Source organism: Alteromonas sp. ABM1_013, assembly GCF_056160505.1.
On record NZ_JBSWXH010000001.1, the window covers coordinates 403700 to 461370 of the forward strand.

Annotated in this window: 58 protein-coding genes and 1 pseudogene (2 of these 59 running past the window's edge); 29 read left to right on the forward strand and 30 right to left on the reverse strand. The window is 44.8% G+C overall.

Annotation, left to right across the window (positions count from 1 at the left end):
• From ACXAGK_RS01715 to lptD, 6 genes and pseudogenes are all read right to left on the reverse strand, one after another.
• On the reverse strand, window positions 1-480 hold the 5' portion of the coding sequence (locus tag ACXAGK_RS01715) for a symmetrical bis(5'-nucleosyl)-tetraphosphatase (RefSeq protein WP_474853688.1). The gene continues 348 nt to the left of window position 1, outside the view; only the first 480 of its 828 coding nucleotides appear in the window; it begins with the start codon at window positions 478-480; the stop codon falls past the left edge of the window.
• Window positions 481-487: 7 nt separating this feature from the next.
• On the reverse strand, window positions 488-862 hold the full coding sequence (apaG, locus tag ACXAGK_RS01720) for a Co2+/Mg2+ efflux protein ApaG (RefSeq protein WP_474853690.1): 375 nt from the start codon (window positions 860-862) through the stop codon (window positions 488-490).
• A gap of 8 nt (window positions 863-870) precedes the next feature.
• Entirely contained in the window at window positions 871-1698 is an 828-nt protein-coding gene (rsmA, locus tag ACXAGK_RS01725; protein WP_474808649.1) for a 16S rRNA (adenine(1518)-N(6)/adenine(1519)-N(6))-dimethyltransferase RsmA, read from the reverse strand.
• Complete coding sequence (gene pdxA / locus ACXAGK_RS01730) at window positions 1695-2681, reverse strand: 4-hydroxythreonine-4-phosphate dehydrogenase PdxA (protein ID WP_474853692.1); 987 nt, start codon at window positions 2679-2681, stop codon at window positions 1695-1697. The genes rsmA and pdxA overlap by 4 nt, the downstream gene beginning before the upstream one ends.
• 13 nt (window positions 2682-2694) lie before the next feature.
• Window positions 2695-3987 (reverse strand): annotated as a pseudogene (gene surA / locus ACXAGK_RS01735) (peptidylprolyl isomerase SurA); the annotation flags it as partial.
• Window positions 3988-4036: 49 nt separating this feature from the next.
• On the reverse strand, window positions 4037-6295 hold the full coding sequence (gene lptD, locus ACXAGK_RS01740; RefSeq protein WP_474853694.1) for an LPS assembly protein LptD: 2259 nt from the start codon (window positions 6293-6295) through the stop codon (window positions 4037-4039).
• A 400-nt stretch (window positions 6296-6695) separates the two neighbouring features.
• Here lptD and djlA point away from each other — a divergent pair, with 400 nt between their 5' ends.
• From djlA to mazG, 11 genes are all read left to right on the forward strand, one after another.
• Window positions 6696-7565: a co-chaperone DjlA gene (djlA, locus tag ACXAGK_RS01745; RefSeq protein WP_474853696.1), complete on the forward strand. Its 870-nt coding sequence runs from the start codon at window positions 6696-6698 to the stop codon at window positions 7563-7565.
• The gene (xerD, locus tag ACXAGK_RS01750) at window positions 7566-8492 is read left to right on the forward strand and encodes a site-specific tyrosine recombinase XerD (protein WP_474853698.1); all 927 of its coding nucleotides are present in this window, start codon (window positions 7566-7568) and stop codon (window positions 8490-8492) included.
• Window positions 8493-8877: 385 nt separating this feature from the next.
• Window positions 8878-9600 carry a bifunctional protein-disulfide isomerase/oxidoreductase DsbC gene (dsbC, locus tag ACXAGK_RS01755; RefSeq protein WP_474853700.1) on the forward strand — a complete coding sequence of 241 codons (723 nt, stop codon included), beginning with the start codon at window positions 8878-8880 and terminating at the stop codon, window positions 9598-9600.
• Between the two features lie 249 nt (window positions 9601-9849).
• Window positions 9850-11571, forward strand: a complete 1722-nt coding sequence (gene recJ, locus ACXAGK_RS01760) for a single-stranded-DNA-specific exonuclease RecJ (RefSeq protein ID WP_474853702.1) — start codon at window positions 9850-9852, stop codon at window positions 11569-11571.
• Window positions 11572-11670: 99 nt separating this feature from the next.
• The gene (locus ACXAGK_RS01765) at window positions 11671-11952 is read left to right on the forward strand and encodes a hypothetical protein (protein WP_474808637.1); all 282 of its coding nucleotides are present in this window, start codon (window positions 11671-11673) and stop codon (window positions 11950-11952) included.
• 104 nt (window positions 11953-12056) lie between these two features.
• On the forward strand, window positions 12057-12770 hold the full coding sequence (gene recO / locus ACXAGK_RS01770) for a DNA repair protein RecO (RefSeq protein WP_474853704.1): 714 nt from the start codon (window positions 12057-12059) through the stop codon (window positions 12768-12770).
• Window positions 12771-13046: 276 nt separating this feature from the next.
• Window positions 13047-13784 (forward strand): pyridoxine 5'-phosphate synthase, encoded by a 738-nt coding sequence (gene pdxJ / locus ACXAGK_RS01775; protein WP_474808633.1) that lies wholly within the window; start codon window positions 13047-13049, stop codon window positions 13782-13784.
• 27 nt (window positions 13785-13811) lie between these two features.
• Window positions 13812-14189 carry a holo-ACP synthase gene (acpS, locus tag ACXAGK_RS01780; protein ID WP_474808631.1) on the forward strand — a complete coding sequence of 126 codons (378 nt, stop codon included), beginning with the start codon at window positions 13812-13814 and terminating at the stop codon, window positions 14187-14189.
• 146 nt (window positions 14190-14335) lie between these two features.
• Window positions 14336-15796, forward strand: coding sequence for a 23S rRNA (uracil(1939)-C(5))-methyltransferase RlmD (gene rlmD, locus ACXAGK_RS01785; RefSeq protein ID WP_474853706.1), 1461 nt, complete (start codon window positions 14336-14338; stop codon window positions 15794-15796).
• 12 nt (window positions 15797-15808) lie between these two features.
• Entirely contained in the window at window positions 15809-17992 is a 2184-nt protein-coding gene (relA, locus tag ACXAGK_RS01790; protein ID WP_474853708.1) for a GTP diphosphokinase, read from the forward strand.
• Window positions 17970-18920 (forward strand): nucleoside triphosphate pyrophosphohydrolase, encoded by a 951-nt coding sequence (mazG, locus tag ACXAGK_RS01795; RefSeq protein WP_474853711.1) that lies wholly within the window; start codon window positions 17970-17972, stop codon window positions 18918-18920. Before relA ends, mazG begins: the two co-directional genes overlap by 23 nt.
• A gap of 89 nt (window positions 18921-19009) precedes the next feature.
• Here the strand turns inward: mazG and ACXAGK_RS01800 are convergent, their stop codons facing one another.
• The gene (locus ACXAGK_RS01800) at window positions 19010-20218 is read right to left on the reverse strand and encodes a PepSY-associated TM helix domain-containing protein (RefSeq protein ID WP_474853713.1); all 1209 of its coding nucleotides are present in this window, start codon (window positions 20216-20218) and stop codon (window positions 19010-19012) included.
• Window positions 20219-20376: 158 nt separating this feature from the next.
• Entirely contained in the window at window positions 20377-22533 is a 2157-nt protein-coding gene (locus tag ACXAGK_RS01805; RefSeq protein WP_474853715.1) for a TonB-dependent siderophore receptor, read from the reverse strand.
• Window positions 22534-22918: 385 nt separating this feature from the next.
• On the opposite strand from ACXAGK_RS01805, the gene ACXAGK_RS01810 reads away from it, so the two are divergent.
• On the forward strand, window positions 22919-23287 hold the full coding sequence (locus ACXAGK_RS01810) for a YbaN family protein (RefSeq protein ID WP_474853717.1): 369 nt from the start codon (window positions 22919-22921) through the stop codon (window positions 23285-23287).
• A gap of 86 nt (window positions 23288-23373) precedes the next feature.
• On the opposite strand, the gene ACXAGK_RS01815 is transcribed toward ACXAGK_RS01810, so the two are convergent.
• Window positions 23374-24540: a hydroxymethylglutaryl-CoA reductase gene (locus ACXAGK_RS01815; RefSeq protein WP_474853719.1), complete on the reverse strand. Its 1167-nt coding sequence runs from the start codon at window positions 24538-24540 to the stop codon at window positions 23374-23376.
• 209 nt (window positions 24541-24749) lie between these two features.
• On the reverse strand, window positions 24750-25400 hold the full coding sequence (locus ACXAGK_RS01820) for a tetratricopeptide repeat protein (RefSeq protein WP_474853720.1): 651 nt from the start codon (window positions 25398-25400) through the stop codon (window positions 24750-24752).
• Between the two features lie 494 nt (window positions 25401-25894).
• Here ACXAGK_RS01820 and rplM point away from each other — a divergent pair, with 494 nt between their 5' ends.
• The 7 genes from rplM (at window position 25895) to ACXAGK_RS01855 (ending at window position 31066) form a co-directional block, all read left to right on the forward strand.
• Window positions 25895-26323 (forward strand): 50S ribosomal protein L13, encoded by a 429-nt coding sequence (gene rplM, locus ACXAGK_RS01825; RefSeq protein WP_012517329.1) that lies wholly within the window; start codon window positions 25895-25897, stop codon window positions 26321-26323.
• 12 nt (window positions 26324-26335) lie between these two features.
• Window positions 26336-26728 carry a 30S ribosomal protein S9 gene (gene rpsI, locus ACXAGK_RS01830; protein WP_014948330.1) on the forward strand — a complete coding sequence of 131 codons (393 nt, stop codon included), beginning with the start codon at window positions 26336-26338 and terminating at the stop codon, window positions 26726-26728.
• 436 nt (window positions 26729-27164) lie between these two features.
• Window positions 27165-27794, forward strand: coding sequence for a ubiquinol-cytochrome c reductase iron-sulfur subunit (gene petA, locus ACXAGK_RS01835; RefSeq protein ID WP_118490220.1), 630 nt, complete (start codon window positions 27165-27167; stop codon window positions 27792-27794).
• 5 nt (window positions 27795-27799) lie between these two features.
• A complete protein-coding gene (locus tag ACXAGK_RS01840; protein WP_110288466.1) occupies window positions 27800-29065 on the forward strand; it encodes a cytochrome b in 1266 nt (421 codons plus the stop codon).
• Entirely contained in the window at window positions 29062-29796 is a 735-nt protein-coding gene (locus ACXAGK_RS01845; RefSeq protein ID WP_014948333.1) for a cytochrome c1, read from the forward strand. The genes ACXAGK_RS01840 and ACXAGK_RS01845 overlap by 4 nt, the downstream gene beginning before the upstream one ends.
• Window positions 29797-29963: 167 nt before the next feature.
• Entirely contained in the window at window positions 29964-30596 is a 633-nt protein-coding gene (sspA, locus tag ACXAGK_RS01850) for a stringent starvation protein SspA (RefSeq protein ID WP_012517332.1), read from the forward strand.
• Window positions 30593-31066, forward strand: coding sequence for a ClpXP protease specificity-enhancing factor (locus ACXAGK_RS01855; RefSeq protein ID WP_474808610.1), 474 nt, complete (start codon window positions 30593-30595; stop codon window positions 31064-31066). Before sspA ends, ACXAGK_RS01855 begins: the two co-directional genes overlap by 4 nt.
• 283 nt (window positions 31067-31349) lie before the next feature.
• On the opposite strand, the gene ACXAGK_RS01860 is transcribed toward ACXAGK_RS01855, so the two are convergent.
• Window positions 31350-32207 (reverse strand): spondin domain-containing protein, encoded by an 858-nt coding sequence (locus ACXAGK_RS01860; protein WP_474853722.1) that lies wholly within the window; start codon window positions 32205-32207, stop codon window positions 31350-31352.
• 12 nt (window positions 32208-32219) lie between these two features.
• On the reverse strand, window positions 32220-33035 hold the full coding sequence (locus ACXAGK_RS01865) for a spondin domain-containing protein (protein WP_474853724.1): 816 nt from the start codon (window positions 33033-33035) through the stop codon (window positions 32220-32222).
• Window positions 33036-33259: 224 nt separating this feature from the next.
• Between ACXAGK_RS01865 and ACXAGK_RS01870 the strand changes: the two genes are divergently transcribed.
• Window positions 33260-34012, forward strand: coding sequence for a response regulator transcription factor (locus ACXAGK_RS01870; protein ID WP_474853726.1), 753 nt, complete (start codon window positions 33260-33262; stop codon window positions 34010-34012).
• A gap of 54 nt (window positions 34013-34066) precedes the next feature.
• On the opposite strand, the gene mgtE is transcribed toward ACXAGK_RS01870, so the two are convergent.
• The 12 genes from mgtE to ACXAGK_RS01930 all read right to left on the reverse strand — a co-directional run bounded on the left by mgtE (window position 34067) and on the right by ACXAGK_RS01930 (window position 43435).
• Entirely contained in the window at window positions 34067-35425 is a 1359-nt protein-coding gene (gene mgtE / locus ACXAGK_RS01875) for a magnesium transporter (RefSeq protein ID WP_474808602.1), read from the reverse strand.
• A 173-nt stretch (window positions 35426-35598) separates the two neighbouring features.
• Window positions 35599-35871, reverse strand: a complete 273-nt coding sequence (locus tag ACXAGK_RS01880) for an HPr family phosphocarrier protein (protein ID WP_474808600.1) — start codon at window positions 35869-35871, stop codon at window positions 35599-35601.
• Window positions 35871-36716 (reverse strand): RNase adapter RapZ, encoded by an 846-nt coding sequence (gene rapZ, locus ACXAGK_RS01885; protein ID WP_474808598.1) that lies wholly within the window; start codon window positions 36714-36716, stop codon window positions 35871-35873. Before rapZ ends, ACXAGK_RS01880 begins: the two co-directional genes overlap by 1 nt.
• An 83-nt stretch (window positions 36717-36799) precedes the next feature.
• The gene (ptsN, locus tag ACXAGK_RS01890; protein ID WP_474808596.1) at window positions 36800-37243 is read right to left on the reverse strand and encodes a PTS IIA-like nitrogen regulatory protein PtsN; all 444 of its coding nucleotides are present in this window, start codon (window positions 37241-37243) and stop codon (window positions 36800-36802) included.
• 13 nt (window positions 37244-37256) lie between these two features.
• Window positions 37257-37544 (reverse strand): ribosome hibernation promoting factor, encoded by a 288-nt coding sequence (hpf, locus tag ACXAGK_RS01895; protein ID WP_012517338.1) that lies wholly within the window; start codon window positions 37542-37544, stop codon window positions 37257-37259.
• A 30-nt stretch (window positions 37545-37574) separates the two neighbouring features.
• A complete protein-coding gene (locus ACXAGK_RS01900) occupies window positions 37575-39056 on the reverse strand; it encodes an RNA polymerase factor sigma-54 (protein WP_474853728.1) in 1482 nt (493 codons plus the stop codon).
• A 73-nt stretch (window positions 39057-39129) separates the two neighbouring features.
• Window positions 39130-39855, reverse strand: a complete 726-nt coding sequence (lptB, locus tag ACXAGK_RS01905) for an LPS export ABC transporter ATP-binding protein (RefSeq protein ID WP_118490207.1) — start codon at window positions 39853-39855, stop codon at window positions 39130-39132.
• Between the two features lie 2 nt (window positions 39856-39857).
• On the reverse strand, window positions 39858-40403 hold the full coding sequence (gene lptA, locus ACXAGK_RS01910; protein WP_474853730.1) for a lipopolysaccharide transport periplasmic protein LptA: 546 nt from the start codon (window positions 40401-40403) through the stop codon (window positions 39858-39860).
• A complete protein-coding gene (gene lptC, locus ACXAGK_RS01915; RefSeq protein ID WP_474827690.1) occupies window positions 40372-40950 on the reverse strand; it encodes an LPS export ABC transporter periplasmic protein LptC in 579 nt (192 codons plus the stop codon). Before lptC ends, lptA begins: the two co-directional genes overlap by 32 nt.
• The gene (gene kdsC, locus ACXAGK_RS01920) at window positions 40947-41495 is read right to left on the reverse strand and encodes a 3-deoxy-manno-octulosonate-8-phosphatase KdsC (protein ID WP_474853732.1); all 549 of its coding nucleotides are present in this window, start codon (window positions 41493-41495) and stop codon (window positions 40947-40949) included. Before kdsC ends, lptC begins: the two co-directional genes overlap by 4 nt.
• Window positions 41496-42476, reverse strand: a complete 981-nt coding sequence (locus ACXAGK_RS01925; protein ID WP_474808586.1) for a KpsF/GutQ family sugar-phosphate isomerase — start codon at window positions 42474-42476, stop codon at window positions 41496-41498.
• A gap of 2 nt (window positions 42477-42478) precedes the next feature.
• The gene (locus ACXAGK_RS01930) at window positions 42479-43435 is read right to left on the reverse strand and encodes a calcium/sodium antiporter (RefSeq protein ID WP_118490202.1); all 957 of its coding nucleotides are present in this window, start codon (window positions 43433-43435) and stop codon (window positions 42479-42481) included.
• Between the two features lie 602 nt (window positions 43436-44037).
• Here ACXAGK_RS01930 and mlaF point away from each other — a divergent pair.
• The 7 genes from mlaF (at window position 44038) to murA (ending at window position 48745) form a co-directional block, all read left to right on the forward strand.
• A complete protein-coding gene (gene mlaF / locus ACXAGK_RS01935) occupies window positions 44038-44838 on the forward strand; it encodes a phospholipid ABC transporter ATP-binding protein MlaF (RefSeq protein ID WP_474853734.1) in 801 nt (266 codons plus the stop codon).
• Window positions 44835-45611 carry a lipid asymmetry maintenance ABC transporter permease subunit MlaE gene (gene mlaE / locus ACXAGK_RS01940; protein ID WP_179982447.1) on the forward strand — a complete coding sequence of 259 codons (777 nt, stop codon included), beginning with the start codon at window positions 44835-44837 and terminating at the stop codon, window positions 45609-45611. The genes mlaF and mlaE overlap by 4 nt, the downstream gene beginning before the upstream one ends.
• 9 nt (window positions 45612-45620) lie before the next feature.
• Entirely contained in the window at window positions 45621-46094 is a 474-nt protein-coding gene (gene mlaD / locus ACXAGK_RS01945; RefSeq protein WP_012517348.1) for an outer membrane lipid asymmetry maintenance protein MlaD, read from the forward strand.
• 118 nt (window positions 46095-46212) lie between these two features.
• Window positions 46213-46878: an MlaC/ttg2D family ABC transporter substrate-binding protein gene (locus ACXAGK_RS01950; protein ID WP_474853736.1), complete on the forward strand. Its 666-nt coding sequence runs from the start codon at window positions 46213-46215 to the stop codon at window positions 46876-46878.
• Window positions 46875-47183: an STAS domain-containing protein gene (locus ACXAGK_RS01955; protein ID WP_474853738.1), complete on the forward strand. Its 309-nt coding sequence runs from the start codon at window positions 46875-46877 to the stop codon at window positions 47181-47183. The genes ACXAGK_RS01950 and ACXAGK_RS01955 overlap by 4 nt, the downstream gene beginning before the upstream one ends.
• A 29-nt stretch (window positions 47184-47212) precedes the next feature.
• Window positions 47213-47470 (forward strand): BolA family protein, encoded by a 258-nt coding sequence (locus ACXAGK_RS01960; protein ID WP_474853740.1) that lies wholly within the window; start codon window positions 47213-47215, stop codon window positions 47468-47470.
• Between the two features lie 12 nt (window positions 47471-47482).
• Window positions 47483-48745 carry a UDP-N-acetylglucosamine 1-carboxyvinyltransferase gene (gene murA, locus ACXAGK_RS01965; protein ID WP_474853742.1) on the forward strand — a complete coding sequence of 421 codons (1263 nt, stop codon included), beginning with the start codon at window positions 47483-47485 and terminating at the stop codon, window positions 48743-48745.
• 147 nt (window positions 48746-48892) lie between these two features.
• On the opposite strand, the gene ACXAGK_RS01970 is transcribed toward murA, so the two are convergent.
• The 3 genes from ACXAGK_RS01970 to ACXAGK_RS01980 form a co-directional block, all read right to left on the reverse strand.
• On the reverse strand, window positions 48893-49963 hold the full coding sequence (locus ACXAGK_RS01970) for a trypsin-like peptidase domain-containing protein (protein WP_179982451.1): 1071 nt from the start codon (window positions 49961-49963) through the stop codon (window positions 48893-48895).
• A 306-nt stretch (window positions 49964-50269) separates the two neighbouring features.
• Complete coding sequence (locus ACXAGK_RS01975) at window positions 50270-51631, reverse strand: DegQ family serine endoprotease (RefSeq protein ID WP_474809327.1); 1362 nt, start codon at window positions 51629-51631, stop codon at window positions 50270-50272.
• Between the two features lie 88 nt (window positions 51632-51719).
• Window positions 51720-52157, reverse strand: a complete 438-nt coding sequence (locus tag ACXAGK_RS01980; protein ID WP_118490195.1) for a ZapG family protein — start codon at window positions 52155-52157, stop codon at window positions 51720-51722.
• Window positions 52158-52412: 255 nt separating this feature from the next.
• Between ACXAGK_RS01980 and zapE the strand changes: the two genes are divergently transcribed.
• Window positions 52413-53510, forward strand: coding sequence for a cell division protein ZapE (gene zapE / locus ACXAGK_RS01985; RefSeq protein WP_474853744.1), 1098 nt, complete (start codon window positions 52413-52415; stop codon window positions 53508-53510).
• Between the two features lie 307 nt (window positions 53511-53817).
• Window positions 53818-54546 (forward strand): YebC/PmpR family DNA-binding transcriptional regulator, encoded by a 729-nt coding sequence (locus ACXAGK_RS01990; RefSeq protein WP_024015752.1) that lies wholly within the window; start codon window positions 53818-53820, stop codon window positions 54544-54546.
• 74 nt (window positions 54547-54620) lie between these two features.
• Here ACXAGK_RS01990 and ACXAGK_RS01995 read toward each other — a convergent pair whose 3' ends face one another.
• The 3 genes in view from ACXAGK_RS01995 to ACXAGK_RS02005 are tightly spaced (at most 51 nt apart) and all read right to left on the reverse strand, a layout consistent with a single transcriptional unit that may run on beyond the window.
• Window positions 54621-55055 (reverse strand): group I truncated hemoglobin, encoded by a 435-nt coding sequence (locus ACXAGK_RS01995; protein ID WP_179982453.1) that lies wholly within the window; start codon window positions 55053-55055, stop codon window positions 54621-54623.
• 16 nt (window positions 55056-55071) lie between these two features.
• The gene (locus ACXAGK_RS02000) at window positions 55072-56019 is read right to left on the reverse strand and encodes a DUF3034 family protein (RefSeq protein WP_474853746.1); all 948 of its coding nucleotides are present in this window, start codon (window positions 56017-56019) and stop codon (window positions 55072-55074) included.
• 51 nt (window positions 56020-56070) lie between these two features.
• Window positions 56071-57671: the 3' portion of a putative bifunctional diguanylate cyclase/phosphodiesterase gene (locus tag ACXAGK_RS02005; RefSeq protein WP_474853748.1), read on the reverse strand. It continues 334 nt past the right edge of the window; only the last 1601 of its 1935 coding nucleotides appear in the window; its start codon lies off the right edge, out of view — the gene reads right to left on this strand; the stop codon is at window positions 56071-56073.

Sequence of the window (57671 nt, forward strand, 5' to 3'; positions counted from 1 at the left end):
ATTACCGTACATCTTTGAAAGAAAAGTGGCGTAATCAGCGGACTTAAGGATGTTGCTAACTTCATCACTAAGTGAAACGCACTCATCAATAGACCACTTAGGATAAAGTCCCGCGTGGATCATCACAGAGTTTTCATCTAATTTCATCGCTAGAGGGAACTGCCGCAACCAATCAACCAGTTCGTTTAAATCCGAAGCGTTAAGAAGCGGGTCTAACTTATCTGACTTTTTGGCTTTGCGAATATCGTTTACAACGGCAAGTAAGTGGAGGTCATGGTTACCTAAAACACTATTAAACTGGCTGCCAAGAGATTTCAGAAAGCGCAATGTGCTAAGCGAATCTTCTCCTCTTGCAACCAAGTCACCGACAGCAAACAGCTTGTCGTTTGTCTCGTCAAATTCTACTTTATCCAATACGCGACGAAGACCGTCATAACAGCCCTGAATATCGCCAATGACGTAGGTGTTACCTTTAGACATAGAAACCTTAATGAAGAATGCTTGGAATGGCTAGGCGAAATATGTTTATAGGAACGCGAAAACGCTCACCGCTTTCTAGTTCCATTACATAGTAGCCTTCCATATTGCCAACCGGTGTGTCAATGACTGCGCCACTGGTATAGTCAAAATGTTCACCAGCTTTCATTATAGGCTGTTTTCCTACCACTCCATCACCTTCTACTTCTGACGTTTTACCGTTAGCGTCGGTTATCTTCCAATAGCGACTAAGCAGCTGTACGGTATGTTCACTATTGTTTTCAATAGTAATGTGGTAGGCAAACGCGAACTGCTTAGAATCTGAGGGCAGGTGGTCAGGAAGGTGACGGGTTTTCACCCGCACCTTTATATCAAGTACATCCATAGAGGAACTTATTGCTCTTGTTGGTGCTCTTTCGCCGACACAGCATTAGCTATAGTGGCGAAGTCGTTAAGCGATAACACTTCTGCGCGAGAAGTTGGATCTAACCCTAACTCACGGATTTCTTCCTCACTTAAGCTGTCTTTCAGTGAGTTACGAATAGTTTTTCGGCGTTGATTAAAAGCCTGTGCACAAACGCGCTCAAGGGTGTTTACCGATTCGACATCAACGGGTGGAGCTTGATGCGGAACTAGTTTTACAACGGCCGAGTCTACCTTCGGAGGTGGCTTGAAGGCACCTGGCGGAACATTCAAAACAGGGATCACGTGGCAATAGTACTGGGCCATTACTGAAAGTCTGCCGTAGTTCTTAGAGCCCGGTCCCGCAGCTAGTCGGTTTACCACCTCTTTTTGAAGCATAAAATGCATGTCTTCGATGCAATGAGCATGATCAAAAAGGTGGAACATTAGCGGCGTTGAAATGTTGTAAGGTAAGTTACCAAATACACGGAGCTTCTTGTCTTTTATTGGCATTTCTTTGCATAGTGCGCCAAAATCCATCGTCATCGCGTCTTGTTCAATAACGGTTAGTTTTTCGCCGTTAAATGGGTGATGTCGCAGACGTTTGGCAAGGTCGCGGTCAAGTTCAATAACCGTTAGTGCGTCAACTTCTTCACAAACAGGGTCTGTTAATGCGCCTAAACCGGGTCCAATTTCTACCAGGTTTTGTTCATTTTTTGGCGCGATGGCTGCAACAATTTTACCTATCACGTAGTCATCGTGTAGGAAGTTCTGCCCGAATCGCTTTCTGGCCGTATGGCCTAAATGTGTTTTACTCATTGTTGATGATGTGCAAGCTCAATGGCTTTTTCCAATGCTTTTCTGAAACTACCGGCGTCGGCTTCACCAGTACCTGCTAAATCTAATGCAGTACCGTGGTCGACTGAAGTGCGAACAAAAGGTAATCCTAATGTGATATTCACTGACGCCCCGAAACCCTTGTATTTTAGCACGGGTAAGCCCTGGTCGTGATACATAGCTAGCACAACGTCGGCATTTTCTAGGTATTTAGGCTGAAATATGGTGTCAGCGGGCAGGGGGCCGGTGATCTTAAGGCCCTCGTCTCTTAGCTCATTTAGCGCTGGGATGATAGTGTGGATCTCTTCAGTACCAATATGGCCATCTTCACCCGCATGCGGGTTTAATCCGCATACATAAATGTGGGGCTCATTAATGCCAAACTTAAGCTTCAGGTCAGTATTAATAATATGAATAACTTTGTGTAGGCGCTCGCGGGTTATCGCTTTTGCCACGTATTCAAGAGGAATGTGAGTCGTAGCTAGCGCTACATTTAAACCTTCTGTAGCCAACAGCATAACCACGTCAATGGTATTAGACTGGTAGGCGAAAAACTCAGTATGTCCGCTGAAGGACACCCCTGCTTTGTTAATAATACCTTTGTGTACCGGGCCAGTTACAACAGCATCAAAATCGCCGTCCATATTGGCCTGGCACGCTTGGCGTAAGGTTTCGACTACATAAAGCCCGTTCTCACTATCAAGGGTTCCGGGAATAACATCAGCGGTTTTGTCTATCTGCTTTATAAACAACGAACCCGCATCTTGTATCTGCGGGTTATTTGCATCGTAATCGATTAGTGTTAACGGAAGCCCTAAGGCGCTTGCTCGTGCTTTTAGCATGTCGCCATCGGCAAACACGACAAGCTGGGCTTGCCATGTTTCCTGGGCCAGTTTAATGATCAAATCTGGCCCGATACCGGCCGGTTCTCCCGGCGTTATTGCTATTTTAATTGGTGTGCTCATGAATAACTTATTATTAAGATTCGACAACTTCGACGTAAGCGGCATCACGCATCTCACGTAACCAGTTTTCGGTTTCTTCTGAAAATTTACGGTTAAAGATAAGCTGATATGCTTTATCTTCTTTACGTTTATCCGTTGCGTCATCCATGCGACGGTCGTTAAGTTGAATTAAGTGCCAGCCGTGAACAGTGCGCACTGGGTCGCTGTATTCGCCAGGTTCAAGCTGTGATAATGCTTCTTTAAACTCAGGTACATAATTACCTGGGGCAGACCAACCTAGTTCGCCACCGCGAAGGGCCGAGCCAGGGTCTTCTGAATATTCTTTAGCTAACTCTGCAAAGTCCGCTTCACCGTTTTTCAATTCTTCTTTGAAGCGCACTAGCATCTCTTTTGCTTTTTCTTCGCTTAGAATAATTGATGGCTTAACCAAGATATGACGTGAGTTCACTTCTTCAACGGTAACTTTCTCAATACCGCGAGTATCTAGTACTTTAAGTATGTGAAAGCCTGCGCCGCTTCGGATAGGACCAACAAGCGCATCCTTATCCTTGTCCTGAATTGCTTCTGCGAAAAGCGTTGGCATAGCGTTAATATTAAGCCAGCCCATATCACCACCTTCTAACGCTTCGTTACCCGATGATGAGGCAATGGCGATTTTAGCAAAATCAGAGCCTGATTCTAACAAGGCTATTACTTTGTCCGCGCGCTCACGTGCTGCCTGAATGTCCTCGTCTGTTGGTTCAGGTGGGAAGCCAATAAGTATATGACCTAAACGGTATTCGGCCTGCGTTGCACCCTGTTGCTCCATAAGATCAATCAGCGTATCTATTTCTTGAGGCGTGATATAAACGCGGCGGCGTACGTTCGCGCGGCGCACTTCACCCATGATAACTTCTTCACGTATATCTTCGCGATAGTCATCATAAGCAATGCCTTCAGCGGCCAATTGAGCGCGAAGTTGTTCTACGGTCGCATTTTGATTGGCCGCGATATTACCAATGGTTTGCTCAAGTTGAGGGTCACTGATACGAATACCCATACGCTCAGCCATTTGTAGCTGAAGGCTCTTCGTAATTAAACGCTCAATAGCCTGTGTACGAAGCGCGCGGTCTGAAGGTAGCTGTTGGTTGTTAGCTTCAGCGTTGCGCTTAACGTCTTGTACAAGGGCTTTAATTTCACTCTCAAGTATAACGCCTTGATCAACAATCACAGCTACGCGGTCAAGCATTACTTCTTGTGCCACGCTGTTAAACGAGAGTAGGGCACCTAACATCAATGCACGGATAATGAACTTCATACACACTCTTTTATTATTGGTTAATGCTTTTAAGCGCTGCTAGGCGCTCAATTGCGGGTTAATTTAAACTATAAGGCTGGCGATAGCCAAACATACCGTCTTCAAGCATGCTTCTTTGGGTTCCTGATGAACCTATACCTTTGAAAATAAACTGTAGCGACACACCAGAGTCGAAATCATCCGTTGTCTGAACGCCACTGTCGTTGTAGCGGTTGTTCAAACTGCGCTGGGCGACAAGTCGAACTGCCCAGCAACAAGACTCATATTGAATACCTGCGTAGGTTTCTACACTTCGATGGCGCTCTAAATCACGGTAAGTACGGCCAACCCATTGCCAATTTTCAGAAATTGGCCAGCTTGCTGAAATACCTATTTGATTAATGGTTTCACCACTAAGGTCGCGAACGTAGCGATGACTTAATTGAATAAAGCGCGCGTCATCTTTACGGTATTCAATGCCCACGCTGCTCAGGTCAACTTTGTCTGTGTCAGTGGTGACCTGCACATCAGAATGGAAAAACCAATTTTGGTTAAAGCGCCAATCTACCTCAGCGGCAAGGGCTGATCGATCTTGGTTTTTAGTTGCCGCAACCACTTTATTATCTTCAAGATAGAATATCTGACCCACACTAAGAACGAATTGTTCCCGATTGTTTTTATCTAACATGCGAGTGGTGGCACCAAGGGTAATCTGGTTGTTGTCGCTAATTCTATCGAGGCCAGTAAATTCCTGTCCTCGAAACAAGCCTTCAACGTCAGTTAACAGAGGTGTTGAGTCATAAAAGCCGATGGCAGTTTGGTCTTCATAAGACGTGTAAAGATACTGAACTTTTGGTTCAAGGGTCATCGACATATCGTCACTAAACCAAGATGTATCTCTTTCAAAGTACAGTGCACCGTAAAGGCGAGCCTGACCAAGGGTACGCTCTACATCTTCTTCTAAATCAGTCCCTTCCACATTGTCTTGCTGATACACAGTTTGAAATAATGAAGTCTCTGCAACAAATTCTCCCCATGCCGCGCGAAATGGCATGGCAAGCGTTGGCGCAATGTGAAATCGCGTTGCGGTTGGCGCAGTATCTAATGTGTTGTCAAAATGAGCGACTTCTGAATCAAGATTAAACTCAAAGTACTCGCCTAGTGCTTTGTTGTAGTTAACTTTAATTTCTGGAACAGCGCGATAGCTGTCAGCAGTATCACCCAATACTTCGAAATCTTTTACCTGCATACTGACAGAAAGATTTTGAGAGTAGTAACTCAACCCAATATTCCGGTATAAATGAGTATCAGAGCGGCTGTAGTAGTCTGAACCAAGATCCACTATGTAGTTGTCGTCACTTAGGCCATTAAAATCAATATTGAGCAACCAGTTGTCGGCAATTAACCCTTGGTGTTCAAGGCGGTAAAAATATCGGTCTGGGTTACCTGAAATATCCGAATCGCTAGGTAAATATTCAACGTAGGCGGTCCCTTGACTGCGGTCTGTTAGATAACGAAACTCGGTATTTAGCTGAAGACCGCGCAATGACATCAACCGTGGGGAAATGGTCATGTCGTAGTTAGGCGCAATATTCCAGTAAAAAGGCTGAGTGTAGTCTACGCCAGTTCGACTAGAGCTTGTCAGCTCGGGAAATAATAAGCCGGTTTGTCGTTCATTGCTTACTGGAAACGCAAAATAAGGCAAATAAAATACTGGAACATCGGCAATGTAGAAACGGGTGTGTTTGGCTTGTCCCCATACAGTCCCTTTTTCCAAGCTGATTTCACTGGCGCGAATCATCCAGTCTTCATCACCTTGAGGGCAAGTAGAGAAACTTACCTCTTTAAGTACTATGCCGGTATCTGTATCTAATACAATATCTTCGGCGGCGCCTTGCCCTACAAACCCAGTCAGCTTATAGCGGGTATTTTGCATCTCCAAGCGCTCTTCTTCAGAACGCAAGGTTACCGCATCGCTTTCCACTTTCAGCTGCGCATCTTGGTAGGCTACATCGCCTTTTGCTATAAGGTCGCGGCCACTACCGGTTCCATTAACTTGTGCCTGAGAGGCACTAATTATTGCGGTGTCTGACGTTATGTCTACATTGCCAGAAAACAAGGCTACAGTGTCTTGAATGATTTCTGTACGATTAGCTTCAACTTTAACATGGCCTTTAGGCATCAATGCTTGGCTACTAAAAGTAACAGGTTCGACTGAGCAAAATGCGAGAGGGGCTGCATCTGAGATTGATTGAGAATTTGAAGCTGTCGTTTCCTGTGCAAACGCGACCGTAGGCAAAAGAGTCGCGGAAACAAGCATGGCGCAGGTGTTTTTCATGCGTAAATGGGTGGCCTGTTTTGTTGTATGTTGCTTTTAAACCCAAGTAAGACGACTTGCGTCTCGGTTAGTTCGACATAACGATTAAAAAAACCAGTGATCGCGCCCTTTATTTCTTTCACTGTAATAAAGCGTCGAGCTCACTAGCTATTACTATTTTATTCAAGCGCTCAATTCTAAGCGCTTCTGTCGCAATTACCAACCATTCAGGTAAAAAAATGCACTTTTATATGGTCAACACATCAAAGACAGCGGCAGTAAGCTTGATTTCGTTCTGCTTAAGCCCTAGTTAATTAACTTATGTATTTGATATGATGATGTACTTAACGCGCAGTGCACGGCGTGAACTAACGACAGTAACATCAACTTTCTAAACAGTGCACCAATGGAGAATGACGCGATGTCAATTTGGGGAAAAGTCCTCGGCGCCTTGTTCGGCTTTATGTTTTTAAAAATACCAGGAGCGATCCTAGGGCTGATAGTCGGACACTTTTTTGATAAAGCCTACCGCCAAGACTTTAATCAGCTAGGTGGCTTTGGGCGCTTTTTTACTGATCAGGACAATTTAAAGCAGCAAGCCATTTTCTTCCATAGCTTGTTTAGTGCATTAGGTCATCTTGCTAAATCTGACGGTAAGGTGACTGATAGAGAAATTCAAATTGCTACGGCGTTAATGGACGAAATGCGCCTTACAGGCGATGCCCGCCGCGAAGCGCAAGATGCATTCAGAGAGGGCAAAGCACGAGACTTCCCTTTAGTGGATACGTTAAAAGGCTTCTATGATGCCAGCCACGGTCGTCGGGATATTCTGCAAGTGTTCTTGGAAATTCTTATTCAAGCCGCGTTTGCCGACGGTCAGCTTTCTCAAGAAGAATACAATGTACTGGAAAAAGTGGCGAAACCATTGGGTTTCAGGCGTCGTGATTTAGATTACCTTATTTCAATGTATGAAGCTGAAATTCGATTCAGGCAGCGGGCACACTCAGGTGCAGGGCAACGTGCTCACTCGGGTTCAGGACAGCGGCACCGTGGACAGCAATCGGCCTACTCAGAACAGCAAAGCTTAGATGATGCCTATCGCATTCTAGGCGTAGCGGCATCTGACGATGAGAAAGTAATAAAGCGAGCTTACAGAAAGCGCATGGCTGAACATCATCCAGACAAGCTTGTATCTAAAGGCTTGCCGGAACAGGCGATGGAGATTGCCAAAAAGAAAGCGCAAGATATTCAGTCAGCTTACGAGCTGGTTAAGCAAAAGCGTGGCTTCTAAATGGCAAAAATTGAACGTGAGTTAATCTATGTGCCTGCGGCAAGTCAGGCACATATTGATGGTTTTATTGAAATGTTGTGGCTCGAAAAAGGGCTGTCAGAACATACTCAGCAAAGCTATCGCACCGACCTCACTAAGCTTGCCATTTACAGCAACAATCAAGGTGTTAAGGATATTGCTGTGCTGACTACTGAACAGCTCCAAGATTACCTTGCCTATCGCCATGATAAAGGCCTGTCTACTCGCAGTACGCAACGCGCGCTTAGCGCCATTCGCGCCTTTTTTGTGTTTCTTATTAGTAAACAAATTCGCGTAGATAGTCCTGTTTCTGCGTTGTCCAACCCCAAAACACCAAAGGCCTTACCTTCTTCTTTAAGCGAGCAGCAGGTTGAAGATTTACTTAATGCCCCTTTAACTGACGACCCAATTGAATGCAGAGACAAAAGCATGCTTGAAGTGCTTTATGCAACGGGCCTGCGTGTGAGTGAGTTAATAGGGTTAACGATGGACCAAGTTAGCCTTCAGCAAGGTGTGGTAAGAGTTGTAGGTAAAGGAAACAAAGAGCGTTTAGTCCCTCTTGGGGAAGATGCAATCGAATGGTTATTAACCTATATAAAAACCGCGCGACCTATTCTTGCTACAAAAACGTCTGACGTGGTTTTTCTAAGCAAGCGCGGGCAAAAAATGACACGCCAAACATTTTGGCATCGCATTAAATACTATGCAGTGAAAGCAGGTGTTGAACAGCATTTATCCCCCCACACACTGCGCCATGCATTTGCTACCCATCTGTTAAATCACGGAGCAGATTTACGTGTAGTACAAATGTTGTTAGGTCATAGCGATTTATCAACAACCCAAATTTACACCCATGTAGCGACAGAGCGGCTGCAGACGCTTATTCATAGTCATCACCCCCGAGGCTAACGAGTCAAAAAACACATTGAGTGAGAATGCTACAAACTGAGCCTTGTGTACGACGAGCCTCTGCTTATACATATATCAAATGAAAAGGGGTGTGATAGGATATAGCCGAAGAATTACTTTAGATTAGGCGTGGTAGGCTAGTACTAGGGGTGTTGTAGTTTATTAACCTCACGGTTACCTCGATGGCATTCTGTTACAGCGTAAATGCACAGATAAACAAAAAATTAGCGTGAAAAAAGCAATTTTTTGTTAAGTTCATCGGTCTGAAAGTAATAAGTATGAAAATGTTTAGTGGTTGCCTTAAGATGAAAGCACATATTTAGGCAGCTGCAATCTAGGCCAAGTGAGTACAAACAAGCTTAAATGGCAAAATGGAGAGTATTTAGTGAAAGCAGTAAAGAAAATTTTGTTAGCCAGCGTAGTAGCGGCAGGTTCTCTATTAGGGTTAAGCGCGCAAGCTGCTGACGAAGCCGCTATCCGCGATAAATTAACGTCAATGCTTGGGCTAGATGTAGAAACCATTGCCGATTCTCCTGTATCTGGCTTAGTTCAAGTATCTACAAACCGCGGCTTGTTTTATGTAAGTGAAAATGGACAATATTTGCTTCAGGCTCGCGTTTTTAATATTGATGAAGAAATGCGCAACGAAACAGAGTTGGCCCTTTCAGGCTTGCGTAAAGAGGGCGTTGCATCAATGGAATCGTCGTCTATTACGTTTAAAGCGGAAAACGAAAAGCACGAAATTAGCGTGTTTACAGACATCACCTGCGGATATTGCCGCAAATTCCATAACGAAATTGACGAGCTTAACGATGCCGGTATTACGGTTCATTACCTTGCGTTTCCACGTTCTGGTTTAAACAGTGAAAACTACAACGATATGGTGTCAGTATGGTGCGCCGAAAACCCGCAAAAAGCGTTAACTAAAGCGAAGGCAGGCAGTGATGTGGCAAGCGCAAGCTGCAAAAACAAAGTGGCAGAGCAATATATGCTGGGTCAAAAGCTAGGGGTGAACGGCACACCTAATATCGTGTTGCCCGACGGCTCATTGATTCCTGGTTACCAGCCAGCCGCATTGCTCGCAAAAGCGTTGGAAGGCGAAGAGTAGTCATTTAAACTTCCTAGTTTCTGACATGAAAAAAACGCACGCACTGTGCGTTTTTTTGTTTTCTGCGGTATGATTCATCGCGTTATTTTCTTACGTTCTTTCGTATGGTTTCACTTTGCAGTTAGCGCAGAATTTCTATTTGAAAATTTTTATTCTTTAACGAATATGTTCAATTTGAATTTGCCTAAACTTGATTTGTATCAAGTGTTTAAGACAACTGCAATCACAATATTGGTTTAGTGGTATTTCATGATTTTGCCTATTGTTCGCCGCGAAGTTACCGGCCCCTCGTTAAGTTCCGACTTACACCCTGTTATCGACAGAATTTATCGCGGTCGCAATATTGCGAATATGGATGACTTGGAGAATGGCCTTAAGGGGCTTACGCACTTCAACGTATTAAAAGGGATGCCCCAAGCCGCGCAAATCCTTGCCAATGCCGTTATGCAAAATAAGCGCGTTATCATAGTGGGCGATTTTGATGCCGATGGCGCTACCAGTACGTCGGTATGTATACTGGCGCTTCGAGCTATGGGCTATCACAACGTTGATTTTCTGGTACCTAACCGCTTTGATTTTGGTTATGGGCTTAGCGTACCTATTGTCGATGAAGCAGCTAAACAAGGCGCAGACATTATAGTAACCGTGGATAACGGCATATCCTGTATTGACGGTGTGACCCATGCAAAATCCTTAGGTATGCAGGTTGTGGTGACCGATCACCACTTGCCAGGTGATACATTACCGCCAGCTGATGCGATAGTGAACCCTAACCAACCTGGCTGTGAATTCCCGTCTAAAAACTTAGCAGGCGTGGGTGTGGCATTTTATATCATGCTCGCGCTTAAAGCTGAGCTACAGCAACAAGGGTATTTTGAGAAAGTAGGTATTGCACCACCTAACTTAGCGTCTCTGTTAGATATTGTTGCTGTTGGCACCGTGGCCGATGTGGTGGTTTTAGATAAAAATAATCGAATTTTAGTTCATCAAGGGCTTCAGCGTATTCGGGCTGGTAAGTGTCGACCTGGTATCAAGGCACTAGTTGAAGTGGCAAACCGCGATTGTGCCCATCTAACTTCGACCGACTTGGGTTTTGTAGTAGGCCCAAGACTTAATGCCGCTGGTCGCTTAGACGATATGTCGCAAGGCATCGCTTGCTTATTAGAAGATGAAACCATTCAAGCGCGAATGATAGCGGCAGAGCTCGATGCTCTTAACAAGGAGCGCCGTGAAATTGAAACCGGCATGAAAGCGCAAGCCGAGACTGTACTAGAGCAAATGGCGCTGGATGAAGGCGATATGCCAAGCGCGCTGGTGGTTTATCGCGAAGATTTTCACCAAGGCGTGATTGGGATTGTGGCAGGGCGTTTGAAAGAGAAGTATCTTAAACCTGTTATCGCTTTCGCTCATCAAGACGATATTGTTATTAAAGGCTCAGCGCGCTCCATTCCTGGTGTGCACATCCGCGATGTACTTGATGAAGTAAACACACGCTTCCCTGGCGTTATCGAGAAATTTGGTGGTCACGCCATGGCCGCTGGATTGAGTTTGCCTGTCGCAAAGCTTCCAGATTTTGAACGAGCTTTTGTTGATGTTGCTCGTATCCACATGGAAAAGCTTGATGGCAATCATGCATTGCTCTCTGACGGTGATTTATCTTCAGAAGAATTGTGTTTGCCTTTTGCGCATTTATTGCGCCAGGCCGGTCCGTTTGGGCAGGGCTTTGAATCACCGTTATTTGATGGAGAATTTACGCTTCTCGATCAGCGCCTAGTGGGACAAAAGCACCTTAAGATGGTGTTGAAAAGTGACGGCGCCAATGAAGTAGACGCTATTGCGTTTAACGTTGATTTAAAAGCATGGCCTAATGCCATGGTAAAGCGTGTACATATCGCTTACCGCCTAGATATCAATGTTTTCAGAGGGCAAGAAACTGTACAGCTTATTATTGAGCAAATAGAAGCGGTTTAAGCGAAGTTGATTTAGGTACAACATTGAGTCTTAGAAAACCTAGCTAGTTAAAAAGCGATACGTGCTAAAGAACTAAAAAATAAGAAAAAAGAGGCAAGGGTGAAAAGCGAACGACAGAAGCTGGTGGAAAAGCATAGTCAGCTTAATCAAACCGATAACGTTAAAGTAATTTCTCACGTTCAGCGTGAAGAAAAAGACAGCGATTGGATACGCCATACCATTATGCTTGAAGGCATTGATGTCCCTTTTATTTACCGGCGAAAGCAGCAATATCAAAGCTTAAAAGGGGCAAGAGTAAACGTAACCTATTATCGCCATGTAGAAGAGGTGGCCGGCATTGAATTTGAAACCATGAAAGTGGTAAGAATTAAACGCAGCTAAATTGTTAACTAGCCCTTGCCGCTAATATAAACCTTTTTTGACTTACACCTTTTAACTTGCACCTAAATAGCTACCGATTCGGTACTAAACCATAGTGAACAACAATGAATAATGAATGGTTAAATGCCTATGTACTACATAGACGCCCTTACAGGGAGACCAGCTATATTGTTGACTTTTTCACCCTGGAAGAGGGGCGTGTTAGTGCGGTAGCTAAAGGCGTGAAAAACAGTAAGTCAGATAAAAAGAGCCTGCTTCAACCTTTCCAGCATCTTCGCCTACAGTTAAGTGGAAAGTCAGAGTTAAAAAACCTACGTCACGTTGAAAGCGTCGCCCCGTCCATCAATCTTGTAGGCACAGCGTTGTTTTGTGCCATGTATGTAAACGAGCTAACCAACCGCGTTATGCCCGCCGGCCTTGCCAGCGATGGCGTACACAACGCTTATGAAAATGCATTACTGTCCCTTCGTGATAATAAAGACATAGAAGTGACCTTGCGACAGTTCGAATTTGCACTACTTGATGAAATGGGGTTACTTCCCGACTTCACTACTGACGTAGAATACGAAATGCCAATAGAAGAAACAGGTAGCTATAACTTTCAAATAGATGCGGGCTTTGTGCCTATTCCCGAAGATATGGCTGGCACGAGGGGTATGCGAGGCTTTCCCGGGCGAGCATTGCTTAGTTTGTCACAGGGAGAGTTTACCCCGCTTAGCAAGAAGGTTGCTAAAGTGCTTTGTCGCGACTTGCTTAAACCGCTCATTGGCGATAAGCCGCTTAAAAGCCGCGAACTATTTATGCCGAAGCCCCGTTAGGGCATAAATAAGTTAAAATCGCTAACATCCTAACGCATTTGAGAACTTATCTTTCAAACGCACTGTTCTATGAGCATTTATGTGTTTGAGTAAACCTGTCATCACTGTCAGTTTCTCTAAATTATTTTCTCTTAACTCAAATGCTTAAACAGCACCTTCTATAAAAAAATTTGCTACAATCTCCACTTTCTAAGGAAGGGTGTTTGCGCCCTTTAAATAATGTATTAAACATGAAGAGCAGGCATCTTCTTTCGCTCTTACAGGTTAGGTGGTGAAATGAGCACGATTCTATTAGGCGTTAACATCGACCATATCGCAACGCTTCGCAATGCGCGCGGTACACATTATCCAGATCCAGTGCATGCTGCTGACATTGCTGAGCGTGCAGGTGCAGACGGCATTACCGTTCACTTACGTGAAGATCGCCGTCATATCAAAGATCGCGACGTACGTATTTTAGCGCAAACCATTAACACCCGACTTAATCTGGAAATGGCAGTAACCGATGAAATGCTGGCCATTGCAGAAGAAGTAAAACCTGTTTTTTGCTGTCTAGTACCAGAAAAGCGCGAAGAGCTGACTACCGAAGGTGGACTCGATGTAGCGGGCAATTTCGAGAACATCAAAGCAGCGTGCGAGCGTCTTGCCAATGCCAACATCCTAGTGTCTTTGTTTATCGACGCAGATAAAGCGCAAATTGATGCAGCGGCAGCATGTAACGCGCCTTATATTGAAATTCACACTGGTCAATACGCAGAAGCCACCAGTGAAGATGAGCAGCAAAAAGAGCTAGCGCGTTTAGTTGAAGGTATTGAGTATGCTGACAGTTTAGGGCTTAAAGTGAATGCGGGTCATGGTCTGCACTATCACAACGTTAAGCCAATTGCCGCTATCCCTCAGCTAATAGAACTTAACATTGGCCACGCCATAATTGCTCGCGCTGCGTTTGACGGTCTTCACACAGCAGTGGCTGATATGCGTAAGCTGATGCTTGAAGCTCGCGCGGGCATTTAAGCTTAGATTCAAAAGGGTGTAGATAACGTGGCGATTGCAGGGCTAGGTACTGACATTGTAGAAATTGCTCGCCTTGGTAAAGGCGAGAGCGCTAACGAACGTTTGGCCAAGCGTGTACTTACGCCTTTCGAATGGCAGACGTTTAGTGAACACGCTACACCAGTGCGCTTTTTAGCAAAACGTTTCGCCGCGAAAGAAGCAGCGGTGAAAGCCCTTGGTACGGGTATTGGAAATGGAATAAGTTGGCAACACATAGAAGTGCGTAACAACGACCTAGGGGCGCCAGAACTTCATTTTTCTGGTGAATTTGCTGCTATGTGTGAGGCACGGGGCATTACTCGAAGCGTGATCAGTATTTCAGACGAGCAGCATTATGCCGTCGCCACCGTTATACTAGAGTCCTAATCGTTTACTAAAGCGGGCGTTAACTAAAACGCGCACTACGAAAACGCAGACTCAATGAAGCCCAGGTAGATGACATCTATCTGGTCTGCGTTTGCAAGAAACGCAACAAATATCAAACTACGCAAAGCAAGTTACCGGAGTCACACTTGGCAAACCTTTTTAAACAATCACGCAGCAAGCAAAAAGACACAGCGTCTTCCCGCCTAAGGGGCAATGCAAAGAAAGGTAATGCTAGCGCCAACGCGCAAGTCGCAGGACTTCGATTTGGAAAAGCTAATAAAGCCTCACAAGGCAATAAAAGCCAAAAGTCCAATACAGTTACCATCGAAGATATCGACTGGATGGGCCATGGGGTAGTGCGCGGCAACCCTATGATGTTTGTTGAAGGTGCCCTTGTTGGGGAAACCTGTGACATAGAGGTGCTATCTAGCAAAAAGAAAGTGATTAACGCGAAGGCGACAAATATTCAATTACCAAGTGAGGCAAGACAAGCACCTTTCTGCCCCGTGTTTGATGCGTGTGGTGGATGTCAGCTACAGCACATAAAGCCCGATGCTGCCCTTAAGCAAAGAGACAACGCCCTTAAAGTGATGATGGAACGTCAATTGGCAGTGAAGCCAAATGTTTGGCAAGCACCGTTAGTGGGGCCTCGACCTCAATATCGCCGAAAAGCAAGGCTGGCTATCGATGCCCGCAACCCGAATCAAATTAAACTAGGCTTTCGTGAAGCGAATAGCAACAACGTGGTTAATATAGAAAGTTGCCCAATACTGGTCGACCCTTTATCTAATATCATTGGCCCTTTACAAAACGCGCTTACAGGCTTCGAGTCAGCTCGACACATTGGCCATATCAGCCTTATCGCCGGTGATAATATCTCGCACCTTGTTATTAAACATACTAAAGCCCTTGAGGCAGAGCTTATTTATGCGGTGAGCGAATTGGTGAACACGAGTTCATCGGTTGGCGACCACGGTATTGAGTTAAAGCTTGAAAATAAGCAAGGGCAAATACGCAGTGTGGGGTGTGGTACGGATTTGGTTATGTCTACGATAAATGACTGTTCTATTTCCCCTAGTGCTAATGACTTTATTCAAATAAATAAAGTGGTTAACGAAAAAATGATTAACCAAGCAATGGACTGGCTAAACCCACAGCCCAACGAACGTATTGCCGATTGGTTCAGCGGGCTGGGTAATTTTACCTTACCTATTGCTAAGTCAGGTGCTAGGGTACAAGCGGTAGAGGGTGTGGCAGAGATGGTGCGTCGCGCGAAAGACAATGCACAGCAACAGGGCATTAAAAATGTCGAGTGGCTGCATTTAGATTTGGCAGATAAGACCAACGTCGAGGCGTCATTGCAAAAGGGGTTTGATAAGGTATTGCTAGACCCCTCGCGAGAAGGGGCATTGACCGTTTGTCATGCGCTTGTAAAAGCACTACCAAAAACGATAGTGTATGTTTCTTGCAATCCAAGTACGTTTTCTAGAGACGCAAAAGTGTTGATAGACGGAGGTTATGAAATGGAAAAAGCGGGCGTAGCAGAAATGTTCCCCTTCACCCATCACATGGAAATGATGGCCTTGTTTACGCGAAAGCAGCAGTAACGAGTAAAGGATATGGTATCAACAAGAAAGGTCCACGAAGCAGACCGGCCCCCCTTTGAAGCCTGGCTAGACAGTCTTGAGCTGAGTGCAGAAACAAAAGATAAGCTAAGTGCTGTGTCTTCCATTCCTGAGCGACTATTGGTTGGTCAGGAAATGGTTGAGATTTTGTGTCAGCTTAATATGGACGATGCTACGCTTCAGGCAGCCCTGGTGTTTCCTTATTGCGAACAGCACGCTTTAAGTGAAGAAGATATTGTTGATGAATTTGGTGGGGAGATTCGAGACCTTATCGTTGGCGTGCGTCGAATGGATGCCATCAAGTCGTTACATGCCCGTAAAGTGAACGGCTCTGGCTTTGCTGAAAGATCAGACGAGCAGCACATAGACAGCATTCGTCGTATGCTCCTTGCGATGGTAGAAGACGTACGCGCCGTTGTTATTAAGATGGCTGAGCGTATTTGTGCACTGCAACAGGTTAAAAAAGCTGACGAAGAAACCCGTGTTATGGTGGCTCGCGAGTGCGCCAGTATTTATGCGCCATTGGCAAACCGCTTGGGTATCGGGCAGTTAAAGTGGGAACTTGAAGATCTCGCGTTTCGTTATTTACACCCTGTTACCTACAAACAAATTGCTAAACAGTTAGATGGTAAGCGCAGAGAACGTGCCGAGTATATAGAAACTATTGTAGGCGACTTGCAAGGCCTACTTGATGGTGAAGAGATCCGCGCTGAGGTTTATGGCCGCCCAAAGCACATTTTCAGCATTTGGAAGAAAATGCAGAAGAAGCGCCTTACGTTCGAGCAGCTTTTTGATATTCGTGCAGTACGTATTATTGCCGAGCGACTTCAAGATTGCTACGCAGCGTTAGGTACCGTTCACGCAAGCTATAAACACTTACCTAACGAATTCGACGACTATATCGCAACGCCTAAACCTAACGGTTACCAGTCTATTCACACGGTGATCGTGGGGCCTGAAGGAAAGTCGGTTGAGATTCAAATTCGCACGCAGAAAATGCATCAGGATGCAGAGCTGGGTGTGGCTGCACACTGGAAATATAAAGAGGGCAGTACGGGTAAACAATCCGGCTATGACGAGCGTATAAACTGGCTTCGTCGCATACTTGCATGGCAAGAAGAAGTGGCGGAATCTGGCGATTTGGTTGAAGAACTTCGCAGCCAGGTGTTTGACGATAGAGTGTACGTGTTCACACCGAAAGGCGATGTAATTGACCTTCCCCAAGGCGCTACGCCCCTTGATTTTGCGTACTATATTCACAGTAATGTGGGACATCGCTGTATTGGCGCAAAAGTGAATGGGCGCATAGTGCCGTTTACTTACTTGCTGCAAAGTGGCGACCAAATAGAAGTACTAACCGGGAAAGAGCCGAATCCAAGTCGGGACTGGATGCATCCGGGCCTTGGCTATGTGCATTCATCGCGGGCCCGTGCCACTATCCATTCCTTCTTTAAAAAGCAGGACAGAGATAAAAACCTTGCTGCCGGTAAAGAGCTGCTAGAACGTGAACTTCAGCGTGCCCACTTGCCTGCCAAAGTACCCAATGAGGCGTTTGAGAAGTTTAATTTACAAACTCTTGATGATTTATACACTGCGGTAGGTGCCGGTGATGTGCGCGTTATGCAGGTGATTAACTTTATTCATCACTTGCAAGAGCCTCCAGCCCCCGAGCCTGAAATTAGTCCTAAGGTGAAAACACGCAAAACTGCGGCAGGCACGGGCAAAAAAGATGCAGTGGTGGTGCAAGGCGTGGGGCACTTAATGAGTCAGCTGGCTAACTGCTGTAAGCCAGTTCCCGGCGAGGCTATTTTAGGCTATATCACGCAAGGCCGTGGCGTAAGCGTTCACAAAGAAAGCTGCAGTCAGCTGCAGCACTTGTTGTCACAGCACCCTGAGCGTCAGATCGAAGTGAATTGGTCACATGAGCTTAAAGTGGGTTTTGAGACGGGCATTGATATATTTTGCCACGATAGAAATGGCCTGTTGCGCGACATTACTACGGTGTTGGCGAATGAAAACGTGCCGCTCTTAGGGGTAAATAGCTTAAGTGATAAAAACAGGCAGACGGCACTAATTACCATATCTATCGAAGTTAATGACCTTGAAAGAGTGTCAAAAGTGTTAACCCAATTGCGACAGCTTAAAGGCGTGACAGATGCAAAACGCAAACAAAGCTAAGCTTAGCGAAATGCAGCGGCTGCTCGAAATTATGACGCAGCTGCGCGACCCGCAATCTGGGTGTCCGTGGGATGTAAAACAAACCATGGAAAGCCTAACTCGCTACACCATTGAAGAAGCCTACGAAGTCGCTGATGCTATCGCCACTGGTGATATGCACGATATCAAAGATGAGCTCGGTGATTTGCTGTTTCAAGTGGTGTTTTACGCGCAAATCGCCAGTGAATCGAGTGCATTTTCTTTTGACGATGTGGCACAAAGCATTAGCGAAAAACTCGTGCGTCGTCATCCTCATGTGTTTGCTAATCAGCTTGCATCTGAGGGCGCTGGCGATACAACTGAAAACGTCACGGGCGAACGTACCCAGTTGAACGACAGCGCTTTAAACGCGCAGTGGGATGCTATCAAAGCCCAAGAAAAGCAGCTTAAAAAGCAGCGTTTGAAGCAAGACGGCGAAGCAATAGAGCCCAGTATTCTAGATAGCGTCCCTAAAGGTATGCCGGCACTTATGTATGCGCAAAAGCTGCAGAAAGCCTGTGCAAAGGTAGGTTTTGATTGGCCTGATGCCGCACCTGTCATAGATAAAGTGCGTGAGGAAGTGGAAGAGATTCAGCAGGAGCTTGATACGAAGCAACGCCTACTATCTGCAAGCAGTGCTGACGAAAAGCCTTCAAGCAATGATATGCATGACAACCAACAAGCTATTGAAGAAGAGATTGGTGATGCGCTTTTTGCCATGGTTAATCTGGCAAGGCACTGCAAGGTAGATGCTGATACCGCACTTCGCAACGCCAGTAACAAGTTTGCCAACCGTTTTAAAGGCGTAGAGCGTTTAGCGGCAGAGCAGGGTGAGAAGCTTGACGCATTGACTTTAGATGAAATGGAAGCACTGTGGCAGCAGGTTAAACAATCTTCTAATGCTAAGTGATTTCACTCTTTGGCTAATCAAAAGCGCAACGCAATAGTACAAGGTTAATTCCATACTAATGCCTTAGAAGGCGCAGTAACTTAAAAAAACTACCAATACCGCTGCAACCAAAAGACAAAAAAGACAAAAGCGAGGAGTAATACAGGTAATGTTCGCTTTTGTGCTTTGGTTAGTGCAGAGGTTTTTGTTCTCTTCCAAGTCATCATTACGCCTGTTGCAGAAAGCGTAGATAGACCAACACCAAATACAAACCAAATAAGCTTAGTTAAAAGACCACCAAAATACCCAAAGTGCAGTGGGTCTGCATATTCATTAAGGTAGTTAGTCCACGCCATGGTTTTTGGCTCTTGAATACGAATAATGTTCTGCGTAGTTATATCTATGTCTACCTTGTGTGCGCGTTTACGCAGCAGTGGGTTGTTACCTAGGCCTGTAAATCGCAATGTGCCTGTATTAGATGTAGGAAACAATACGCCAGTTATCTGCCAGTTCTCAATGGCTTGCGATGCCTGCTCAAAAGCATTAGAAAACTGTGTGCTTGATACAGGGTTAACTTGCTCATAATTTGAAATGGCAGTGGCCTTGGGGGCGCGAGGCTCAAATCGGCTACCAGCAACAGCCGCGCCGAATTCAAATAAATACCACCAACTGGTTATAACAATGACAACGAAAAACCAGAGGCTCCACAAGCCAAACAGTTTATGAAGGTCGCTCAGTAGGATCCTTGAACCTTGATTTAGGCGAAGCCGGGTAATGGCTGTCTTCCAGTTTCGGGTTGTTTTGAGGCCCGTATACAGCGAGATAGCAAGAATGAATGCGAAAAAGGTGACCGTCGGCAAGCCCAGATAATTGGGCATAAACAGATAACGGTGAAAGTCTCGAAAAAAACGCTGTACCGTTAAAATCGGAATATCGCCTGTCACTTCATAGGTGTACTGGTCTACGTGAATGAAGCGGTCATTGCCATCGGGGAACTCTGCTCTGACACGGTAGGTAAAATTGTCATGACCCATGGTCGAGATAGACTTTATCTTTACCTGTTCTGAATAGCTAAGCGCTGCCTTATAGATATTGTTCCACTTAGTCGTTTTATCATCGGTGTTGTCTACGTTGTTGGGCAGTGTGTTAAACGTGCGCATTTCATCAAACACAAGCCAATCAATTTCATTGGAGACCGTAGCGATAGTGCCCGTTGATAAAATAATAAAAAGGACGATAGAAAGCTGAAAGCCTACCCACGCATGCAGGTTGTATAACTTCTTTCTGTATTTTCTTTGCGTGGTTCTATCGTTGGTCATGAAATTCTAATGTAACGAAAGTAAAGATAAGCTCTGCTTTGGGAGCAATACTCAAATCATGCAGCTTAATTAAAATAAACACCGGCTAAGCTTAAGCGTCTTTTATTTGATTCGTTCAAAAGCTTAGCCAATATTTCTACTTTAAAAAGCGTTGTTGGTTACCACTTGTAAGTGAACTCTACAAAACCGTTCCTCGGGTTTCCGGGGAAGTGACCTGTGCGCTCAATAAAGCCTGATTCTGCATACTCTTTATCAAAGAGATTATCTACTCTAAACAGTACACTGTAGTTGTCTACTTCCCAAGTTATTGATGCATCGGCAATGAAATAGGACTTCACGTTTTGCTCAGACAGACTCAATTGATCGTCAACATAGTTTCCACCAAAGGCAAAGGCAAGATCCCATTCAGGAACTTGGTAACGCGTCCAGAAACCAAATTGATTCTGAGGTGCATTAGCAAAGCGGTCGCCTACACTGTTACTGATACCGCCACCGCCATTATCTGCTGTGATTCGAGCGTCGTTGTAACCATATGCTAGGCTTAAAATCCAATTTGGTGTTAAGTCAGTGATAACCTCAACTTCAAATCCATCACTGGTGACTTCACCCACCGCCGCAACGTTGTCAATACCGTCACCTTCAGGATCTTCCTCGGTAGATTGAAGGATATTTTCTCGGGTTATTTGATACACGGCTAATCGCAGCAAGGTAGTTTCATCGAACAGTTCTGCATTTATACCACCTTCGATAATATCTCCTGTGGTTGGCTCAAATGGTCCTCCAGCCTCATTCTGCTGATTACTCACCGACTGAGGTTCATAAGAATCTGCCCATTGTCCATAAAGCGAAATGTTAGAATTAATCTTGTAAATACCACCAATGCGAAAACTTACATTTGAATCGTCGAAAACAGCACTAGACGTTTCGTCTTCAAATTGGTCGTAGCGCAAACCAGCAACAAAGGTAAAGTGTTCCCAAGCAAGTTCATTCAGTACATAGGCACCGTTACGCGTTTGCTCCGTTGTGCTTAAAGGCCTGAATTGCACATTGTAGTTTTCAGGCTGCGTCATACCGTAGTTAGGGTTAGTAAGCGTTAGTGGAATGATATCTGAGTCAAGCGATGACCCGGTTAGATAACGAAGGACAAAATCTTGCTCTAAAGCAGTACCACCTAATAGCGCGTCCTCTTTTCCTTTATAAAGGTCAACGCCGAACGCTGTTCTATGGTCTGCACCCAACCATTCGCCAGAATACACAAAGTTAGCACCAAAGCTAATTTGTTCTTGTTCGCGTAATTGATCTCTGAACTCACGGCCAACAAGGTCTATGTTCCCATCTCCATCACTATCAATAAGCGCACGTGGTTCGTGGTAGTTCTGCTCCTGTTCATTATCTATGTAGCGCAAACGTGTATCGTAGCGGATTGAATCACTCAGCTGTCCCTCTAGAGAAAGTTGAACAGAGTCAGAACGCAAATTTAGGAAGTCACTGGCTTCATTATGATTCCAGTCTGGATTTGTGAGAAAGTTACCACTGTCGTCAACGGGTACGCCGCGCAGTCGGTTAGCGCCCAAATCTTGTGAGTAATGGGTGTATTGAAGCGTTAGCAAGTGGCCTTGAAGGTCATATGTATAGCCAGAGTCGAAGATAAATACTTCACTGTCGCTGTTGTCGCGATAGGTATCTTGCTGCTCGTAAAAAACACCAGCTCGCGCATTTTGATTGTTATCAATCGCTCCATTTATTTCTGCTGAGCCACCAAAGCGGGAATGTGAACCAGCTATGATCCTAGCATTGGCGTCGAAATCTGAGGTTGGCTTTTTAGTGACGTAGTTAAATAAGCCACCTGGCGCGCCTGGTCCATAAAGCATACCAGCAGGCCCTTTCAAAAAGTCCACGCGTTCAATATTAAATAATTGAGGTACGTTGAAGCCTACATAAGGGTCTCCGCGTAAGCCATCAAAAAAGATTTCTTCTTGTCTGAAGCCGCGTGCGGTCACTCCGGCATAGCTAAACTGGCTAACACCTGCAATATTGCGATAAATGTCTTTGGCGTTTCGAGCACCTTGGTCGCGTATCAAACTTTCGTTAATTGTTGTGATTTGCTGGGTTGAATTAAGCGGGTCGACACTTAATTTTCCCGTAGAAGAGTTTCCATTGCGGTATAGATTAATTGCTCTGCTAGTCACTACTACACGCTCTACTTGGTCGGATTTCGCGGGTGATATTTCACGTGTATCCGAAGAGGTTTCAATGTCTTGTGATAAAGCAGGGGAGGTCAACGAAGCAGCTATTAACGCGGCTAAATATTTCATTGCAAAAAAATCCAAGTGTTGTGTGATAAAAGGAGCGTGAAGAAAAGTCAATACTTTAATATAAATGATAACAGTTTTTATTATCGTTTATCTATGATTGTATGCCATTTGTCGTGTTGTAATCGATATCAGTAAGCGAGAGTTATGGTGTGCAGCAACGTAGATGGATAGGTGTCAATCCGCATCAAAGTAAATTAGACCAATGTAGATGGAAACTTCATTATTTTGGCGTATGGTTATAGAGTAGGTTTGATTTACGACAAAGCAATGTAGATCCACTTTATCTAATATCTGAGTATAAAATTGGCATATTGGAAGGGTGTGTCGCTGGTGTTAAGTCATGACACTTACCAAGGAGTTGGACTGAATTGGGCGTTAGTATTTCATGAAAAAAGTACTGTATTTATCACTCGGGTTGTTTTTTACCCTTCTAGGTATTATTGGCGCATTCTTGCCGGTAATGCCAACAACTGTTTTTTTGATAGGTGCGCTTTTTTGTTTTACTCAATCTTCACCGCGCCTTGAAAACTGGTTACTTCAACACCCTAAATATGGCCCTAGTCTGGTTGCGTGGCGCAAGCATGGTGCAATTTCGAAAAAAGTGAAATGCATAGCGTGCTGCAGTATGTTGGTGAGCTTTATTCTGGTTTGCCTGTTTGCATCAATGCCTATTCCAGCGTACATAGGCATAGGTCTATTTATGGGAATAGGCGCGTACTTTGTTGTTACGCGCCCCAATATTCCTGCTGTTTAGCATTTCTTGTCAGAACTCAAAAAGCCTTCTCTCAGGTTAGCTTGCACTTTTTTGGCAGCTGTCGTGCTGCGACTAGCCGAAGTGCTCTAACGGTTTCTACCTAGTCGCTCGTGACTGCTCACCCATTCATCCGCTACCACAGCAGAACCTAAAGATAGATCGCCACATAGCACTGTCGCGGCAACAATTTCCGCAAACTTATTAACACTACCTCTTTCTGTGCAGCCAAGTACGCTTAAACATTCATTTTGTGTAGCCAGACCCGTTCCACCTCCATAGGTAGCAACGATGAGCGATGGAATAGTAACAGAGAAGTAATAGTCACCATTTGGCATAATTTCAGCGTAAGTAAACCCCGCCGACGATTCAGCTACATTAGCCACATCTTGCCCGCAAGCGATGAACATAGCGGTGATGCCGTTGGCGAAGTGGGCACCATTGTTAACGCTACCGGCCATCAACGCCCCCATATTTGAATATTGACGCTGTTTAAACAAAGCCTCTGGCGGGCAATGCATAATGTCTGTCATAAGTTGTTTAGGCAAGGTTATCTCTGCTACGACACGTTTTCCGCGGGTATGCAGCGAGTTTAAGTGAGAGTGCTTTTTATCAGTATCAAGGTTTGCTGCCAGCACAAAGTGCTCAATAGGGCCCGAATAGTTTGTCTGTATCCACTCGCAGCCTGCTTTGGTAGCTTTGCTTACCATGTTTTGCCCAGCAGCATCACCACAGGTAAAGTTGAACCTAAGCCAGCGAAGCTTAGAGGCGGCATATTGCTCTATATCCCGAAGTTTACCTACGCTGGTGGTACTATCACAGGCTTGTTTAATGGCTTCAAAGTTTTGCTCAACCCATTTGCCAAATTCGAGGGCTTCTCTTGCGTTAGAAAACGCGAACATAGGCGCTCGCTGCATAGCGTCGTCAATAACTGTGGTGGTTATGCCGCCCGCTTCTCTCGTTAAGCGCATGCCTCTGCTGTAGCTGGCTGTTAGTGTACCCTCTGTTGTGGCCATTGGAACGTAGAACTCGCCTTTCGCGTGCTCTCCGTTCACTAGCATCGGGCCTGCAAAGCCGATAGGAACCTGTGCAACGCCTGCGAAGTTTTCTATGTTTCCCGACAAGGTTTCGGGCGGTATTGAATAGTGTCCTAAGTGGTTTAGCTGAGTGCCAGTTTCGCGAGCAATAAATTCGCGGCGTGTTCGGCTCATGTCATGGGTATAGTCGTTGTCTGAGGAACGTGGGATTTTAGGCATTGGGGCCACTCCTTTTTCTTTAATAATAGGAGTGCTGATACCGAATGAAAACTGTTTACAATTTATACATGGCGATAAGTGCCGCCTATGTATGCGCTTTTTATGTAGAAAGGCAGTAAATTCACCTTTCTACACGCAAAAAAACAGAGGACATTGCTTATTTCGAACTCACTAGCGACGAGAGACTGCGCCGCATACTGCTGATGATGCTATGCTTTTTGAGTCAATTTTGCTTGAAGTACAGCAATCTCTTCTCGGCGTTTTTTATCTGCTAGAGGGCGGTTGGCTTTTTCAGGCGCGTTTTGGGCACGACTTAAAAATGCCTGAGCCTTTTCATATTCTCCTTCGTCGAACAGATACTCGGCATAAAAGAAGTTTTGGTCCATCCCTTGAGGATTGATTTCCAGTGCACGCTTAAATAGCTTTTCAGCTTTTTTGTCACTACCAAAGCTCACAGGCCAGCCCGGCACTTTGTGATAAAGCGCGGCTAATACGGTTAATGCCGTTCCGTCTAGCACTGATTCTTCTTTATCAATGGCGCGTTCCAAATTTTCCTTCGCACTTTCAGCAAAGTGTAAGGCGCCTAAACCCCCTTTGGCACTGGCTGTGCTGGATTGAGAAATAGCCAGCCAAGTAAGCGATTCTGGGCTATTTTCCGATTGTTCTACGAGTTTTGTAGCTTGTTCGATAAGTTCTGAAAAGGCGCTAAGTTGCGCGTCGCCATCTAGTTGATAATTCACTGTTGCCCACTGTTGTTGAAGCTTAAGCAGTTCGTCGGCTGACGCCGCTACCGGAGTGATAAGTGCCGCTGATACTAATCCTGCGATAACAAGTGAGGAAAGTCGTTTTTTTATTGTCATGAAAATACCAGATAAAAGAGTTTAATTAGATAAATAATATGGCCATTAGTGCGTGGCCACTAAAGGTGAAGAAAGGCTGCATTTAATACTGAAGTTGGTTCAACCCATTGTTAACAATATCGGTTTGCTTGTCCCGTTTTCTAGAGGGGAGGGAATAACTGATCGATAGGTTTGTTAGTGTGAGCAGCATAAAAACTGAAGCTACAAAGTGGGGTCTTTTCATTAGAGTTATTAGAAGAATTGAATGCAACGGACGTACAGTACATTAACTCAGTTTCTGTGTCATCGGCTGATGATGGAATTTTATCCATGTTTTTTGTTGTTAGGGGTTCGCATTTCCTTCAATTCCTGTATAATTCGCGCCCTGCCCAGTTACGCCCACCTTTGGGAAGGTGGAAGAATCAGCCGGCTCGAAGGGGTCTTTGTGTTGATTTTAAGGTGATTTCTGGTGTTCAGAAATCAGTAACGACGATATTATTCGGGTGAATTTGAAAATGAAAACTTTTGTTGCTAAGCCAGAAACGGTACAACGTGACTGGTATGTGGTAGACGCCACAGACAAAACTCTAGGCCGTTTGGCTTCTGAAATCGCACTACGCCTTCGTGGTAAGCATAAGCCAGAGTACACACCTCACGTGGACACTGGTGATTACATCATCGTAATCAATGCTGAAAAAGTTGCGGTTACAGGCCGTAAAGCGCAAGACAAAATGTACTATGCGCACTCTGGTTACCCAGGTGGTCTTAAAGAGACAAACTTTGAAAAACTAATTGCTCACAAGCCAGAAATGGTTCTTGAAAAAGCAGTTAAAGGCATGTTGCCAAAAGGCCCTCTAGGCCGCGCAATGTTCCGTAAAATGAAAGTTTACGCTGGTGCAGAACACTCTCACGCAGCACAGCAACCACAAGTTTTGGACATTTAAGGAGCTATTAACATGGCAGATACTCAATACTACGGCACAGGCCGCCGCAAAAGTTCTACTGCTCGTGTGTTCCTACGTCCAGGCACAGGTAGCATTAAAGTAAACCAACGCGCTCTTGACGAGTACTTTGGTCGTGAAACAGAGTGCATGGTTGTTCGTCAGCCACTTGAACTTGTTGAAATGACTGAAAAGTTTGACGTATACATCACTGTTAAAGGTGGTGGTTCTAACGGTCAAGCGGGTGCAATCCGTCACGGTCTTACTCGTGCTCTTATGGAGTATGATGAAGCACTACGTCCAGCACTTCGTAAAGCTGGCTTCGTTACTCGTGATGCACGTCGCGTTGAACGTAAGAAAGTTGGTCTACACAAAGCGCGTAAGCGTCCACAATTCTCAAAGCGTTAATTTTTACGTTTTTTGTATTGCAAAAACCCGGCTTATGCCGGGTTTTTTATTGCTTAAAATCCATTATAGAGCGTCGATTTCTAAAGTGGGCTGAAGCCTATCTTGCCGTTTATTTCATAACAAAGGTTTAATTTGTGCGTGCTATATCGCCAAATATTCTTCAAAACCTTGATTTTAGGCTTTTCTCTCACTAAACCTAAACACACTAATTGAATTAAATTATCGCTTAAATATCAGTAAAACCTTGTGTTTATAAGGGCTTTTCTTTTATCATTTGCGGTCGAAAATTTTGAAAACTTTCGTGACCTCGTAAACCAGTAAATTTTTGCTGTTACGTTGCTGTCATGACAAGCCATATGATGCATGACGCAAGCGTGATAAAACCAGTATAAGCTTGGGTTACACATCATAACTATCCAAACCTGGAGAAATGTGGATGAGCAATGTATCTGTAGATGCAACAGAGTCTGCACACAATGAAAACCAGCCAGAAAACAACACTCGTCGTCGGTTTTTGACCGTTGCCACGTCGGTAGTTGGTGGTGTAGGTGTCGTTGGTGCTGCTGTGCCTTTTATTGCGTCCTGGAATCCAAGCGCCAAAGCGAAAGCAGCCGGTGCTGACGTTGAAGTAGATATCAGCGGGATTGAGCCTGGACAATTAGTACGTGTAATGTGGCGAAGCAAGCCTGTATGGATTGTACGTCGTACGCCTGAGATTCTTGAAGAACTAGGCACACACGAAGATAAGCTGAAAGATCCTAACTCTGAAGCTGAGCAGCAACCTACTTTTGCTCAAAATCGTTTCCGTTCGATGAAAGAAGAATACCTGATTCTAGTGGGTATCTGTACGCACCTAGGTTGCTCTCCACAGCACCTTAAAGACGGCGCTTTCGAAGAAGTGGTTGAGGGTGTGCCAGATGGTTTCTTCTGCCCATGCCACGGTTCTAAGTTTGATATGGCAGGACGTGTATTCCAAAACGTACCGGCACCATTAAACCTAGTTGTACCGCCATATCAATTCGTTGATGACAATAACATCATCATCGGTTCAGAAGCGGAGGCTTAATTATTATGAATGCTTTCCTAGGTTGGATTGAAGAACGCATCCCAATGATGCGCGTTGCGAATATGCACGCTCTTCAATATCCTGCTCCAAAGAACATGAACTTTTGGTATGTGTTCGGTTTTCTAGCTACTATCGTTTTGGTAAACCAAATTGTTACTGGTATTTGGTTGACCATGAATTTCGTTCCATCTTCAGAAGGTGCATTTGCTTCTGTTGAATACATCATGCGTGAGATCGACTACGGTTGGATCATTCGTTACATGCACAGTACTGGCGCATCGGCGTTCTTTATTGTGGTATATCTACACATGTTCCGCGGCATGATTTACGGCTCTTATCAGAAGCCTCGTGAGCTTTTATGGGTGTTTGGTATGTTTATTTACCTAGCACTTATGGCAGAAGCTTTCATGGGTTATGTACTACCTTGGGGACAGATGTCTTACTGGGGTGCACAGGTAATCGTATCGCTATTTGGTGCTATCCCTGTTGTAGGTCCTGACTTGGTAATCTGGCTACAGGGTGACTACGTTATCTCTGGGGCAACTCTAAACCGTTTCTTCGCATTACACGTTATTGCGTTGCCATTGGTTATCGTTATTCTTGTGTTCCTTCACATTATCGCGCTTCACGAAGTGGGTTCTAACAACCCTGATGGTATTGCTATCAAGCACAAGAAAGGTTCACTGCCAGAGTCTGAAAAGACTAAATATGAAATTCATGAATACTACACAAGCAAGTACGACATTGCTGATGACGTATTGCCGTTCTTCCCACACATCGTACTTAAAGACCTTGTGGCATTCTGTATTTTCTTAGCGCTATTTACTTATGTGCTGTTCTTTGCCCCTGAAATGGGCGGTAAATTCCTAGAGCACCCTAACTTTGAAATTGCTAACCCGTTGAAAACACCTGAGCACATCTTCCCTGTGTGGTACTTCACGCCGTTCTACGCAATTTTGAAAGCGGTACCTGATAAGTTGTTTGGTGTACTAGCTATGTTCGGTGCAATTGCTGCGCTATTCGCTCTACCTTGGTTAGACCGTGGTCGCGTTAAGTCATGGCGCTATCGTTGTGGCCTACACAAAGTAAACCTTATTGTGTTTGCAATTGTGTTTATCTTCCTGGGTTACCTAGGTGGTACGCCACAAGAAAACTGGAAAATCATTGCGTCGCAAGTTGCTACAGTAATGTACTTCGGTTTCTTCATTGCATTGTTCTTGTACAGCAAAAACGAAAACACTAAACCTGTGCCAGAGAGGATTTCTAAATGAAAAAAATGATGTGCTTTTTAGCCTTCTTCCTACCTGGCGTAGCGCTTGCGGCAGGCGGGAACGTACACCTAGATAAAGCGCCTATCGATTTAACCGATAAGGCGTCTTTACAACGCGGTGCACAATTGTTCATGAACTACTGCTTAGGCTGTCACTCAATGAAGTACCAGCGCTATCAGCGTTCATTCCAAGATTTGGGTATTCCTGACGAACTAGGTCAAGAATACCTGCAGTTTACGGGTGAAAAAGTGTCTGACTATATCACTCGTGCAATGCCTGAAGAAGCTGCTGCTGGCTGGTTTGGTGCTGCTCCACCAGATCTAACTCTAGTGGCGCGTGTTCGTGGTGAAGACTGGATTTACACTTACTTGCGTTCTTTCTATGTAGATGAGAGCCGCCCGTTTGGTGTTAACAACACAGTATTCCCAGAAGTGGGTATGCCACACGTACTTCAACCACTTCAAGGCACGCCAACGCGTACTTATGAAGAGCAAATGGTTGATGGTGAGATGGTTAAGCGTTATGTAGGCATTAAGTCAGATGGTACTGGCGCAATGTCTCCTGACGAGTACGACCAAGCTGTTGCCGATATCGTGAACTTCCTAGAGTACACGGGTGAGCCTTCTAAACTTGAATCTCACAAAATCGGTAAGTGGGTACTTATCTTTATCGCAGTATTGTTTGTATTTGTTTACTTACTGAAGAAAGAATACTGGCGAGAAGTGCACTAATCGCACAGATTTATGTATAATATGAAAAGGGGGCTTCTCGCCCCCTTTTTTGGTATTTACTCGTGCTACCTGAAAACCCTTTTGTATAGAGTGTTCAGGTAGCACGAGTTATCGTAATAAGCTTACCGTTTGTAAGCGTAAACTTGTTTCTCGACGGAGGAAATTGAATGGCCGTAGCCGCGAATAAACGCTCTATTATGACGTTGTTCTCTGACACAATTGATATTTATAGCCACCAGGTGCGCATTGTGTTGGCAGAAAAAGGTGTGGGTGTTGAAATCAGCTACACAGATCCTAGCAACCTGTCTGAAGATCTGTTGGAGCTTAACCCTTACGGTACTGTTCCAACTCTAGTTGATCGCGAGCTTGTACTTTACAAGTCGCACATCATTATGGAATACCTTGATGAGCGTTTCCCTCATCCACCACTAATGCCGGTTTACCCTGTATCACGTGGCCAAAGCCGTCTTATGATGCACCGCATTGAGCAAGATTGGTACTCGCTTGCTGCTCGTATCTTCCGTGGTGAAGGTGACGTAGAAGCAGCACGTAATGAGCTGCGTGAAGCCTTGCTATCACTTGCACCTGTATTTGGTGAGATGCCTTACTTTATGAGCGAAGAGTTCAGCTTAGTTGATTGCTACCTTGCTCCGCTATTATGGCGTTTACCTGCACTAGGTATTGAACTAAACGGTGCCGGCAGCAAAGAAATTAACGCTTACATGAATCGCATTTTCTCTCGCAGTTCATTTAAAGCGTCTTTGACTGACCAAGAGCGTGAGATCCACAACCCGCTATGACATCTATGACGTCAAACCAGCCCTATTTGCTTAGGGCGTTCTATGAGTGGATTGTTGATAACGACTTAACGCCGTATATTGTGGTCGATGCAACCAACGAACTGGTAGAAGTACCACAAGAGTTCGTTAAAGATGGTCAAATCGTCTTGAATGTATCACCAAGTGCGTGTGTTAACTTTTCCCTTGATTTAGATGGCTTATCGTTTCAAGCGCGTTTTTCTGGGCAGCCCAGAAGATTGAGTATGCCTTGTGAAGCTGTGATGGCTATATACGCAAGGGAAAACGGTGCAGGTACTGTATTTGCCACCGAAGAAGATGTGGCTCGTGCGCAGCAAGAGCGTACCGAAACATCTGAAGATGTGTCTCAACCGAGCGGACCAACGCCGCTAGAAGATGCTGACTCAGGCGACATTCAAGATGCGCCGGTTCCGCCTAAAAAAGGCAAGCCGAGCCTAAAGGTTATTAAATAGCTACTTAAGTAGCTAACTGGGCCATTTTCATGGCCGCTATTTAAAAACTTTCAGTGTATTGACGTAGTCTGGCTTTGCAAAGCTATTCGCTTAAGCAGAGCCAGCTATTATCTTCACACTCGCCTCACCTAATGCTTTACTCTCAATTCGAAGCTAGTATTTGTTACCTCGCAATTAAGTGTCTATTTACAAAAAATACAAAAATCGTGCCTAATTAAAAACGAAAACACCCCATTACTCATAGGTAATAGGGCGCTAAAGCGGCTGATTCGCTATCGATCTATTAACGAGTTCGCGTTATCACAACACGACTTGTCGGGAAATCGAAGCGATGGGCTTCAGTTAGTACAGACGTTGACAACCCTTCACGGCTTGGGTCATTCGCGTTTGCACTGGTTACCACACCTTGATGAAGCCTTACTGCATCGGCAAGGTCGTCCCTTACTACATCATAACCTGCGGCTTCTCCACCACCACCTGCTGCTCCTGCGGCGGGGCCAGGCATAGTTGCTGCTGTTTCTGTGTTGGCCTCTGTACCTGCGTCCCAAGTCACTGTCATGAATGTTTTCGCATCACCCACTGCCATGTTACTTACGTTAGCTGCATTTAAGCCAGTAAACGCATCGTTGGTATTAACCAACATGGTCGTTACTGTAAGGCGCAGGTCATCCGCATCTAACTCAGGTACGACTAAGGTTAATTCTGTACCCATTGAGCGTGGGCCCAGTATTCCCCCAGAGTTTTGCGCATCCAAAAAGTCCGTGGAGTCCATGGCTTCAGTAATGACCATAGACGGGTCACCGCCCTCAGCCATAATTTCAATGCCCATGCTGGCTGGCTCGCCCTCACTAAATGAATGGAAGCCCGACTCGTGCAATATGACTGCGGCAGGTGCAAAGGGCTGGGAATACGTCAAATTAGTAATTTGAACCGTGTAAACCGCTGAATTACCGTTTATACCATCTTGTCCGTCGGAACCGTCTTGGCCGTCTGCGCCATCGGCACCATCTTGACCGTCGACTCCAGCTTCACCTTGAGGACCCGTTGGCCCTTGAGGTCCTGTATCACCATCGTCGCCGCACGCCGCTAAAAGAGCTGATAGCATTAATAACGTACTGAGTTTTACTATTGGATTAGTCATTGTAATGGCTCCTTAAGATGCAGGAACAGTAATAACTACACGTGCTACTGGGTTCAACCAACGGTGTACGGTAGAGTCCAGATCACTGGCACCAGCGGCGCTATCAGTATCGCCAAGCGCATTGCGGTGAATGTGCACTGGGCCATCTTCACCATCTTCTATTTCACCATTAACTACCTGTGCCCCCACACCAGTGCCACCTGTACCTAAATCAACGATACGAGTAGGTGCACCGCCACCGGCAACACCAGGAACACCATATCCACCAAGCGCATTTCCTGTCCCAGCTTCAACAACGTCAGTACGAGCACTATTTAGCTCATCGTTTAACTCAGTACCGGCATCGTAAGCATTTAAATAATACGTATAGGTGCCAGGTTCAGTAGGGATTTCAATACTGTCCATACCTACAAAGGCATCATTGGTCGGTATCAGCATAGATAGCAGTGAAAGATAAGGCTTGTCCATTGTGTCGAAGGGATAACTTAATGTTGCTTTCGGGGCTAGAAGACCGCCAAAACGATGCCATGTGTTTGAGCCATTGTCTGTATCGACAGGACCCAATAACGCCTCAAAGTTAGCGCCGCTTGAATCAGCGTTTTGCTCATCATCAATAACCCCCGCTTCAGCAAGCCAGGCTAACGCCGATGAAGCTGGCTGGCCCACTTCAAAAGCGTCAACGGTGTCATCGTGCGCAATAACTAGGCGCGGCGTAAAGCTTTGCGCTTGGGTTAAATTAGTAATTTCAACATCTAAGGTAACGGCTTGGCTTACTGAAATTGTTGCTAGCGACAGTAGGGTAGCGCTAGCAAGTTTAGTGAATTTCATCTTATTGTCCTTGTTTATGGCTTAATTCGCATAAAAATTTAGGGCAGTAAAATTTTTAATTCATCACAGAACTATCACAAAAAACGCACAGATTTGTATCGATGAATAACACTATTGTTAGAAATTTTTAGTGCTTATTTATCAATCAAAAAAATTGTTATTAATGTGAAATAAAAACACGGAGGGTCGGGTCTTGTTTTTTATCGGCGAATTAGGAGCGAGTTATGATCCTTATCATCTACAGCGGGAATAAGTTTCAACAAAACATATCGCAATGTTTGAGCAAGCATAGTTTTCTTTATGACGCAGTCTCTAATTTTCAATCAGCAGAATCCTTGCTAAAAGCACAACATTATTCACTTATAATCGTTGAATCGGTACGAAACGAGATGTGCCTGCAGCGTATTAAAACTCTCGTAGACGCTAACTCCGAAAGCTGGGTAGTGGCTGTCGAAAGTGAGATGTCGACAGCAAATACGGCCTGCTCGGAGGTAGATGAAGCAAATTATTATGAAGCGGGTGTTGATGACTACCTTACTGGTACGTTTGACGAACGCATGTTTTCGGCACGTATTCGCTCTCATATGCGTAGAAGTATGCCTAACCATGAAAACACGAGAGCTTCCGGTGGTAGTGACGAGCGTATCGAGATAGGCCCGCTTAGCGTCGACTTGCGTTATCACAGCGTGACGATTAATGGGCAATTGCTGACACTAACAGCACGAGAATTTACCTTGTTGAATTATTTCTGTCGTCATCCCAATCAGGTTTTTTCTCGCAACCAACTACTTAGCGAGGTGTGGGGCTATAATCACGAAGGGTACGAACATACGGTAAACACCCATATTAATCGTCTACGCAGTAAACTCGATAAGGTTAACAGTATTGAAAATGGCGGACAGCTAGTACAAACCGTATGGGGTGTCGGATACAAACTGAATATTAATGGGTATACAGCCAATTCGTTAATTGCCTGAGCGCATAATATCAAAAATCGCTAGATCCTAATTAAGGATGATTATTTTTTAGGCTTAAATTAAAAACAGCGTTGCCGTACCTAAAAAGGCAAAGATACCAACTACATCTGTTATCGTAGTTAGAATAACGCTTCCAGCAAGCGCTGGGTCTATTTTAAGGCGCTTCATGATCATGGGTAAAGTTGCGCCGGCAAGCGCTGCCGCAATCATGTTTACCATCATCGCAAAGGCGATAATAACGCCCAGCATGTAATCTTGCTTCCAAAGTGCGATAACAGAGGCAATAAGCACTGCCCAAATTGCCCCATTTAAAAAGCCAATCGAGATTTCTTTACTGATAAGCCAACGCGAGTTACTGGCATTTACATGACCGAGCGCCATACCCCGAATAACAAGGGTTAGTGTCTGGTTACCAGCCACGCCGCCCATGCTCGGTACGATAGTATTTAATATAGCTAATACGGCAAGCTGGCTTAGCGTGGCTTCAAATAAGTCACTTACCATTGCTGCCATTAGCGCAGTCACTAAATTTACTGCCAGCCAGACGGAGCGGCGTTTAGTACTTTGCATAACCGGTGCAAAGGTATCTTCATCATCATCAAGACCCGCCATACTCATCATTGAGTGTTCGGCGTCTTCACGAATGATATCAACCACGTCATCAATGGTAATTCGCCCAACTAAGCGATGATTTTCATCAACTACCGGCGCTGAAAGCCAGTTATAACGCTCAAACAGGCTTGCCACTTCATCGTCGGGCATGTTTACCGGAATGGCCTCCGACTCTTCGTCCATAACATCAGACACCTTGTCGTCGGTATCCGCGGTGAGAAGACGGGCAACAGGGATGATACCGACCAGATTGTCGGTTCTATTGACCACATAGAAAGTGTCTGTATTTTCCGGTAACTCACCTTTTAAGCGAATGTAGCGAAGAACCACATCAATGGTTACATCAGGACGCAAGGTAATGGTATCGGTGTTCATGATGAAACCAGCGGTTTCCTCACCGTAAGACAGCGCCTGCTCTGCACGTACGCGGTCTTGTGCATCCATTGAATCGAGAATGTCTGCCAGCACAGGTTCAGGAAGGCTACTCAGCGTTTCTGCCAAGTCATCGGTATCCATTTCTTCAAGTGCATCAACCACATTGGCGGGGAGCATCTTTGTGATAATACCGTTTCGAACATCATCAGAGAGTTCTTCTAAAATATCACCGTGAAAGTCGCTATCAATTAGCTCCCACAACTCATCACGGGTCCTGCTAGGGCTAGATTCGAGAATATGCGCAACGTCTGAAGGGGGAAGTTCAAGCAGAAGCTTACGTACAGATACAAATTGACCGTTTATCAACGCTGCGTTAAGTGCGCGTAATTGGGTTTGTACGTATTTAGAAACAAGCGCTTCTGCCATAAGGCGTTATTCCTACTAAGCTGATATGGAAAATAAAGGCTGTGTAGCCTAAGTGTGCGTAGAATATCGCAATTATATTAAGTCTGTCATGATAATTGCGTGGCTTTTACGCAAGAATTTGGAATTACTAAGCTAGCTGTTGATTAATTCGTCAAGAGATATTCGGGTTGAGACTATTCGTCTTCGTTAAATCTGCCTTCAATTAGCTCCTCAATTGCAGCAAGTGCATCGACCGCGTCATCACCATCGACAATAACATCTACCTGTTCACCTTGGTGACTTTCCAGCATCATCAAGCCTAAGACGCTGCTTGCATCGGCTTCTTTATCGCCTTTTTTCAAAATGATTTTGGCATGAAACTGATTAGCAAGCTTAACCAATTGCGTGGCTGCTCTGGCGTGTAAGCCTAGTTTATTGACGATTGTAAGCGTTTTTTGAATAGTCATTACTGGTTCAACTCTCTGTGACGAATTTGAACATCAGGGTGTATTTCGCTGAACGTTTTCGACAAGGTTTGGGCAATATAGACTGAGCGGTGTTGGCCGCCAGTGCAACCGATAGCCACAGTCACATAGCTTCTATTGTTGCGTTCTAAATGGGGAAGCCATGTGGTCATCAAGTTTTGAATCTGCCAAATAAATTTGGTTACTACGGGTTGTGAGCCTAAAAATACTTCCACGGGGGCATCTAACCCAGTTAAGTGTTTAAGGTCTGGCTCCCAATGCGGGTTAGGTAAAAAACGCGCGTCAAAAACGTAGTCAGCATCTTTAGGTATGCCGTGTTTAAAGCCAAATGACTCAAAGACAAGAACAAGGCGTGAACTTTTCTTACCCAATATACGTTCACGGATCAATTCGGCGAGTTGATGTATTGTTAGCTTGTCTGTATCTAGGTATAAATCAGCGCGTTCAGTAATTGGCGCAAGAAGCGCAGACTCCGCCCTAATAGCCTCCGATAGAGACTTATTTAGCTTAGCTAAAGGGTGAAGACGGCGAGTTTCGCTAAAACGCTTAACCAGAACGTCATCGCTTGCGTCAATGTACACTATAGTCATCGACCAAGAAGAAGGCAGGTAATCTAGAATCTCTACCAAGTCATCTGGATTTTTGGGAAGATTCCTTACGTCGATACTTACTGCAACTTGATCGTATTCATCAACAACAGTATGGGTGAGGGTGGGAAGCAAATTTACTGGGATATTATCAACACAGTAGTAACCTAAGTCTTCCAATGCGCGAAGTGCGACAGACTTACCAGACCCCGAACGACCACTGATTATGATCAGCTTCACCTAAATTCTCCCTTATATTCTGGTTTCATCACATACGAGTTGTCGAATAAAGCGCCTACCTATGAGGTGTAGGCACTTATTGTTTAACTTAATGCAGAAATAATTTCGTCGCTGGTTGTTGCACGACGTATTGTTTTAATCGTTTCTTTGTCGCTTAGCTTACCGGCTACGGTAGCCAGTGTCTGAAGGTGTCCTTCGGTTTGCTCTTCGGGAACGAGAAGAGCAAAGAATATGTCTACGGGCTTTTCGTCTAGGGCATCAAAGTTGATAGCTGGTGTACTTGTTACAACGATTGCTATTACCTTCTCAAGGCCGGCCAAGCGACCGTGAGGCAGTGCTATCCCGTTACCAATACCCGTGCTACCCATACGTTCTCGAGCCATCAAGCTATTTAGAACCGTTGCCTGGTCGATGTTATCGTTATGCTTGGCAGCGATATCAGCGATGATCTCAAGAATTCGCTTTTTACTATTACACTGAACCGCACACTCGGTGCGGTCCAGACTTACGATGGCTTGTATATCCATGCTCAATTAACTACTAATGTTTTTTCAGTTTTTCCTTATGCTTGATTACCTGCCGGTCGAGTTTATCAACCATGCTGTCAATCGCCGCATACATGTCGGTATTTTCTGAGGATGCGAATACTTCAGCGCCACTTAAATGAACAGTCGCTTCAGCTTTTTGATTTAATTTTTCAACGTTCAGGATGACATGCACATTAGAAATGTGATCAAAGTGACGTTCAAGTTTGCTGAACTTCGTATCGACATAATTACGCAAAGAGTCGGTGATTTCGACATGATGACCAGTAAGGTTGATTTGCATATTTCGTCTTCCTTATATTATTAAGCCCGTTTAAATAAGGCTTTTGCGTTGGTTCGACGGCGGGATCGACAATGATTCCCGGTATTTTGCTATTGTTCGCCGAGCGACTTTTATGCCTTGCTCGGCCAACAATGAAGCAATCTTGCTATCACTTAGCGGCTTGCTAGGATTTTCCGCAGCCACTAACTTCTTGATCAATGCACGAATCGCTGTAGATGAACACTCACCACCTGACTCTGTTGCTACGTGGCTTGAGAAGAAATACTTCAATTCGAAGATGCCACGGGGCGTATGCATATACTTCTGCGTTGTTACACGCGAAATAGTCGATTCGTGCATATCTACCATTTCTGCGACATCATTTAGCACCATTGGTTTCATCATTTCCGGGCCGTGCTCAAAAAAGCCCATTTGCTGCTGCACAATGCAATTTGCAACCTTCATTAAGGTATCGTTGCGAGATTCAAGGCTCTTTATGAACCACTTGGCCTCTTGCATGTGTGAGCGGATGAATTGTGAATCGCTGCTGTTCTTGGCACGACGACTCATCGCTGCGTACTGTTGGTTTACGCTTAATTTAGGCAGACTGTCGGGGTTCAGTTCAACCACCCAACGGCCATTTTTCTTGGTTACTGAGACATCAGGAATAACGTACTCAGGCTCTTTAGTAACTAAAGCACTACCTGGGCGAGGATTCAAGGTTTGAAGTAAACGCATTGCTTCGCGCAGCTGCTCTTCTTTCAATCGGCTCTTACGCATTAGCGTGCGGTAGTCTTTACTGCTCAGTAAGTCTGAATATTCCTCAATAAGCTGCTTCGCTTCAGCAAGCCACGGTGTGTCTTCTGAAAACTGGCGTAATTGCACCATAAGACACTCTTGAGGTGTACGAGAACCTGAACCAATGGGGTCGAACATTTGAATGCGCTTAAGTACACACTCTATTTCGTCCATTTCGATAGGCTCTTCTAGATCATCGTCGTTGACCGCTTCTAAGATGTCGTCAAGAGTAACGGTTAAATAACCTGATTCGTCAATTGAGTCGATGATTGCTGTAGCGATAGCGCGGTCAGTATCTGAAAAATGAGTGAGGCGCATTTGCCAAAGAAGATGTTCTTGGATGTCTTCTGTGGTCTCACCTTGGAAGATTTGTTCATCATCATTAGATGGGCCAGGTGCAGGCGCGGAAGAAGCCGAATAATACTCATCCCAGGTACTGTCGATAGGTAGCTCATCGGGAAGATCATTCTTCTCCAGTGCATCTCCCGCTTCTAGCGTATCGCTCGATGCAGAAGCGGTCGCTTCAGCAGCGCTATCGTCACTATCGACATTGTTCTTTTCTACTTGTGGCTCGTCGTTACTTTCTTCCACTTCTAAAAGCGGATTAGAATCGAGGGCTTCTTGTATCTCTTGCTGGAGATCAAGCGTAGAAAGCTGCAGCAGTTTAATTGCCTGCTGAAGCTGAGGTGTCATGGTAAGTTGTTGGCTAAATTTTAGCTGTAAAGATGGTTTCATCTACGTCTTATTTAAATGCTCTAAATTAAATATACCAGAGCGAAACTGAAAAATGACAATTAGGTTACACTAACTATAGCCTGAATTGTTCGCCTAGGTATACGTCCCTTACTTTTTGATTACTTAAAACCTGTTCCGCAGTTCCTTGCGCAATAAGCTCGCCATGACTCACAATGTACGCTTTTTCGCAAACATCCAATGTTTCGCGTACGTTATGGTCCGTGATAAGGATACCAATACCCCTATCTCGCAGATGCTGTATTATCTTCTTTATATCATTAACTGATATTGGATCAACACCGGCAAATGGTTCGTCTAACAAAATAAATTGTGGTTTTGCTGCCAGAGCTCGAGCAATCTCTACGCGACGCCGTTCTCCCCCTGACAAACTCATCCCCGTACTATTACGTATATGGTTGATATTAAATTCATCAAGTAGGGCGTCTGCTTCTTCTTCTTGCTGCTGTGAATTTAAATCTTTACGGGTTTGCAAAATGGCCATGATATTTTCATGTACCGTAAGCTTTCTAAATATTGATGCCTCTTGCGGGAGGTAGCCTATACCGCGGCGTGCGCGCTCATGCATTGGCTGGTGAGTAAGCTCATTATCATCAATTTCGATCTTGCCTTTGTCTAAGTTGACTAAGCCTACAATCATGTAAAAAGTGGTGGTCTTACCAGCGCCGTTAGGGCCGAGAAGACCAACAATTTGACCGGTAGACACTGAAAGGCTTACATCGCGAACAACCTGTCGCGATTTATACGATTTAGCAAGGTTTTTAGCGCTCAAAGTTGCCATTGCTATTCATTGTCCTCGTTGTCTTTCTTAGACGATGTTTTACGAATGGTGTCAGGAGTAAATACTGTGGTAACACGACCTTCACCATCTTCACCGGCACCACCCGTTGCAAGCAATTGTTCAGTAATCATATCGAACGTAATCTTATCACCTTGCACTTTACTGGTATCTTGCTGTAGCTCAGCATTACCCGCCAAAGAAATAGTGCGATTAATTACTTCATAGCGAATTTCATTGGCTTTCGCTGATACCGGTGTACCGTCTTCTAGTGATTGAGAATAGCTTGCAGGGTTGCCACGGGCGATAAATATTTCACGGCCGCTGCCATCTGTAGCTATTACTTCTACTTCATCAGCTTCGATTAGGAGTGAACCTTGGGTAATAAGTACATCTTCCTTGTACAGCGCGGTTTTGTTTTTACCATCAATAAACTGGGTGTTTGACCCTATCTTAATGGGTTGTGAAAAATCTTCTTCACTGGCTATTACCGCACCGCTAGCGATGGCAAGTAGAACGCTAGTTGCTAGGGGAATAAGTCGTTTGTACATGATCTAAAAGCTCGTATTCTTGTGTGCGTAAATTCGCGTTAAACCCATTGCTTAAAATAAGATATTGCGTACCCAGTATCTCAACGGGTTGATCAGATGTCATTTGTTTCGTGTCTAAATTTATCTGGATGTATTCCGTGGATAAACTTTTGACAAAATCATCGCTGGTTTGATTTTCAATAACAACGCTATCTTCAAGCTGAATTAATTCATTGTTATAAAGCGTTCCTTCCTGCGCAGTTACAACCCAGGGTGATGAAGCGCTTTCTGTATAAAGGGTATATTTAGGTTGCTGGAATAAAACAAAGCCTAATTGGTCGTAATGCTCCATCGACTCTGCAAAGACTTTGTGATTTAACTCACCGTCTTGGTTGTACAAGGTTGTTGTTAAGTTTTTTGCCTTGTAGGCAGGCTTGAGCGCATCATTTTCGCTACTACCTTGAGTTTCAGGCTGCTCTTCCATCCACGTTGGGATGTACATAAGCATAGCTAAGATAAATAGCGCCGATATACTTAAACCTAAGCGATTGAAGCCAAACTGGCTCATACACTAGCTCCGAAAATATCATTTGCAACGCCTTTAGCTTGCAAAATGGTGTCCGATATTTCTCGAACTGCGCCAAATCCACCCGGAAGTGTGGTGATCCAGTTCGCTTGCTTTGCAACAAAAGGGTGAGCATCGGCAACCGCAATTTTTACCGCTACGTGCTGATACATACCTGTATCGGGCATATCGTCTCCTACGGCGGCAACTTCGCTTGAGTTCAACCCTAGGCTTTTCATTAATTCGCCGAGGGCGTCAGCTTTGTTTTCTTCACCCTGAATAATATGTGCTACGTTTAGCGCCTTCATTCTGTTTTCTACAATTGCTGAGCGACGCCCTGTTATCACGGCGACGTTAACACCATTACTTACCAAGGCTTTCACGCCATATCCGTCTCGGGTGTGAAAAGCTTTAAGTTCTTCACCGTCGTTGCCCAAGTAAATGCGACCGTCTGAAAATACGCCATCCACGTCACAAACCAGTAACTTAATATTTGCCAACTGCTCAAAAAGTGCCTGGTCTAAATCGGTGTATAGAGTTGTCGTCATTTAGAGTACTCCCGCTTTCAAAAGCATGTGCATGTTGAAGGCTCCGACAGGGTTGCGCTTTTCATCGGTAACCATTAGTGCGCTTATCTTATGGGTTTCCATTAGGTTTAGGGCTTCTACAGCTAGCTGCTCTGCTGTGGTTGTTTTGCCGCCTTTGGTCATTACATCTTCTACTGTCGCGCTATGCACATCTATACGGGCATCAAGTATTCGGCGTAAATCACCATCAGTAAACACGCCTGTTAACGAACCATCGGGTGCGATAACACCAGTCATGCCTAGGCCCTTTTTGGAAATTTCTAAAAGTGCATCAGCAACAGTTGCATTTAAATTTACTAGTGGGATATCACTGCCACTTAGCATGATATCACTCACTTTAAGCAGCAGCTTTCTACCTAAGCTACCGCCGGGGTGCGACAGCGCAAAGTCGTCTGAAGTGAAACCCTTTTGGTCAAGTAGGGCTACCGCTAGGGCATCACCCATAACCAGTGTGGCCGTTGTGCTTGATGTGGGCGCCAGACCCAATGAACACGCTTCTTTTTCTACACTAATATCCAGCACTACATCTGCGTGTTGGCCTAGCGAGCTATCAGCACTATTGGTCATCGCCACTACCAGAATACCTAAGCGCTTAACCACGGGCAGCAAGTTAACTAACTCATTGGTTTCACCAGAATTGGAAATGGCTAATAGCACATCTCCTTTGCTTAGCATGCCCAAATCGCCATGGTTGGCTTCACCGGGATGCATGAAGAACGCTGGAGTACCTGTACTGGCTAGCGTAGCCGCAATTTTATTACCGATATGTCCAGATTTTCCCATACCGCTTACAACCACTTTTCCCTTACAGTTGAAGAGAATGTTGCATGCAGTGATAAAGTCACCATTTAAGCGCTCAGCAAGGTTAGCAATAGCCTGCGTTTCAATGTCGATAACGCGCTTTGCCGATTCGATATAGTGCATCTGAGTTTGTGTATTCATGATTATCCGAACAGCCAATATTGGTAGCCGATAAAGCAAGCCAGAAGTATAAATCCATTGGTTCTTGATATTGTACGCTTTCCAATTAAATCAAAGCTGAACAAGAACAACAGCAAGGTTAAACCGAGCATAACGTACATGTCTCGATTATAAACGTCAGGGTCTAGCAGACCTGGGGCAATTAAACCTGGCATACCAAGTACGGCTAGCAAGTTGAAAATATTAGAGCCGATAATATTACCAAGTGCTAAATCATCTTCACCTTTAAGCACACCTGCGACACTTGCTGCTAATTCCGGAAGGCTTGTGCCAAACGCGATAATCGTCAACCCAATAACCAAATCAGAAATGCCCATGTATCTGGCAATTTCAACGGCTGAGTTTACAAGAAAGTGGGCACTTAAAGGCAATACGACAAGGCCAACACCAATCCAAATAAGCGCTGAGGTATTAGAAACGCCTTTAGGGATTTCATCTGCGGTCTCAGCTACCAACGGGTCTTCTTTATCTACTTGTAGCGATAACCAAGCCATCATTGCCAAAACAAAAATGAAAAGGCCCAGTAAAATTATCCCTTCGTAAGACTTCAGCTCGCCATCGAACATAAAGCCGATTGCGATTAATGAGATAATGAGAAGCGCAGGAAGTTCACGTTTAAGCGTTGTAGACGAAACAAGCAGTGGTTTCACTAAGGCGGTTACACCCAACACCAGCGCGATATTAGTTATATTTGAACCAAGGGCATTACCCACGGCTGTGTTCATATTGCCATTTGCAGAGGCAATAGCGGAAACCACAATTTCAGGTGCCGAAGAGCCCATAGCGACAATCGTTAATCCGATCATCATAGGAGAGATACCGATGTTTTTTGCTAGTGCGGAAGCACCGTACACAAAACGGTCCGCACTCCAACTCAAGACAATCAGCCCAACCAGAAAAATAACAATGTTTAAAAGCACAACAACCTGTAATAGTTAGTATTTCGATAGATTGTCGCAAAAAGAGTGCCATTTGCCTATGCTAGCGTTGCTTTATTTTCACCAAAAATTGCTATTTGCTGTGAATTTCCATTTATCAAGCACTCTTGCAGTTTGAACATACTGCTGGTCAGCATTCAGTTTCAGTTAATAAACAACGAAATAGGATGGGGACTGGAACTACCCGTGGGAATTAGTTAAGGCACTGGCATCACTTCAGCGCGGGATAACATTCGTCTTAGCGCGTGATACCTATCATTCGTCTTAATAGAACATAACTTGTAACTTTTTGACTTTGGCGAGTGTCTTGAAAAAGCGTACAATGGCACCAAATTACACGGCCCAGAGGGTGTGTCTCCTAGACAAGCCAGGCTGTAAACATAAAAACTACACTGCAGAGTAAACTTTTTTGAATTTGTTGACTCTTAAAAGTAAACTGTTCAGTAAACTTTATGAGTTAAGTGTGCGAAGGCATAGAAATTGAATATGCACATCGCTCATATATTTTAATATTTTCCAAATGGACTGATAGCGGCATTCAAACCCAACTCAATCCAGCGTCAGGGGTCGACATTTAAGTAACTATGGATCATTTAGTTGAAGTAGATAACCTAACCTTCAAACGTGCAGATCGCATCATTTATGATGGGATTTCATTGAAGGTACCTAAAGGCAAAATTACTGCGGTAATGGGGCCAAGTGGGATAGGTAAAACCACGCTGCTACGCCTTATTGGCGGGCAGTTAACGCCAGATGAGGGTGACGTAAAATTCGACGGCGATTCAATTGTCTCTATGTCGAGAAAGTCTCTTTACGAAACCCGTCGTAGAATGAGCATGCTATTTCAAAGTGGTGCGCTATTCACTGACATGAGCGTGTTCGACAATGTGGCGTTTCCGCTTCGCGAGCATACTGAGCTATCTGAAGACTTGATAGCTACTATTGTCGCTTTAAAGCTACAGGCCGTAGGTCTGAGAGGCGCCGCGCAATTAATGCCGAGCGAACTTTCTGGTGGAATGGCGCGCAGGGCCGCGCTCGCTAGGGCGATAGCGCTAGACCCCGATTTAATTATGTACGATGAGCCTTTTGCGGGACAAGACCCTATATCCATGGGCGTGCTGGTAAAGCTTATTCGAGAGCTCAATGATGCACTCAACTTAACTAGCATTGTCGTGACCCATGACGTAACGGAAGTGCTGACCATCGCTGATTATATTTACATTTTGGCGGATAAACGCGTCATTGGTGAAGGTACTGCGCAGCAAATTAAAGAAAGTGATTCCGAATTGGTTCAGCAATTCTTAAGAGGTAAAGCAGATGGCCCGGTTCCATTTCATTACCCAGCGCCAGACCTGAAAGCAAGCTTTCTGGGGGCAGATAAATGAAGTTCTTCCAATCATTAGGCGCTAAAACTATAGGGAAAGTTACTGCGATTGGTCGAGCAGCACTCATGCTGTTTGGCGCACTCATCGCTGTTCCCCGAGTTAAAAATGTTCCGCTGGTTATCAAACAGCTTTATGTAGTGGGTGTTCAGTCGTTACTGATCATCATGGTTTCTGGCCTATTTATTGGCATGGTAATGGCGCTGCAAGGCTATACCATTCTAGTGGATTACGGTGCAGAGGGTAGCTTAGGCCCCATGGTTGCGCTTTCTCTTTTACGAGAACTTGGTCCGGTAGTCACCGCATTGCTTTTTGCTGGGCGTGCCGGGTCAGCGTTGACCGCTGAAATTGGCCTTATGAAAGCCACCGAGCAGTTAAGTAGTTTGGAAATGATGGCAGTAGACCCGCTAAGGCGCATAGTTGCTCCTCGTTTTTGGGCGGGAATGTTAGCTATGCCTATGCTAGCCATTATCTTTAGTGCCATTGGTATTTTAGGCGGTCATTTAGTCGGCGTAGACTGGTTAGGTGTGGATGCAGGCAGCTACTGGTCAATCATGCAGTCGACCGTTGATTGGAACCAAGATGTTATAAACGGCGTAATAAAAAGCCTCGTTTTTGCCTTGGTTGTAACGTGGATTGCCATATTTAAAGGTTACGATTCTATTCCAACATCGGAAGGGATCAGCAAAGCGACTACCGAGACGGTGGTCTATTCATCATTAGCAGTATTGGGGCTGGACTTCGTGCTTACCGCCCTTATGTTTGGTATCGAGTAGGGGATTGGAATGAGTAAGTATAAAACGGAAGTCATGGTTGGTGTGTTTGTCATGCTTACGATAGGTGCTTTGTTATTGTTGGCACTTAAAGTTGCAAACCAAACGGTTGCAACAGAAGGCGATACCTATACGTTATACGCGAAGTTCGACAACATTGGTGGATTAAAGCCTCGCTCTGCTGTGAAAGTCGGCGGTGTAACCGTTGGTCGAGTGTCATCTATTTCTCTAGATCAAGAAGATTTCACACCGGTAGTAGAGCTATCTATTTTAAATGAATACAACGGCTTTCCTGAAACAAGCTCGGTGTCTATTTTGACCTCGGGTTTATTAGGTGAGCAATACGTAGGTTTTCAGCCAGGGTTTTCTTTTGACGGTGTCGCCAACTTACAAGACGGTGATTACCTACAAGATACGAAGTCAGCGTTGGTACTTGAAGACCTTATCGGGCAGTTCTTATTTAACCGCGGTAGCGACGAAGACTAATCGCAACATAGCGACTGAGCGTATATAACGTAGTCGTCAATCAATTCCAGCGGCCTGATGAAACTAAATACCTCATTATCAGGTCTGCTTAAAAGAGTTTGAAGTTAGGAGAGTTATTTTGAAAAAGTTTATGGTAGCGATTGGCATCTTTATGTTGTCTGTAGCAGGCATAGCCAATGCGCAAGAAGTTAATGAGCAAAACCCCTATGAGTTAGTTCAGGATGTGGCTAACCGCACATTCGAGCGAATTAAAGCGAATCAGGCTGAAATCAAAGCTGACCCTGAAATGCTACGCACTATTATGGAAGAAGAGTTGGTGCCGCACATTGACTACAAATTCGCGGCATTTATGGTACTAGGTAAACATTTTAAATCTGTGCCTCAGGAAAAGATGGGTGAGTACATCAGTGTTTTCCGTCAATATCTGGTAACTACATATGCTGTAGCAATGGGCTACTACGACAATCAAGAAGTTATCTTTGAGCCTGAATCTTCTTTTGATGACAAAAAATCAGTAACCGTGCGCGCGGTCGTTCAAGACCCAAGCCGCCCTGAAATTAAAATTGCGTTTAAAGTTCGTAAAGACAGTAAAACGAACGAGTGGAAAGCCTACGATATGGTTGCTGAAGGCATCAGCATGCTAAACAGCAAGCGTAGCGAATTTGAATCAATCCTTCGTCAAGACGGTATCGATGCAGTTATCGCACTAATGCGCGACAAAATTGGTAAGCCAGTTGAGCTTAAGCAAGGCGAGCCAATCGAAATCGAAGGAGAGGCTGAGTGAGCCTTTTCGAGGTAAACGACAAAGGTAATGTAGTGGTTCACGGTCATCTTGACCGTGAAACGCTGTCGAAGAATTTCTGGGATAGTTTGAACGGAAATGAGCGTAGCACCTTGATTAACAATAAAAGATGTCTTGTTGATTTAAGCGATGTGGAGCGCGCAGACAGTGCAGGCTTAGCGTGGCTTATTAATGCCGTTAGGGATGCAAAGCAAAATGGTGTTAGCATGACCCTTTATAAAATGCCCGAGAAGCTACAAAAGCTTGCGAAAATTAGCGACGCAGATAGCTTTTTACCCGTAGAATAAACACCATTAAGCGAATTAAGAAGTAAGTTATGGAATTGTCTGAAATTGAAAAAATCTTGAAAGATGCGTTAGATCTTCACGAAGTCCACGTAAGGGGCGAAGGTTCGCATTTTAATATCATTGCGGTTAGCGATGCATTCAATGAAATGAGCCGCGTAAAGCGCCAGCAAGCAGTGTACGCGCCTTTAGCTGATAAAATTGCAGACGGCAGCATGCATGCAATTACCATCAAGACGTTTTCAGTAAAAGACTGGGAGCGCGAGCGCCAGTTCAACATTCCTCAATAATAGGCGTCGCTCGTGGATAAACTTGTAATAAAAAAGAGCCCTGCACTTAACGGTACAGTGCGTATCTCTGGTGCAAAGAACGCGGCACTGCCGCTGTTGATGACCAGCCTACTTACCGATTCCCCTTGTCGTTATACTAATGTTCCTCGTCTTAGAGACATCAATACCACCACGGCGCTTTTGCGCGAACTAGGCGTAGAAGTAGCCCTACCGGCACCTAACGATATCGTTATTGATGCCAGCACACTCCAAAGCGTCACTGCGTCGTATGAGTTAGTACGTACTATGCGTGCATCTATCTTGGTGCTTGGGCCGTTGCTGGCTAAGCAAGGCAAAGCGAATGTCTCTTTACCTGGCGGTTGTGCCATTGGTGCACGCCCGGTAAACCTTCATTTAACTGGCCTCGAAAAGATGGGCGCTAAAATTGAAGTAGACGAAGGCTATATCCGTGCTGAGGTTGATGGTCGTCTAAAGGGCGCTCGTATCTTTATGGATATGGTGAGTGTAGGCGCTACCGAAAACCTTCTGATGGCAGCAGCTTTGGCAGACGGCACGACTATTTTAGAAAACGCCGCGCGTGAACCTGAAATTGTTGATTTGGCTAACTGTCTTATTCAGATGGGCGCCAAAATCAAAGGTGCAGGAAGCGATAAAATTACCATTGAAGGTGTAGAAACCTTAAACGGTTGTGATTATGCTGTACTGCCAGATCGCATTGAAACAGGTACTTTCTTGGTAGCGGCTGCCGTAACCGGCGGAAAAATTCGCTGTACCCATGCAGCACCAGATACGTTAGATGCTGTACTAGACAAACTAGAGCAAGCGGGTGCGAAGATCACCGTGGGCGAAGACTGGATTGAGCTAGATATGGAAGGGCGTAAGCCTCAGGCTGTGCGTGTTAAAACTGCACCGCACCCGGCATTCCCTACTGATATGCAGGCTCAGTTTGTTACCCTAAACTGCGTAGCCGAAGGTACAGGCGTAATTACCGAAACGATTTTTGAAAATCGCTTTATGCATGTGCCAGAGTTACAACGCATGGGCGCAGAAATCGCACTTGAAGCTAACTCAGCCGTGTCAAAAGGCAGTTCAAGCTTGAAAGGGGCGCCAGTAATGGCTACTGACCTTCGCGCCTCAGCAAGCTTGGTTATCGCTGGTCTGATCGCAGACGGTGAGACTCACGTAAATCGTATTTACCACTTAGATCGTGGTTATGAATCGATAGAAGAGAAATTGGGTGGCTTAGGAGCCATCATCGAGCGAGTTAAAGAGTAAACCTTATACCTTGCACAAGAAAAAGCGCCGCATTTTCCAATGCGGCGCTTTTTTATATATAAAAATTTACTACCTAATTTTTTCCCAGATGCTTTCTACAAGCGTTATAGAAGTTTAAGCGTTAACTGTTGGTAAATGCTACTAAGGCTATTGTCCCGCTCGGAGTTCTCCAACAGTTGCTGTCAGGGTAATGGATTGCCCATCGCGGCTAAGTTCAATCTCAAGCTCAGTGCCAGGCTCTGTTTCAGCAATCATATCCAGCGTTTTAGATGCGCTTTCTAAACGCACACCATCAATGGCTACTATGATGTCTCCAGGGCGAATACCAGCAATGTCAGCAGGGCTGCCTTTAGCTACCGCCTGTACATCAATGCCTGGGCGGTTGCGATTTTCTCCACCTACAAAGCCAAGCTGTCCGCGCACAACCCGGCCATTACTGATAATCTCATCCATAACGCGCTTAGCCAGTTCGTAAGGAACAGCAAAGTTAATTCCATCTACATTGCGTGCGCGATTGTTAGAATCCAGCACCTGGAAATTGGCGTTGGTGATACCCAGCAAAATGCCATTACTATCTACCAAAGCACCACCCGAGTTTCCTTGGTTTAATACAGCATCGGTTTGAATGAAATCCACATAGTTCGACAGGCCATTGCGACCTGCTCTACTTACGATCCCTTGGGTTATGGTTTGCCCCAAGTCGAAGGGGTTGCCTATTGCCATTACTACGTCGCCGACATGGGTATCGGGTTCTGAAACCTGAGGAATAATGTGTAAGTTGTCAGCCGTGACTTTCAATACGGCAAGGTCAGTGAGTGGGTCGGTACCTACAATTTGTGCTTCTAAAATACGACCGTCTTGCACTGCTACGTAAATACTGTCGGCATTGGCAACAACGTGGTGGCAGGTAAGCAGGTAGCCATTCTCTGTCATGATAACGCCAGAACCCAAATTGGTGCGTCCACGAGATTGATTTCGAAATAGACCTGAGCCGTTTTCGATACTAACACTATAAATGTTCACGACAGCTGGTGCGGACCGGCTCAACGCTGAAAAATAGCTTTCGCGACTGGCGCTAACAGATGGCTCATTAAAAAAGCCTTGGGCGAGCCCCTTACCTTGCCTAAGTTCTGGCAAAAAAATCAACAGTAGAGCCGCAACGGCAACGCCTAGGATGATAGATTTTAGTAAGAAGTTAAATATTGAGCGGCCAGTCACAAGTCACACTTATTGTTGTCTGTTGCACTTACTCCATACGTACCGTTATTGAGGTACTACTTCACAAATTAAAAGCGCAACAATCTGAATTTATCGTTATTAATGTAAAGGATATCACTTTATTCACTAAACTACCGTAATGAAGCGCAAATTTTGTGTAACTCAATACGACAGAAAAGATGGTTAGAAAGTAAGCTAATGTGGATAGGGCTAAGGGGATAGTTTAGCTCAATAAAAAACGGCGCTTTAAAAGCGCCGTTTAACATGTATTCCTGCTTAGGAATTAGTAATTTTGAGAACTGAGCTCTACTGTCTGATAACCAAGTAAAGGGTAGAGTTACCGCGTTTTACATTAAGTGCGATAACGCCTTTGGCTTCGTCTAGCGCGTTTCTGAACTCCGCAACCGTTGATGTGCGAACGCGGTTAACGCCAATGATCACATCTTCAGATTGAAGGCCGATACGCGCCGCAGGTGCACCACGCTCAATCTCAGATACGACTACACCAGCATTGCCAGCATCGTCTGTGCCATTAGACAGTGTGGCGCCTTCTAGGGCTGGGTGAATCTGAGCCGCAGTTACCGTGGTATCAGTAGCATCGTCTAATACAACGTCTACGTTCATTTTCTTGCCTTTACGCATAACGGTTAGCTCAACCTCTGCGCCAGCCCCCATACTCGCAATTTTTGCACGCAGTTCTTGGAAGCTGTGAAGCTTGCGACCGTTAATCGCCGTAATAATATCACCTGCTTGAAGACCGCCTTTCTCTGCAGCCGAGTCAGGCTGTACTTCGCTTACGAACGCACCAATATTAACTTCGGCATTCATAGCTTCAGCAAGGCCCGCATCAATATCACTACCTAGAATACCCAGAAGGCCACGGCGTACTTCACCATATTCAGCGATTTGATCAACAAGGCTTTTCATCATATTGGCAGGGATAGCAAAACCAATACCCACGTTGCCGCCATTAGGGCCAAAAATAGCGGTATTGATACCAACCAACTCACCGTGAAGGTTAACCAATGCGCCACCTGAGTTACCCCGGTTAATTGCTGCGTCAGTTTGAATGAAGTCTTCGTAACCGCCTATGTTTAAGCCTGAACGGCCTAAAGCACTTACAATGCCTGACGTTACCGTTTGAGAGAGACCGAAAGGATTACCAATGGCGACTACAAAATCACCAACCCGTAGTACGTCAGAATCGGCAAGCGGCAACGCTTTTAAATCATCCGGCTCAATCTTAAGCAAAGCGATATCACTTTGCTCATCAGAGCCCAACTTTTTCGCTTTGAACTCACGTCCGTCTGTTAATTTAACGGTGATTTCGTCCGCGTTATCGACAACATGATTGTTGGTAACTACATAACCTTTGTCAGCATCAATAATGACACCAGAACCAAGACCACGGAAAGGACGTTCTTGAACTTGCTCTTGCGGTGCACCAAAGAAGTAGCGAAACATTTCTGGTACGCGCTGTGTAGAAGTTTGCGTACCTTCCACTGCGATACTGACTACCGCAGGTGTCGCTTCTTCGAGCATAGGGGCTAAAGACGGCACTTCGTCTTTTGAATCAGAAAAGAACGGTAACGCCGCCTGCGTACTAGCAGTAAAGCCCAGTGAACTTACAACAACGGCAGACGCCAATAGACAATGGCGGAAAGACATTTTCATGTTCGCTTACACTCCTTCATGTTATATGCGACATAGCATGGTTTCACTAAAAGAGTCTGACGCTGGAATAAAGTTCCCGATGTTACTGTTTTTCTGCGTTATTCTGCTCAGAACCGCCGACGAACAACCCAGACCCTGTATTCGCAAAGTCTTTTGGTTGAGTATCAGAAACACGATTTACTTTAGACTTGTCAGTCCCTTTCAAATTATTGCGTAAATAGGTTGTAGCTTGCTCCCCATAAAAAGGAACTTTGCTGTCTTCTTCATCGCTGCCTTGTTCAAGCAGCATTTCGTATTCTTCTATCTGTTGTTTTAGCGTTTCGCACTGACTCTCAATGCTTTCTAAGCTTTGACGAGTTTGATGTATATGATGCTGCGCCTGTTGTGCGAGGATCTCTTTAACTTGCTTCTCAGTTTGTGCAGCATTACCTGCGCCTTGCTTTTGTTGAAGAAAGCGACCAGCGAAAAAGCCAATAATTAAACCAACAACTAACAAAGCAAGAGATACTAACAATTCCATTATATTCTCCGAATAAATCTACATCGTGCAGCCGACCCTTCTTTCTACGATCTAAAAGCTGCTTTCGACCATATGCTGAATATAGCAAGGTCAAACCCGAAAAGCGCATACATAGTTTCATTTATTCAGTGTATGTCGAATTTCAATGTGAGATTCTACCGTGATTTCCATTAAAATTAAGGTCATAATTGAGAAATTCAAGCAGGTCGGTGCAGCAAGCGCCGCTATTGACTTTTGTACGGAGTGGTTTCGGCGATGACGCCATGGGAAAAATATCAGCTAGATCTTCAGTCGTCTGATTTTCATTATGACGCGGCACAAGAAAATGCAGTAAAAGAACTTCAGCGTTTGTACGATGAATTGACCGAGCCCAAAAAGAAAATGACTTGGCGGGTAAAGTTAAAAGCTGCGTTTGGGAAAGGACATGCCAAGCCAGGTATTCAAGGCATTTACTTTTATGGCGGGGTAGGGCGAGGTAAAACCTATTTAGTAGATACCTTCTACGATTGCTTGCCTTTTGAAAAGAAAATGCGCGTGCATTTTCACCGCTTTATGTATCGCGTGCACGACGAACTTAAGCAGCTTAAAAGCGAACAAGATCCTTTGAAGTTGGTGGCGGCAAAGCTGGCAAAAGAAGCACGAGTTATCTGTTTTGACGAGTTTTTCGTATCCGATATTACTGATGCCATGATTTTAGGCACGTTAATGGAAGAGTTATTTGGTCACGGTATTGTGCTGGTGGCAACCTCTAACATAGTGCCTGACGATTTGTATAAAAACGGATTGCAGCGTGCGCGATTCTTACCAGCCATCGACTTACTAAATCAGAATACCCGCGTGGTAAATGTTGATAGCGGTATCGATTATCGTCTAAGAACGTTAGAGCAAGCCGAAATTTATCACTATCCACTTGATGAGGAAGCCACAGAAAACTTACATAGCTACTTTTCTCAGTTAGCGCCAGAAGAAGGTTCTAAAGGTGAAGATATTGAGGTAAATAACCGGAAAATCGCAACCCTTCGAAACGCAGATGGCGTTTTGATGATCGACTTCAAAGCTCTGTGTGGCGGCCCCCGCAGCCAGAGTGACTATATTGAACTCAGTCGTTGTTATCATTCGGTGCTTTTAGCCAATGTCGCGGAAATGGGCCAGCATAATGACGATGTGGCGCGCCGCTTTATTGCGATGGTAGACGAGTTCTACGAGCGTAACGTGAAACTCATCATTTCGGCAGAAGTTGCACTGGAAAACCTTTATACCGAAGGACTACTTAACTTCGAGTTCAGACGCTGTCTTAGCCGCTTAAAGGAAATGCAGTCACACGATTATCTGGCAACCGAACATCTACCGTAAGCCAAAGTGTGTGGGGTCAGAGTACATTTACGCCTAATGTGAACGTGAGAGCACTATGCTTACATCCTTTCCGAGGGGATTCACATTGGTATTAGAGGAAAATTAAGGTAGAATTTCGCACAATTTTTCTGTGTTGCTAAATCAGCGTTTAGTTTGGGAAAGGTTGCACCTAGCAATTTTTGCAATGCCTCGTTTCGCATTAACTCCAAATAAGACAAAGCGGCGCAGCCTGATAAAAGGTTCAGGCAAATAGTACCCCGATAAAACCCAACGCAGCATTTCTAATTGCGAGAAAGAGAATTTTAAGATGGGAAGAGCATTCGAAGTTCGTAAAGCCGCCATGGCAAAAACTGCCGGCGCAAAAACTAAGGTTTATTCTAAGTACGGTAAAGAAATTTACGTGTGCGCAAAAAATGGTGGTGCCGATCCAGACACTAACCTTTCACTTCGCCGCCTAATGGAAAAAGCGAAGAAAGACCAAGTACCAAGCCACGTTATTGAAAAAGCCATCGATAAAGCCGCTGGTGGCGCTGGTGAAGACTTCCAGCCTATGCGTTACGAAGGCTTTGGCCCGGGTAACTGTATGGTTATTGTTGACTGCTTGTCTGACAATGCAAACCGCACTATTACTGAAGTTCGTAACTGCTTCACGAAAACCAATGCCAAGCTAGGTGCGCAGGGTGCGGTATCGCACATGTTCGATCACCAAGCGGTATTCCAGTTTGAAGGTGACGACGAAGACGCCATTTTAGAAGTGCTAATGGAAGCAGACGTAGACGTAACTGATGTTGAAGTTGAAGACGGCAAAGTGACGGTTTATGCGCCGCATACTGAATTCTATCAAGTAAAAACAGCGCTAACAGAAGCTTATCCAGATATCACGTTCATTGCCGATGAGATGAGCTGGATGCCTCAGACTGAAACTGAGATCAGCGAAGAAGATATGCCGATGTTTGAAAAATTCATGGACATGCTTAATGACTGTGACGACGTACAAGACGTTTACCACAACGCGATTACGCCGAGCAGTAACTAAAAAGCGCAAACCCCATGAACAAAAAACCTCGCCAATGCGAGGTTTTTTTTATGTGCTCAAACGTTTAACGGCGTTTAAAGATAAACCGTTTCGTACTTTATCGGCGCTAACTTTTTCAAAATACGATTTTCCTGTTGATAGGTAAGGCCTACATCGCGCATAGCGCCTTGAACATACTCAACCAAAATATAGAATTCACGCTCTTTGATGTTAAGACCTTTGTGAGACTCTAACATTGATTTACCATCGTACTCGCAAGGCCCACCAATAAGCTCACAGGTTTGCAAGACGAGCTGGTCTCGTAGATGCTTTTTTGGCACCCCTTTAAAGTAGTGACCAATTACAGGGTCAGTGTAAATACGGGTGATAGCCACACCATAGACAGTGTTCAGCGTTTTATGGCCACCAATTTCATCATACAGACTTTGCTTTTCAGTACTTGCACAACCAGAAAGCAAAATGTTTAGTAGCGCCAGTGCTGCAATAGGAATACATTTCAACAATTTCATATGTGGTATCTCCCCATTAAAAATTGCCATTTACCGTTAGGTAGAAGCCACTTGAGCTCTCTTGCAGCGGTAAATTACCTAAATCCACATAGGCAGCGGTAATTGAAATAGACTTATTTGGAAAGTAAGCAATAAAAGCATCAATAACCGTGTCCTCTTCGGCTAGCCCACCTAACCGATTCGTTTGCGTTCGAAACTCAGTGCCAATTGCCGTGGTGGGGCTGATTAATACTGCAACGGAGCCTTCCCACTCAACTTTTTCACTGTCGTTACCTTCAGCACCAAAACCCAATAGGCCAAACACATTTGCCTTGGTGTACCTAGCGGTTAAATTAGTGAGTAAATTATACCCTGATGGTATGCCTAGCCATAATTTAGTCGCCGAAAGGTAGATGTCAGTACCGCTGTCGTCCTTCGCACCTAACAGTAAAGGTACTCCTATTTCAGGAAGTGGAACGGTGCCATCTGGTAATGAAAGCGAACTATCAACATCTCTATTTTTTTTAAACTGGGCGCCTAAAGCGATTTGTGGGGCCCATGAGTTTTGGGTAAAAACACCATCACCGAATAATTTAACTTTTGCCCCCACAATATCTTGCTCGATAGTTGTACTGTTGGCATTGGTCACCGCGCCTTCAGTCAGTAGCGCAAAAACATTGCTGGTTAACCCGGCTGAAATATCTAGACGCTGACGCTGTACGCTAATTTCCACTCGGTCAAAAAGGCTTATGCCTGCACCAGCGGTAGTGAGAGAGTAATCGTTAAGGCTTAAGTATTGAACATTGGCAGAGTAGCTGACTTCTTCTTTACTCGTGTATCCGCTAATAAATGCCCAAGGGGTTATGCCGCCACCTGCGGTGCCTTCAAAGCCGGTAATTCCGCCCGAGGCTATTAAGCGAGAGCCGCTATCCGCGTTTACTAACGGCGATAAAAAAAGTAAGAGAAGTAACAAGCGCTTTATCATTTATTGAGCCTAATAGTGTTATTGCGGTGCTGTGATTGAGTTATCATAGCGTTATTCGCGTTCTTTGACGTTTACAGTAATCTGATTTAGCAGTTCATGCCACGGTAGTGGACGAGAAAGATAATAACCTTGTGCCCAATCGCACCCAAGGCTCTTTAAATAATCGAGTTGTGCTTCTGTCTCTACACCTTCCGCTATTACGCGAAGACCGTACAGTTTGGCAAGATTTTGAATAATCATGACCATTTTACTACGCGACTTAGAAGCAGAGAAAAGATCGTTAACGAAGGAGCGATCTATCTTCAAGCAATTGGCGGGGTAGTGAATTAGCTGGCTGAAAGCTGTATAGCCTGTTCCAAAGTCATCAAGCGCTAAAGAAACGCCTAGCTCGTTTAATGCTTTAAGCGTTTCTAGGCAGGTCATGTCACCAGCAACAAACGCTGTTTCTGTTATCTCTAATTCAACGCGTTCAGGTGAAATATTGTTTTTCAATAAAAGCGCTTTAACTTGAGAAGGGAAATTTTCGTTATTGAGTTCTACGCCAGATACATTAATGCACATTTTCCCTTCGAAGGCGCAAGAGCTTTGTAATTGCGTTAGCGCATTTAACGCATTATCAATAACCCACAAATCTATTTCTTTAACAAGGCCGGTAGATTCTGCAACGGGTATAAAGCCGTCAGGTCCAATACCCTTTAATTCTTCGCTTTGACACCTAAGCAACGCTTCCACTGCGACAATAGCGTTATCTTTGCAATCAAATATTGGCATGTATACCAGTGAAAATTGACTTTCACTGAGAGCAATTCTCAGCCCTTTTTCTATTTTTTGGCGTTGCTGCAACGCCATTGCTATATCCTTAGTGAAGAACCTATAGCAGTTGCGACCGTTATTTTTCGCATCATACATCGCCGCATCAGCATGTTGCAGCAATGTTGCTGGTTCGACTGCATCATCAGGGTAAACAGCTATACCTATACTGGCGTATACGTTATGAGAAACGCCGTCAACATCAAACCCATTGTCAAACACACGTAAAATGCGTTCTGCGGCTTTACTGGCATCTTGCGGTTTTTTCATATCAGGTAAAATTACGACGAATTCGTCCCCCGCTAGCCTGGCCAGACTATCTTTATTTGGCTTAAATAATTGGTCGCTAGGTCGAATGACTTCCCATAGCCGTTCACTAAATTCGAGTAGTAAGCGGTCTCCAGCCTCATGACCAAACTGGTCATTTACCTGTTTAAAATTATCAAGGTCGATATAAAGTAGCCCTATGCGATTCTTGTCTTTTTTAGCACGACTGATCAAACGCTGTAGATTGTTTTTAAAATTCCAGCGATTAGGGAGGCCTGTCAATGTATCGAAAAACGCCATTTGGCGGACATCGTCAGCGTGAAGTTGAATTATGGTTCGATAGGCCTGTTCTTCTGAGTAGAGCGCAGCTAAGCAAATAACGTTCAGTGCCAGCATGGTAAGAACAAAACGTATTGCCTCTACTAACGAGTAGCTGGTCATTAGTAAAAACGACAGCGGCGTGAATAGCAGAAGCAGGCTAGCAATAGTAAAAAAGGAAAAGATGACAACCGCAGGCCAAAAGCGATTAATAAAAAGGTTGATAGCCATAATTGGGTAAATCCACAGCATACCCG

Coding starts and splice junctions, on each gene's coding strand:
- apaG (WP_474853690.1), bottom strand. CDS start 862: ATGGATGTACTTGATATAAAGGTGCGGGTGAAAACCCGTCACCTTCCT.
- rsmA (WP_474808649.1), bottom strand. CDS start 1,698: ATGAGTAAAACACATTTAGGCCATACGGCCAGAAAGCGATTCGGGCAG.
- pdxA (WP_474853692.1), bottom strand. CDS start 2,681: ATGAGCACACCAATTAAAATAGCAATAACGCCGGGAGAACCGGCCGGT.
- lptD (WP_474853694.1), bottom strand. CDS start 6,295: ATGAAAAACACCTGCGCCATGCTTGTTTCCGCGACTCTTTTGCCTACG.
- djlA (WP_474853696.1), top strand. CDS start 6,696: ATGTCAATTTGGGGAAAAGTCCTCGGCGCCTTGTTCGGCTTTATGTTT.
- xerD (WP_474853698.1), top strand. CDS start 7,566: ATGGCAAAAATTGAACGTGAGTTAATCTATGTGCCTGCGGCAAGTCAG.
- recJ (WP_474853702.1), top strand. CDS start 9,850: ATGATTTTGCCTATTGTTCGCCGCGAAGTTACCGGCCCCTCGTTAAGT.
- recO (WP_474853704.1), top strand. CDS start 12,057: ATGAATAATGAATGGTTAAATGCCTATGTACTACATAGACGCCCTTAC.
- pdxJ (WP_474808633.1), top strand. CDS start 13,047: ATGAGCACGATTCTATTAGGCGTTAACATCGACCATATCGCAACGCTT.
- relA (WP_474853708.1), top strand. CDS start 15,809: ATGGTATCAACAAGAAAGGTCCACGAAGCAGACCGGCCCCCCTTTGAA.
- mazG (WP_474853711.1), top strand. CDS start 17,970: ATGCAAAACGCAAACAAAGCTAAGCTTAGCGAAATGCAGCGGCTGCTC.
- ACXAGK_RS01800 (WP_474853713.1), bottom strand. CDS start 20,218: ATGACCAACGATAGAACCACGCAAAGAAAATACAGAAAGAAGTTATAC.
- ACXAGK_RS01805 (WP_474853715.1), bottom strand. CDS start 22,533: ATGAAATATTTAGCCGCGTTAATAGCTGCTTCGTTGACCTCCCCTGCT.
- ACXAGK_RS01810 (WP_474853717.1), top strand. CDS start 22,919: ATGAAAAAAGTACTGTATTTATCACTCGGGTTGTTTTTTACCCTTCTA.
- ACXAGK_RS01815 (WP_474853719.1), bottom strand. CDS start 24,540: ATGCCTAAAATCCCACGTTCCTCAGACAACGACTATACCCATGACATG.
- ACXAGK_RS01820 (WP_474853720.1), bottom strand. CDS start 25,400: ATGACAATAAAAAAACGACTTTCCTCACTTGTTATCGCAGGATTAGTA.
- rplM (WP_012517329.1), top strand. CDS start 25,895: ATGAAAACTTTTGTTGCTAAGCCAGAAACGGTACAACGTGACTGGTAT.
- rpsI (WP_014948330.1), top strand. CDS start 26,336: ATGGCAGATACTCAATACTACGGCACAGGCCGCCGCAAAAGTTCTACT.
- petA (WP_118490220.1), top strand. CDS start 27,165: ATGAGCAATGTATCTGTAGATGCAACAGAGTCTGCACACAATGAAAAC.
- ACXAGK_RS01840 (WP_110288466.1), top strand. CDS start 27,800: ATGAATGCTTTCCTAGGTTGGATTGAAGAACGCATCCCAATGATGCGC.
- ACXAGK_RS01845 (WP_014948333.1), top strand. CDS start 29,062: ATGAAAAAAATGATGTGCTTTTTAGCCTTCTTCCTACCTGGCGTAGCG.
- sspA (WP_012517332.1), top strand. CDS start 29,964: ATGGCCGTAGCCGCGAATAAACGCTCTATTATGACGTTGTTCTCTGAC.
- ACXAGK_RS01855 (WP_474808610.1), top strand. CDS start 30,593: ATGACATCTATGACGTCAAACCAGCCCTATTTGCTTAGGGCGTTCTAT.
- ACXAGK_RS01860 (WP_474853722.1), bottom strand. CDS start 32,207: ATGACTAATCCAATAGTAAAACTCAGTACGTTATTAATGCTATCAGCT.
- ACXAGK_RS01865 (WP_474853724.1), bottom strand. CDS start 33,035: ATGAAATTCACTAAACTTGCTAGCGCTACCCTACTGTCGCTAGCAACA.
- ACXAGK_RS01870 (WP_474853726.1), top strand. CDS start 33,260: ATGATCCTTATCATCTACAGCGGGAATAAGTTTCAACAAAACATATCG.
- mgtE (WP_474808602.1), bottom strand. CDS start 35,425: ATGGCAGAAGCGCTTGTTTCTAAATACGTACAAACCCAATTACGCGCA.
- ACXAGK_RS01880 (WP_474808600.1), bottom strand. CDS start 35,871: ATGACTATTCAAAAAACGCTTACAATCGTCAATAAACTAGGCTTACAC.
- ptsN (WP_474808596.1), bottom strand. CDS start 37,243: ATGGATATACAAGCCATCGTAAGTCTGGACCGCACCGAGTGTGCGGTT.
- hpf (WP_012517338.1), bottom strand. CDS start 37,544: ATGCAAATCAACCTTACTGGTCATCATGTCGAAATCACCGACTCTTTG.
- ACXAGK_RS01900 (WP_474853728.1), bottom strand. CDS start 39,056: ATGAAACCATCTTTACAGCTAAAATTTAGCCAACAACTTACCATGACA.
- lptB (WP_118490207.1), bottom strand. CDS start 39,855: ATGGCAACTTTGAGCGCTAAAAACCTTGCTAAATCGTATAAATCGCGA.
- lptA (WP_474853730.1), bottom strand. CDS start 40,403: ATGTACAAACGACTTATTCCCCTAGCAACTAGCGTTCTACTTGCCATC.
- lptC (WP_474827690.1), bottom strand. CDS start 40,950: ATGAGCCAGTTTGGCTTCAATCGCTTAGGTTTAAGTATATCGGCGCTA.
- kdsC (WP_474853732.1), bottom strand. CDS start 41,495: ATGACGACAACTCTATACACCGATTTAGACCAGGCACTTTTTGAGCAG.
- ACXAGK_RS01925 (WP_474808586.1), bottom strand. CDS start 42,476: ATGAATACACAAACTCAGATGCACTATATCGAATCGGCAAAGCGCGTT.
- mlaF (WP_474853734.1), top strand. CDS start 44,038: ATGGATCATTTAGTTGAAGTAGATAACCTAACCTTCAAACGTGCAGAT.
- mlaE (WP_179982447.1), top strand. CDS start 44,835: ATGAAGTTCTTCCAATCATTAGGCGCTAAAACTATAGGGAAAGTTACT.
- mlaD (WP_012517348.1), top strand. CDS start 45,621: ATGAGTAAGTATAAAACGGAAGTCATGGTTGGTGTGTTTGTCATGCTT.
- ACXAGK_RS01960 (WP_474853740.1), top strand. CDS start 47,213: ATGGAATTGTCTGAAATTGAAAAAATCTTGAAAGATGCGTTAGATCTT.
- ACXAGK_RS01975 (WP_474809327.1), bottom strand. CDS start 51,631: ATGTCTTTCCGCCATTGTCTATTGGCGTCTGCCGTTGTTGTAAGTTCA.
- ACXAGK_RS01980 (WP_118490195.1), bottom strand. CDS start 52,157: ATGGAATTGTTAGTATCTCTTGCTTTGTTAGTTGTTGGTTTAATTATT.
- zapE (WP_474853744.1), top strand. CDS start 52,413: ATGACGCCATGGGAAAAATATCAGCTAGATCTTCAGTCGTCTGATTTT.
- ACXAGK_RS01990 (WP_024015752.1), top strand. CDS start 53,818: ATGGGAAGAGCATTCGAAGTTCGTAAAGCCGCCATGGCAAAAACTGCC.
- ACXAGK_RS01995 (WP_179982453.1), bottom strand. CDS start 55,055: ATGAAATTGTTGAAATGTATTCCTATTGCAGCACTGGCGCTACTAAAC.
- ACXAGK_RS02000 (WP_474853746.1), bottom strand. CDS start 56,019: ATGATAAAGCGCTTGTTACTTCTCTTACTTTTTTTATCGCCGTTAGTA.